The sequence below is a fragment of the Lactiplantibacillus plantarum genome, from assembly GCF_014131735.1.
Taxonomy (GTDB): domain Bacteria; phylum Bacillota; class Bacilli; order Lactobacillales; family Lactobacillaceae; genus Lactiplantibacillus; species Lactiplantibacillus plantarum.
Genome location: NZ_CP039121.1, coordinates 519,043 through 576,713, shown reverse-complemented (window position 1 = coordinate 576,713; position 57,671 = coordinate 519,043). Strand labels below are relative to the sequence as shown.

Sequence of the window (57,671 nt, the reverse complement as noted above, 5' to 3'; positions counted from 1 at the left end):
GAACGTTTCGCCGAGCTCGCCAAAATTATGGGCGAAAACACTGATGGCTTATCGACTCGTGATGCTGCCGAATTAGCTATCAAAGCGATGAAACAACTCAGCGAAGACGTTGGCATTCCGCATTCCATCAAGGAAATTGGCGCCAAGATCGAGGACTTCGAACACATGGCGACTAATGCGCTTAAAGACGGTAACGCCTTCTCTAACCCACGCAAAGGTACTAAAGAAGACATCATCAAGATTTTCCAAGCCGCATATGATGCCAAGTAATCCCCCATTCAAAGTTAACTAAATCATTCACAGCAAATAATCGGTTCAAGAATTCATAGTAAATTCTTGAACCGATTATTTGATTGGGACCTCTCTACAACTCGAATCGTTACTCGGCAATGCCATGCACCCCACGTTTGGACGCGCTATTCAAAATAAACACCGCAACAATAAACCGACAAACACAGATAAGAATATCTATCAGAACACGCATTGTGCAAATTAATTTGTCCTGATTTGTGATTAAAACGTGCCAAGTTTAGATTGTTATTCGTCAGCCAGTGCGCGTCCTATTCCGACCTCCGGGGCTGGGTGACAATTGCTGGAACGTAGCCGACGTCGATTTGAGCTAACGCCCAACCCGCGTCATCTCAAATACGAGTCTTATTCTAAGCCGGAAGTACCCCACTTCCGACTAAGAATAATTTGGCTACTGAGCATTGTCACCCAGCCCCTCCGGTCTCAAGAGTGTGAGGGGCCACGAGTTGAAGCCGAGCATTGCCTAGCCAACGGATTAATGCGGTTTTGGCATTAGTCCGTTGGCGTAGCAAGCACAGGCTTTAGTGGCCCCGAACACGTTTCGGGAAGCCGCTCAAATGGCTAATGAACGACCACCGAACTCGGTACAATTTGTTGTTCGCTATTTGATACTGGAACTTTAAACAAAGCGTTAGGTGTATTAAGCCCTCTGTCAAGAGCTTAAATCTTACTACACCAATTCAGGATTAGTGAGCTATCTCAATATCATTTTCACCCTGACAGTTGATTGACAAAATTATGGTTTATGAAAAACAATGACGAATTCACCAAAAGTTGGGTACGCACATGTCCGCCATTCGAACACTGTCCCGACTGGAAGGCGTTTCGGCCAATGCCCAGTGGTGAAATTTCACTTAGCAAGCGTCCTTGGCTTGGTTAGTGAAAGGCCAGTATTTGAGACGTGGGCTTCGGCTTAAATCTGTGCCCACCACGTTCCGGCAGTTGGCAGAAATGCCTGGAGGTCGGTGTAGGACGAACTAACTAAACAAGTTTACGCTGAGTCGAACTTTTTCCCAGCGGTCCATAGCTGGCTGTTTTTGAATTTAAGAACCGGCACGTTTTAATCACAAATTATGCAAGCCGTCCAAGCGGCTTGTGTTTAACGCAAAAAACAGCGATGTCAAAATCAACTTTTGACATCGCTGTTTTAGAAGTTATTCATCATAACTGATGGCACCCAGCCGGCAGCTATTTCCCCGGTTGATAATCTTCATCAATGATCAAGACAGGTTTGATGGTCTTGCCGCTACCTGAATCAGCATTAGCTTGATTAATATCCTCAAACTTATAGAACTTTTCGGTCTTTTCAAATGGGAACATGCCATGTTGATAGAAATCGATTAACCGTGGAATATCAACGCCAGGGATGGCATCACCCATGTTAACACCAATGACTTTCTTATCATCAACACACAAATCGTTCCATGAGCTAATGGTGATATTTTTGGCCGTAACGGCAATCAAAGCAGCAGTCCCACCTTGAGCAAGTGCGTGGATTGCAGAAACCATAACTGGTTCTACCCCAGTCGTATCAACGGCAAAGTCGACCCCGTAACCATGCGTCAACTTCTTGATTGCTTCAACTGGATCTTCTTCCTTACTGTTAATGGCATGAGTAGCACCTAATTCTTTGGCGAGTTCTAGCCGTGAATCAACAATGTCGACCGCAATCACTTCGGTACAGCCGGAAATCTTACCAGCCATCATTGCCGCTAAACCAACCGCACCAGTCCCAAAGACTGCAATTGTTTGTCCTGGGCGCGGCTGTAAACTGTTCAAAACAGTGCCACTTCCGGTGACATAGCCGCAGCCTAAAGGTCCCAAGCGACGTAAATCTAGTTCTTTTGGTACTTTAACCGCATTACGTTGGTCAACTACCGTATGAGTCGTGAAGGAAGATTGGTCGAACATATCACTGATATGGTGCCCGTTTTCTTGGAAATGGTCGGAACCATCGGGACGAGTCCCACTCAAGTTATAGTCGGCATAATTCCGACATTTAGTTGGCATGCCTTTCAGACAGTTATCACATGTTCCGTCAGCGTAAAATGATAGAATAACATGGTCGCCCACTTCAAAATTAGTTACTTCTGAACCGACCTTTTCGACGATTCCAGAACCTTCGTGTCCTAAAATTACTGGATAACCTAACGACGCATCACCCCGCCGAATTGCTTCATCAGAATGGCAAATTCCAGTCGCAACCATTTTGATTTGTAAATCAGTTGCTTTCATTTCAGCTAATTCAATATCATCTTTAATGACAAATGGATCGTTTACTTTATCAACCACTGCTGCTTTAATTTTCATGTTCAAACCCTCGTTTCAAATAGTATGTAAACCGCTTACAATTAATATTGTTACACAATACACAATTTGATTCAAGCGCTTACAAAAGCATCTAACACCACACTTATCTCCGTTAAATGGGCATTCTTCTAATTTTACACTAACGATATGATACTTAATTAGTGTAAATCTAATACTCTTTTTTACTGATTGTGAAGAATTTATAGCCAGTTTTCTTCCTTAAATTGTCGACTCAAAAAGCGGGTGTCGCCTCCAGCTCAACAACGTGAACTGGCGTTAGACACCCGCATATTTTGTACCATTAACACACATTTCTGCTTGTTTAACAAGCACGATTTCATCCGACGCTATCTGCTCATCGTCTACGCAGGTTGGGCGTTCGAACTGATCTTAGCTTTATTTAGCAATACCGAACTCGTGACTACGGACAATGAACTAAAGGCCATTGCTAATCCGGCCAATTCGGGGCTAAGCGTCAGCCCAATGGCAAAGAAGAGGCCCGCCGCGACTGGAATCCCGAGCACGTTGTACACGAAAGCCCAGAACAGATTAAGTTTGATACGGTTAAACGTCTTCTTACTCAATGCCAACGCCCGGTCAACATCACGCAGATCGTTCTTAACAAGCACGATGCCACCAGCATCGATTGCAATATCAGTTCCGGAACCCATGGCAATCCCAACATCCGCCGTCGTCAACGCGGGGGCGTCATTAATACCATCGCCGACAAAGGCCACCTTGCCAGCCTTCTGGAACGCGTGAACGTGCTCAGCCTTATCACCTGGCAGCACATCAGCAATCACTTCATCAATACCGACTTGATCCGCCACAGCTTGTGCGACCCGTTCGTTATCGCCGGTTAACATGACCGTCTTCAAGCCACGTGCTTTCAAACTCGCAATGGCTACCTCAGACGTCGATTTGGCGACGTCTTGAATGGCAATCAATCCAATGATTTCGTGATTTAAGCCCACGTACACGACCGTTTTCGCCGCGTCCTGAAGCTCAGTGGCTTGGCGTTGTAATTCAGCACTAATCGGCTCATCAGTTAATAATTTATGATTACCGACCACCGCTAATTGGCCCTCAACTTGAGCAGTCACACCTTTACCCTCGATGGCTTGGAAGTTCGTGGCGGTTGGTGCTTGAATACCACGGGCCGTGCCGCGTTTTAATATTGCCGCAGCTAAAGGATGTTCCGAAGCCGCCTCTAAGCTAGTGGCAACGCGCAGTACTTGGGCTTCGTCGCCGATAACATCGGTCACTTGTGGGTGACCAACCGTAATCGTTCCCGTCTTATCAAAGATCACCGTTTTAACGTCATTGACAGCTTCCAAGACCTCACCATTTTTAATCAGGATCCCCATCTTGGCACCACGGCCGGTACCGACCATTAGTGCGGTCGGCGTAGCTAAACCTAGCGCACACGGGCAGGCAATCACGACCACAGCGACCGCAAAAATCAAGGCATTCGCGAGGCTAGCATTCAAGAAAACATACCAGGTCAAGAAGGTAACGATAGCAATAATTAGCACAATCGGCACAAAGATATCAGAAACTTTATCGGTCAGCTTTTGAATCGGTGCGTGACTGTTTTGTGCTTTTTTAACGAGCTCAACGATTTGAGCCAGCATTGTCTGGTCACCGACCTTGCTAGCTTTGAACTGAAAGGTCCCATTACTATTAATCGTTGAACCAATGACAGCGTCCGCCACCGTTTTTTGAACCGGCATACTTTCTCCCGTCACCATTGACTCATCAACCGTTGAGCGGCCAGTTGTAATTACACCATCAACGGGAATTTTTTCCCCTGGCTTGACCCGAATAATGTCGCCGACCACTACTTGATCCAACGGCACTTTTACAAATTCTTGATCGCGTAACACTTCCGCTTCCTTGGCTTGTAAGCCCACTAGCTTTGCGACCGCGCTGGACGCGTTGTGCCGCATTCGTTCTTCAAAGACTTGGCCGAGCAAAACGAAAGTGGTCACAAGTGCGGCACTTTCAAAGAAGACTGCTTGCCCTGTTGCCATTGCGTATAAGCTGTAAAAATAAGCCGTCGCAGTGCCAATCGCCACCAAAGTATCCATATTGGCATGGTGCTTAGTAAAGGACGCCCACGCACTTTGCAAGAACGGCCGAGCCGAAACAGCCATAATGATGGTCGTCAGAATCAACTGCGTCCAATCACCACCCGGGAGCATCCAGCCAAAGGGCATCAAAATCATATTAGCCAGTAGTGGCAGGGAAAATATTAATGAAATCCAAAACCGTTTCGTCGTGTTCATTACGCAATCACCACCTTGCCACTCACCATGTCCATCCCACAACTAAAGTAAAATTCACCGGCTCGATCAGTTGGTACCGTCACCGTTTGCGGTTGGTCAAGGGGTAACTCAGTCGTAAAGTGCAAGTCGGTTGAATGTACTTGCTCTAAGCACCCCTGCGTACTCGTGCGCGTAAACGTTAATTGGGCCGGTACACCTTGTTGTAACGTTACTTCTGCTGGGTCATAATGGCCGTCTACTGTAATATTGATTTGTTGTCGTGCGCTCATTTGATTTTCCTCCCACTATTTAATGATTAATTTTCCATGAAACATGTCCATCCCACAGGCCCATTGATATTCGCCAGACTTACTCGTATCAATCGTAATTGCTTCAACTTGATTTTGTGGCAATTCCTGATTGATACCGAAATCACTGAACACCACGTGATCCAGACAACCAGATGCATCTTTGCGCGTAAAATTAAGTACCGCCGGAACCCCTTTTTTCAACACGATTTGCTCTGGCGAATAGCCACCCTTAACCTCCACATCAACCTGCTGTAAATCATCAACCGCACTCGCGGTGACCGTTGTCGTAGCATGCTTCCCGAAGAACCACCACAGAATAAACCCAATTGCTAACCCACCAATTAATAAGACTAATACTTTAATCATCATTTTATTCGTCCCTTTCTCATTATCGTTTACACTTGTAATCTATATGTGTATATTAATCTTTTCGTTTACAATTGTCAACGATAAATGTTGTTTTTAGGCATAACCCTTAATTTTTTAAACGCCCCACCCAGTTGCTACTATCATATGTCTGACATTTAGTGTCACTACAAAAAGTGCCGCGTACGTTCCTTTGCTCAGTTATTAGTCGCCATTTCGACCGGTCAACTGACCGCATCAAAAGTACCAACGACGATATCACAAAAGGCAATCACTACCGTTTAATAAGAAACGTCAGTGATTGCCTATATTAATCATTCAAAACTAGCTGTCCCTCAAAGGAACGTTAACCCCGTCAATCCCGGTTCCTAAAGATCCGCAACTCACAACGGGTATCATCTCACAACTGTTAATCGCGGGACTTAATCTTCAGCCAACCTAAAATTGAACTCAATGCTAATCCAATCATCCCCAAGAGTGATAATTGCGTATTCTGCTCGTCCGTCTGGGGAAGGGTCGTCATCCGATGATGCTTAGTGGTACGTTTTGATACCGCCGGTGCACTAACCCAACCAATACCTGAAACGGACGCAGCTGTTTTCTGCTGATTCGTCTGCACAACGCTTTGATCTGACTCTGCTTGTGATGGCTGTGACGTCCGTGATTGTTCAGCCTGATTACGACTCAAATTGGCTTGATCACTTAATCCATCTGGTTGCTCAGAATCAGCTGGCTGACTCGGTTTTTGCAGTTCCCCTGGTTTTTCGGATTGACCCGGTTCTTCCGGTTGACTCGGTTGCTCGGGTTGACCCGGCTCTTCTGGTTGACTTGGTTGCTCAGGGTGCCCCGGCTCTTCTGGTTGACTTGGTTGCTCAGGTTGACCCGGTTCTTCCGGTTGACTTGGTTGCTCAGGTTGACCCGGTTCTTCCGGTTGACTTGGTTGCTCAGGTTGACCCGGTTCTTCCGGTTGACTTGGTTGCTCAGGTTGACCCGGTTCTTCCGGTTTGATTGCCGATTTCTTGTAAGTAACCACTACAACCTGATCGGCAGTTGTGACACTCACCTGCTGGGCTGCCACTTCTGTTAATGTGGTCGTGGCACCCGCTACAATTGGTGAAATAACGCCCGCCATTTCCGTTACCGAGACTGGTACCCATTCTTGGTATGTCACTTCGCCCGTCACTAAATCAATCATCGCATTGCGTTGAAATTGGACGGTTTGTAGGACCGAGGCTGCGGCTGTCGTGCCATCCTCATAAACATAGTGAATGATTCTAGTAACGGTGTGCGTTAAATCGGTGTCGCCACCCTCATCTGGAAACAAGATATTCGGATTGTCAGGATCAACTGGCTGTCCTGGTCGAGCAGGATTGCCTGGTGTTACCGTAATAATACGATGGTCATAAGTCACGATTGTCGTCATCAGGTCCGGATCAGTAATCGCGACCGTTTGAGCCGCTACAGTCCTTATGTCCGGATCAGTATAGCCTTGGACGACTAGCGTTGGTGACGTTACCGCGGCAAATTGACCACTGCCAACTAAAATCCACGCATAATCAGCTTGACTCGTATCAACTAATCCATCACCGTTTAAATCATAGCCTAAACATTTGCCAGTCTTTTTTTCAATAATTGCTGTTCGTTGGTAAATAACCAATTGCTGGACGGTCGTGGCAATCGATTGATGGGTCTGTCGATCAATATAGCTGATAACGCGCCGTTTATTTTGATACACCGTAACGGCCTGAGTTGCTAGTCGGTAATAAACATTGATCGTAACATCTTTATCATCGACCCCAGCAACCATCTGCTCCGGCACTACTTTTAGGTCCGGCGCTGCGTAGCCCTCATGGCTCAGATCTGGCGACTTAACCGCGCCAAACCACGGCCCTGAACCAACAATCAACCATGCTTCATCTGCCAATTGTGTCTCAATCTGTCCGTCCCCGTTGGTATCGTAGCCAAGTATCGTTCCGTCATGAGCAACCACAGCTAATAATTGATACTTAACCGTTTGAACAACAGCATGTAGTGACGCGATGGGTTGCAGTGTTCCACCATCGATATAGTTAATCGTCCGGGTAACCGTTCGCTGCGTCGTTGCAATATGCGTTTGTTGCTGATACTTGACAATTACATTTGTATTCATCGTTCTATCACCACCATTAATGATCACTGTTTGCCCCGCAACTACCGGAATATCAGGAGCTTGATAACCCTGCGCAGATAAGTCTGGTGAGACAACCTGTACCCAATCTTGATCCGTTGGCGGTACTAACAGCCATGCAATTGTCCCATCACTAGTATCAACAATTCCGTCGCCGTTTGTATCATAGCCGAGCAATTCATGAGTTTTAGCATTAAAAATGGCAAATCGCACGACCCGTACATTTTGTATAACTGGGCCAGCAAGCACCGCCCCAGTTCGCTCATCTTGGTAATTGATCGTCCGCGTTATCGCTGAATATTCCGGTATCCGGCTGATAGGTATTATGGGCTCATGCGATGGTTGGACGTTCAACCAAGTCGTTGCAGTCTGATCGCCAAATTGGTAAGTGATTAGATAGCAATGCTGGCCCGCAATATGTGTATCAACTGCATTCAACCCTGATAAACGTGTCCCAGCCGCATCTGTAATCGTGATCTTCAGTTGCCCGGTTGCTAGTAGATGGCGAAAACCAGCTAAAGTATCAATGCTCGTACCATCCGACTTAATCACTGCAATTAAGTAATCCAACGGGTCATCAGTAACCACTTGACCAAAACCATAATTATGCTCGTTTTGGCTCGTAATCGTCTCTCGAATAGCACTGTCAACATCGCCATATCCATATTGTAAAACGGCCGCTGAATCAACATTTTGATTAGTTGTAAAGACAGCATGTGGTGCCACGATTTTACCAGTTATCATCGTGGTATTCTGAATACGCATGGCATGATTGAAGTTCCAGACTAGATTCGGTGTACTACTAGAAAAACCGCCACCAATGGTTAACGCTGGTGCTGCCGTGACGACGTTATAAATAACCACATCATCATTATTAAAACCAGTGGTCCGAATACCACTGTGCCAGTCATTCAAATCAATATTCACGGCATAATAATGGTGTCCTTGATAAGAGCCCAAATCAGCAGTTCCAGACTCACCAATCAGCATCTTACTCAACGTGCCACCATTAGTTGCCGATAAAATGGTTCCTGCAGTAACTAGTTGATCATAAAAGTCACTAATATTGATCTGAGCTTGACTAAATTCTTGCGCATTGATTAACGAAGAATCAACCGTAACGCTCGGTAAACCTTTGATTGCACCATTTCCTGTTGGCCGAGGCTTCGTAAAATCCATATCCTGATTAGCTACGGGACGGTCCACCAATCCATTGGTAGTTGTAAACGTGATTGTATTGTTTGTCACTGACAAACCACCGTTTATGATGGTCTCCCATTCATCATCCTGGCCAGAACGAATTGTCGCCCCCGTATTGATAACGTGCAGACCACCACTAATCGTAGCCACACTACCATCAAACGAACTATTCACAATCGTAATTCCTGTAAGTGCAATAATTCGATACGTGGACAACCAATCTTGGATCAAAGCAATCAAAGCCGCTTGCCCATGCTGTTTGGCATACTGATCAAGATAGTTCTTATCGGCTAAGTTCTTTGCTGTTGTCAAAAACGACGAAGCGGTGACTGTCCGTTGCTTGCTCGGCTGCTTTGTTGCAACTGGTATGTTTATTGACTTAGTGACATTTGTTTTATTCAATGCCCTTTTCTCAACCCTGCTGCTCATTTGATCAGTTGCCGCTACAGCTCGGCTTGAATTTGAGTTCACAGGGGTAGCTGTCGTCACGGTACTCACTGATGACTGTGAATGAACAGTCCCCGATAAATCTGAATCGATCGTCTTACCTTGACCGCCTGAGTGTTGCGCCTCAGATAAACTTTCAGAATGGGCCCCACTGTCAGCACCTAGTGCGCTAGCTGAACTGGCCATATCAATCGCATGATGAGTGCCAGTTGAGTTGGCTGCTGGCGCCTGATCAGAACTTGTTGCGGCTGACGCCTGATTAGTACTGGCACCCGCAGAAGCTGCTGTTGAGTCACTTGCCTGTTGATCAACAGCTGTTTTATCTTGCTGTGTTGACCGCTGTTGGGCTTCACTAGTCGTTGGACTGACCGCCTCAACAGTGCCAGTCGTAGCAGATTGCTCCGAACTAGTCCTGTCAGCTGACTTGCTGGACTGGGCGGTCACACTGTGGCGGTCACGAGTTACCGCAGTTTTTGAAATCCGTGCTACTTCTGTTAATTGGTCTTGACTATCCGTTTCTAACTGCACCGAATGACTCGACATGGTAACCGTCTCAGCTTCACTTGCTTGAGCCACTGTCGGCACAATTCTCCAACCTAAAATTAAAACACTAGAAAACAACCAAACCTTGGGATTGGTTACGCGCCATTTGCCCCGTGTATATCGCATAGTAATTTGCCTCTGTTAATTTTAGTCAAATATCGACATATTTTGAATTTTGAGACATAGTATACCTGCTTTTATGCGAGTAAAACGGGGGTTTGTATTTACGCGAAAAAGGTTATCTTTAAAAATACAAGTACTAATCAGTTCGTGTATTAAGTTGTCGAAATTCTAAGGGCGTTTGACCGGTCTCCTTCTTGAATCGTTTTGAAAAATCGGCGGCATCGTAGAAACAGAGTTCAGCAGCAATGGCTCGAATGGTTAAATCCGTTGCCAACAACATATGCTCAGCTTCCTGAATTTTCTTGGCATTGATGTAATCACGAATCGACATATGCATCTCTTGACTAAACGACCGCCGCACTGACTCAGGATTGCACCGCGCATTGACGTGGGCCAATACCTTTTTCACCGATAATTGATCATGCAGGTGAGCATTGGTATAGTACATCACATCGAGCGTTGACTCTAAATGTGCGTTATAAGCTAATGCGTTCGGTTTGGCAATTGCGGCAAAATCACGAATAATCTGCACAACTAGTGGCTGGTAACGTTCCGTCGTCACGGGTAATTTAACTAACCAACGGTGATAATCATTACGTAGCTTAACAAATTCATAAATCTCAGCATGATTTTGGATTCCCTCAAAAGCTAAGACATCAACCAGCGCACTGAGTTGCAGCTGTTTTTCCTCACTCGATAATTTATTTAATAAATCGCGCGAACGGGTCAGATTTTTCTTAGCAAATTGAATGCCTTCTTCAATCTTTCCGGCCCGGTAAAATCGAATAAAATCTCGTTCTAAGTAACCTAATAAGATCAGCCCCTTGGTGGTTGGGTGCTGATCATTATAATCACGCATTTGATGTAAATATTGTACAAATTGTAGTTCTGTCCCCATAATCTGTAACTCCTTTACGTTATTGGTCAAAATTTGTTAACCCAAAAATAATGCTCATTTTAACAGATGTCTAGCAGTAATACTATTTACATTTGCCATCTGACAATTTACAATGCTAACTAATCCCGCTGTACACTAATGATTCTAACAAATATTTTTTATTTAACAATCAATACACAAAAGCGGTTATCCCTCGTAATCTGGGATAACCGCTTTAAAGCAATCATTTTTATGTTAACCAATTCACATAAAGTGAAAAAAGTATGGTCTTAATTATCTAAAAGCTTATCGTTAAATTCTCCGACCAGCGCTCACATTGCCATTCATGAGTTATAGCAATGATCTAAAAAATTGTTTTAAATCTTCGCGAGTTGCCGGTGATAACTGTGGGTAAGCGCAATTCTCAATTGCGCCTTGTAACGAATACAATAATTGAATACAAGCGTGGGGGTTGGCTTTTTTTATGGCAGTAAAAGCGACTTTGCTACCCGTTGACTTTAGCTGTTCGGGTGTCGTAATCGCAACGGCTTGCAATTGTTTGGCTAATGTTGGCCCAATATTAGGTAATGTTGTTAGTAATGCCACCAAATTCAGATCCTTTCGATTCATAATCATAGTTTAATGTTTGATAATGAGCTCTGCAATAAAGTTGCCCTCTTCAATACAATAATTAACAACTAATTGATCTGTAGTTAATTGTTCAATACTACTCAATCCATAACCCAAATGTCCTGGTTTAGTTGTAAATCGACTTTTCTTGATAACTGATAAATCTACCGCTTCATGCGTTGGAATTTGATTTGTAATCGAAAATACCGTTGTGTGAGCATCCCGATTTTTAACAGTTAGCGCCACTTGATGATTCGCTCGGGCAGCAGCATCCGTCGCATTATCCAGCAAATTACCCAAAATCCGCACTACTTTTATCTGTGGAATATCCGCTAACGTGACTTTCTCTAAGATTGTCACCACTAAATGAACGTTCTGACCGTTGGCTGCCTCATATTTTGCATAAATTAGACCACTGACCGTCGGCATATCCAAGCGACTCAAATCACTCAGTCCCGACTGACGATTAAGGGTTACTCTGGCAGGCATTACTTCCGTTGTAAAATAACGCTTTAAGCCGGCCATATCATTGTTCTGAATAAATGCCGACATGCTCAAAAGAATATTCTCATAATCATGTTTAAACAAATGTAAATCACGGTTATGGTGGCTTAATAATTCGTTGTAATTTGAGACTTGTAGCAATAGCTGCGCATCATTCAAGTGACTGTTTTTATTACTAATTAAATACGACCCGATAATGCCAAACGTCACGATAGCCGCAATTGCCATATACGTTTGCGCATTGACTGACCATTCCATCGCAAAAACATACGCAATAATGTAAATAGCAAAAAACAAAATAACTAATAAGTAATCGCTAATATTAACACGCGCCCGTTGCAAGAAATCGGCGGCCGACACTTGTACTAACCAGCGATGCGCTAACATCCCTAAAATAATAATGACCGGCAGCATCATAATCGACGCTAAAAAGAGATTAATATCCGCTGTCGAATGTAGACCTATCGCTTGCCGTAATAACATTGGCGATGCAGATTGGGCTACAGCCTTGGCAATGACACCCATGATCGCCCCTACTAATCGCTTAAGCGCATTCAAAAAGATTGCCACCGGTAACATTAAAATCCACTGGGTGTACAACAACCGAGAACTCATAAAGGTGGTCACACAAACAATCGGGATGATCCAAAAATAAGCCAGAGGGACTTGGGGCCATAAGTTTGAAGCCACTTCCCCCAGGCTCATCGTAATGATAACCAGACTTAGCCAAATGATGGCAATCCGCCAAGTGACATATTCTCTAAAACCAATCATTAAAAACAACATTTCATAACCGCCAGAAATCAACGACAGCGCTAAAAGTACTGCTGACACGCCAACCACCTCATCATATTAATACATTTGTTAGTTCACTTTACTATATCAGAAATACGGCTTCATTAAACCCTTTACTCTATATTGTAAACATAAATTTGCATTAAACTATAATAAAGCCCTTACAATCTTATTATTAATTATTCATAAAAAAAGACATTGCAAATCGACATACTTTTGCAATATCTTTTAACCACTTATATTAATTTTTAAGGTGTATCCTGTAAGGTCCAATTAATCGTCCCACTGTAACTGTCAATTTGCACACTAGGCTGGACATCCAATAAAATACCCTGACTGCTCGACCAACCACTTGCAGCATTAGTGCTCGTCGTACCCGCGATTTTCTTGCCAGAACTGACTGTTACCGAAGTATTCGTCAGCACCTGTTTGTTCCCCGCGTTCAGATAAATCAGGTTGCCACTCATGGTCCGCGTACTGGATTTCATGGCAGTTGCTGTCGCCCGTAAGTACCACTGTGAACCGGTCTTCCGTGTGTCATTAACAGTGATGTTCCAAGCATTTGTCGGCTGATATAGTGTTTCTTTAAACGGAATCGTCAGGGTGCCAAACGTCAAACTTGCTGGTAATGTGCCCAGACTCAACGTTCCATCCCGCATCGTCACAGTAATTGCCTTAGCATCCGACTTCAGCCCAGAACTGCCTTTCCCATAAATATTGATCGTGGTGCTGCTACCAACGGCTAAACTACTCAACTTGCTCGCTAAACTAGTCTCGTCGGCCGCGTAAGTAATTGTGTCAGTCGCACTATCCGGATTTGTCGCAACGATGCCAGCTTGCTTAACTAACCAGGCGACGACCGCGCTATCACTTGTCAGTGAATCTAAGTCACCAGGATATAGATCGACTGCCGTCTTTGAACTAGTAATATTTAGTTTTTTGAGGGTCACCGCTGCGGTCGCCGTCCCCTTATCACCGGTAATCTCATCGACCTCAGTGACGGTGACGTTACTTAAAGTACCGAGTGCAGTCCCAAGATTCAGCGTGTACGTTCCATCGCTTCCGACCGTCGTCGTCACACCATTAACATTACTACTGATCGTATTGCCGGGTGTCCCGGTTCCTTTGATCGTCGTATCAGTCGAATAAAGTGTCCCCGTAATTTTAGGAGATAATGTCTGCGCGTTGAAACGCCCCAGCTGATAGGTACCTTCCTCACCATTCACTGTGATTCGGAAGCCAATATAGATTGGCAACTCACTTTTAATATTTTGAAAATTGACCGATAACGTCTGCGTCTGTTTTGAAGAACTAATCATAATCGAATTGCCACTGCCAAGACTAGTAGGTGTAGCCGTAACTAATGTCGCCCCGGTGTAGCTCCCACTTGCCGGACCAGCCATAATATCAAAATAAGCTTTTGACATCGAGTTACTAGATTTTAAGGTAATCGAACCCGTCATCGTCATTGTAATTTGGGTCGTCTGCCTCGTAATTCGACCATTATCCGCATAGTTAGCGGACACATTGCCTAATGCTGGATACGCTTGCAAACCGTTATCAACATTACTACCAACCGAATTACCACCCGGTACGGCCTGAAAAGCAGCATTAGCTTTCACGTCCGTCATCTTGCTCGTCAAAGTCGCAGCGTTACCCTCTAAGGGCAGCAAATTCAGCAAGCCGAGTATACCGAATACAAGAATTAGTAACCATTTTACTCGTCTGTTACGCATTCCGTTCACCCCCATCTTGCCGTTTTAATATTCGGTACAACGCGCCTGCTAAAACACTAGCTAACAACCCCATCCCACCAAGGATACTGCCAATGACAAGCCGCTCACTCGTTTGGGGCAATTGTTGACCATTGCGTGATTGCCCACGCAACCAGCCATCGATAATTAGTTGTCGGCGGATTGGCTTGCGCTCTGACTGATTTCTCTGACCCTGGGTACCCGGGTCAGCTGGTCTAATAACGTACGGGTGACCACCATCAGGAATCACACGGGCGGGAATAATCCGGTCAGCACTATACTCAGTCTCATAAAACCCCACACTGATCTCAGTGCGACCGTGTGTTGCCGCCCGCACTGGTATTGCCCAGCTCAGCACGAGCATTACCCCTAATATTAATCGCCACCATTTATTCGGCATGGTCCTTCCCCCATTTCACTGACCGAACTAAGCACGCCGCCGCTTTTTGATCCAGAAAAAGATTAATAGACCGATTAATCCAATAATTAACATGCCTAACGCTCCGAATAGAATAAACCAGCCAACGCTCATTCCCGAATTATCAACGGAAGCCTGATTATACTTATCTGCCGCGGCCGTACTGATGACAAAATCTTTATCAAACACCCATCGATGATCGGTATTTTTAGCAACTAGCCGGACATGATACGAACCAGCCTGCAAACGATTGGTCCCTGTCAAAATTGGTACTTTATAAACTGAGTTAGGTGCTAATTGCACATTCTTCTGTGTAAAGTTCTTGATGACCTTGCCACTATTCTTACTCGTTAACCTAGCCGTAATCGTTAGTTTGGGGACGATCACCGCAGTAACGTTGCGTAATTGTGGAAACACCCCTCGCCGATAATTCTGCATGCCCACCGTAATCGTATCGAGCTTCAATTGTGGTTGTGGCACTATACCAGCAGTATATTTCAGTCCAATCACATACGAATACTGATTGGCAATATTCATGGAACCCTTAACACTTCCGGTGACTTTATTGGCGACCCGTTTAAAATACCAACCGCCTAAAATCACACCGTTCACCGCTTGCTTAGGCATCGTAACCGTCGCCGTTACCACTTTCGACCCGTTTGCGGGTATCGTGATGGTCGTTGGTCCCTGTATTTTGGTGATTTGGTCCATTCGATACTTCAAAGAAGGATCATAACTTTTAGTTGGTGTCACGTACTCGATAATGCCATTGCCGTTCGTATAAGCCGTATGAATCGCCGTTTGAACCTTGATGTCAGCGTTGGTGACGTTATAAATCGTCGTCTGAATCTGTTGCTGTCGGCCACGCGTCATTTTTAAATCAAAATAGGAATTATGTTGATCAATCTGATTATTCGGAATCTTCGCGGCCACGCTAAACCCGATGTCATTGCTTTGCGTGGTTTTACTGCTACTGCTACTTGCGCTACTGGCTGCCAATCCACTAACGCTGCTAACTTGCAGACCTAAAATTAACGTCCCCACAATGACCATGATTCGCTTCAATAATTGCATCTTCTCGCCCCCATTACTCACATATGTACTTGGGGCGCCGTTCGCCCCGATGACGCTTAATTTGTTGGTAAATCACTCAATGTCCAATTCAGGTTAGCGCTATAGGCCTGCGCCTTAACCGTATTAGCCTTAATATTCAGTGTCAACGCCTTTGGATCTAAGCGACTAACAGTTACCCCGGAACCACCGCCCTTATCGGCATTTAAGACGGCACTTGATCCCACCGTACCATTTAAAGCAACTTCGGAAGCCGTGGCAACCGCACCATTGGCCTCCGAGCCGCTGTTGACCACGTCACCTTTTGGTAAACTGAGCGTTGCGCCCTTTGCAGCCGTACCATCCGTTCCTGTTAAATTGGAGCCGGTAACCGTTAATTTCCAGCCGGCATTGGTTCCCCGAACATCAGAAACTTCTACAACCATCTTATCCTGCCATAGCAAAGTATATGAACTAGTTGGGTCAACCTTATATTGTTGATCATTTAAAACGTCCAGCTCATGCGTCCCGTATCCTAACGATTTAGACACAAAAATCAGCGACAGGTCGCCACCTGCTGCCGCCCCGTTGTCACCATCGCCATCAGTACTTGGCACATCAGGATTTGATGGATCAACTGGCGTCACCGTGGACGTACTCTTCGTAAATTCCGCTTTGATATCCGTATTCCCACTACGATTTTCTGCAGCATTGGCAACAATCGGTGTACTACCCGCTAATAATAAAGTTCCTGCCATTAATAAGTGTCCTAACATTGGCTTCATGGTATAAATCCCCCTTTTTCATTTACCAGCGCTTGTTTAGCTTTCATCAACTAAGAACGGTGGTCATTATCAACAATGATTGCTCTCATAACAATTCATAAATTACTGGCACTAAATCACTTGTGACCTCCCCCAATAACCTTGTACGATTGATTAATTAATTTAAATGCCGACTCCTTTGACCACATTTTCATTATATTGGTTGGTCAGTAACAGCGCTAATAATGTATAACGTTAACTATATTTACAAACCCGGATTGTTCGTGTAACCGTTATCAAGCTTGGGTTGCTTGAGATAATTAGGCGAACTTCCTTTAAAGCCGTTCACCAACAATCGATGGCTATCCGAATAAATAAATTCATATCAACAATCTAGTATAGGTAGTAAATTAATTATTTTTCTGCCATTGCTTCTGGTGCTGCACCACAAAAAGTCCAACCCTTGCTGACAAGTGTTGGACTTTCGTCATCGATATTCTTTTCAAGTCTGCGTATTACCACGGAAGAATGCCATTAACATTAGTAAAGATCGCCGTATCGATCACCTTTCGGATTGTTAGCACGCCGGTCCTTTCACAGATAATATTGGTCGCAACTTTAGACGCGCGGGAGCCGACTGTCCAGTCCTCCTGCCAAGTAATCACTTTAAATCACCAAAATTACAATACTATTGTTGACATAGTATTACTGATTAATTAATCAGGCTTTCAATCGTTATGCTGAATCAACTCGGTAATAACACAAAGCGCTGGTGATGATCCGTGCCTGCTTCCAATTGAGCGTGACACTGAGCGGCATCCTTAAAATATCGCTGGCTGACCTGATCATCCAATAGCAGTCCGGCGCTAAAAGCTCGGTTTAAACGACTGGCCGCTTGTGCTAACTGGTCAACCGTTGCATGGCTAATCACAAAACCAGTGATTCGTTGTTGAGACATGTAAAACTGGCGAACAGGGAACTCAAATTGGTTATCCTGCGGTGCCGTAATCAATGTCACCTGACCACCTAATCGTAATAACGCTAAATTAATCGCCAGTGGTACGCGTCCCGAGGTATCAATCACATGGTCAAAAGTCCACTGATCCGTCGTTAACTGGTCCGCAAACCCCGCGTGATAATCATAACAGGCGGTACTACCTAGCTGCTGACACCGTGCAAAATCTCGTGGTGATGCGGTTATCACAACCGTCACGCCCATTTGATGCGCAAGTTGAATCAGCTTGCGGCCAACGTTGCCCGCGGCACCTTCAATTAGGAGTGTCTGGCCGCGACGAATTTCCATGACGTCGTTAAGTACGATGGCGGCTGTTGCAGCTGAATGGACCGCCGCGACGAGTGGCATGGGCGCCACGCCATCAGGAACGTGATACAAGCGATCAGTTGGCACCGCCACATACTCGGCCGTTGCGCCCATTCGGCCTTCATAGCCCATTGAGTTCGTCCAGACTTGGTCGCCGATTTGAAAGTCCGGTTGCGAACTGGCTACGACCTCACCGACTAAATCACGTCCCGCCACGTGTGGTGCTGCCAGGGCCGTCTTAAACGCCCCACTCCGAACAAACGTATCAACATGATTAACGGCCACCGCCATGACCTTCACTAAGACGGTCGCAGTTGTCGCCACCGGCCGTTGCACGTCAGCAATGCGCAATACATCGGGACTACCAAAATTGTCAAAAATAACTGCCTTCATTATTATGCCTTCTTCATATCGCAATTAACAAGTTAGGTTGTCGGCTGGGACGCCCTGTTCAAAAGCAGCTAAAACTTCCGCTCCTTTAGCGATTTGAACGGCATTGTCCAGCATATGGGCATTGTCCTTAATAGCGATCCGCCCCTGATCGTAATCCATCTTAATACCATCGTTAAAGAAAATGAGATCGTATGTGGAGGTCCAAAGCGCGAGGCTTTGATTATTCACCACCGTTACGTTGTATTCCGGGTCCGGCTGATCAAGTACGATTATCGTAAATTTAGTTCCAATACTGCAAGCACCTCCGTGCAAAGAGTACTTGCCACCACCATCATCCGTCACCAAAACCAATTGCTTCTTATCAAAGCCCTTCGCAACCAATAAAGCTTTCAGCCGATCACTAATCTCTATTTGCGTCATACTATCAGCACCCCTTAATTATAATTTTATATGAGTTAAAATATAATTAAATTATATTCGTGCTTCACGCCCAATGCCAGTCAAAAGTTTTCGCATTAATTCGACGCCACTCGATATCGGAGAATGGTTTTCAGTTTATCAGGTGCCACCCGCCGTGCATCGGATAAATAAATTTCTCGATGAATCTTGCTAGTACGATGCATCCCCTGATTGGCGACCAGTTCATCTATCTTGGCAAAACTCGCGGGTTCATCGTCATAAGCACCCAGGTGCAGAATCTGTGCCACTTGCATTGCGTCGAACTGCTGCACGTTAATTTGTTCAGTTGGCAGTTGTTTCTTAGCTTTAACCGCTGCCAAAGCCGGTGCAATCAGTTCATTGGGAACAAAGTCTGGAACCCGAATCATAATGTCATAACTGAACTCATCTTTGTCAAGATGGTCAAGTTGCTGTCCCTTAATCGTCAATGACCAGACCCCTTCAAGCGGAAAAACAACGTAATCATCAAATTCACACGCCTGTGTTTGCGCATACTGCTTATACGCATGCTTGAGCCCATAAGCAGCTGGATATAACGTTTGCAGGTGCGTCTGAAACTCTGGGCCATTGGGATTCCCCGTTCCATGGATACTCATAAAAGTTTGGGCTGGAATCGTCAACAGTTGGGGTTGCTTCTTAGTAGCATAGGTTGTTTTTTCTTGTTTACGCCATTCATACTTCATCTTCATTCACATCCTTTAAGTTAACTACACTTTCATTATACTTAGAAACAAGCCGCTGCGCATTGCCTGCAAAAAGATAATGAGTAAGTTAGCAAAGGTAAATTTGTATTCATTGCCACCGAACCCACAAAAAAGACTCGGCCAACCTGACCGAGTCCGTTTATAACAGTACTAATGGCTATGAATTTATGATTTATCTTTAAGCCGTTCTTCTAATCGCTTGATCTTTAGCTGCTTGCGATGAATGTACCAAGCAATCAGTAACAACAAGATGACTAGCAGACCGAGGCTGATCCACAACCCCCAGTTAGTATGATGTTCAATCACGGCGGTTTTGTTGAGTTGGTTCGCACGATCACGCGTGATTTCAAAATCTTTGGTGAACGTCCAATGTTGCTTTTTGGACTTCACGGCCAACTTAGCGGTATATTGGCCGGGTTTCAACGCATCCCGGCCAACCCGTAACGGTAAGGCATAAACTGAATTAGGTGCCATCTGACCATGTTCATTGACCTGCTTGTAGCGCACTTTGTTACTACCACGACGATAGATTTGGACATCAGTTTTGACTTGATTCAAGAAAGCGGCCGTTCGATTTTGTAGGGGTAAACTAATTTGGTTATACCCGTTATTTTGCGTCGCATCAATCTTACCCAATGTCAACTTGTTCTTGGTGAGCGCGTGGTCACCATGCAATACGACCGCCACTGAGTAAGCGTATTGATTCTTAATCGCCATTGCGCTCTTACTCTGTTGTTTGGCGGCCTTTTTTAAGAAACTCAGTCCACCAACGACAACACCATCATACTTCTGAGCCGGCATTTTCACCTTAAAAGTCACGATCTTACTGGTTCCCTTAGCAAGGGTAATCTTATTCGCCGCCGTCGTAATCAGTTGACTAGCATCAGCTGGCAAATCAATGTTCTTGCCATCAGCCGTTGCCTGATACTCAACCACCCCATTGGGATTAGTTGTCGCCGGTACAATTGCCGTATGCACGGTGATTTCCTGAGTACTTGTGTTCGTCACTTTCACTGCCAAAGTGGTTGTTTGGCTAGGCTTTAGTTTCAGATCATAGTATGAAACAGCCTTATCGATTTGATATTTGGAAGCCACCGGTGCGACCTCAAAACCGACTGTGTTAGCCGAACCCGTTCGTCCCCAGCTTAGACTAACTAATCCGACTAGCAAACCAATTCCTAACTGCCACCATCTCTTTGTTAACATCATTTCTCCCCCTAATCATGATTCGGAAAAATGACATTAACCCCTACTAGCCATTATTTTTCCGATCAATACTTATTAGCTATTCGCTGGTGCAGTATTCAAGCTCCAAGTTAACGTTGTACTATAACTTCCCGTAGCTCGTGCCGTAGTCTTGGGAACCATTAGTTGTGACTTAGCAATATCAGCCACGTTCTTACCATTCCCCTTACCCACAGCGGCGGTCATCAAAACCTTGTCACTATTGAGTGTATCTAGCGCAACACCGGTATTGGCCGTTGCGTCCGCACCAGTCGTCGATGCATTTGAATCCAAAACACCATTCAATGTTAGAATCGCACCCGTCAATTCTTTATTAGCAACCGCTTTGTCGTTTTTAAAAACGTCATTTTGCTTCACACGTAAATCCCAACCAGCAGCCGTTCCCCGTAAGTCCACAACGGATACCGCCGCTGACTTATTCGTGTTGTCATAGTTATCGTCTTTGGTAGCTGCGGTGATTTGGTTGGTACCAAAGTCAAGACTAGCACCAGCTAAGTCCGTATCACCATTATCAATAGTGATGTCGCCCCCAGTGAAACCAACTGTCCCATTAGACGTTTGTGGCGTATCGGCCGCACTCGCGGTCAAACCTGATGTTGCAATCAATGCTGCTGAGAATAAAAGTCCTAATAATGTTTTTTTCATGATAATGAACTCCTTTTTTTTAGATAGTTAACCAATTGCCAACCAATTAAAACGACCAATAACCCAATACCACCAATGAAAGCACTCAGCCACCATTGTTCACTCGTTTGTGGTAACCACCCCGGGTTCTGATGATGAACAGCTTGACTAGCATTCGGCTGATGCACAATCGAATGACTCGACTTTGACGCTTCAGTCACCTGTAACTGATTAGCGCCAGTGTCTGAGTTCGATGACTCAGCCTGGCCGTCGAAGCGAATCGTTGCTGGGCTCTCAGCCGTACTAGCCACACCAATAATCGGTGCTGACAACCACCCCCAACAAAGTAGGGTACTGATGGCAATTGTGATGAACCCCAAACGCTTCATCAACACCACTCCTCCTCTGTATCATTATTTGCGGTATAACTAAAGCCAACCCTGGCCGAAACCAATCATTAAGCTGGAATAGTTATTACGGTACATTGTAAATATACATAACTAACTCGCTAACAACAATCAAGCAGTCTTACAAATTTTATGTTACCTAATCATTATTTTTTTCATCATCGATTAGGAACCCCTTGATTAAGCGTCCAAGTGACCGTCGCCTGATACGTATCCGTCAAGGCACGATCGGTTGGCACTTGTAACGATAGTGCCCCAAGTGCCGTTTTCTGACCGAGGATATTGACGCCTTGGTTCGAAACAGTTTGATGGTTATTGACGATCAACCGTGCCACACCTGGCGTAAGAATTGACTCGCCACCCGTTTGTTGATCCTTATAACTGAGCACAGCCGCTAATGGTCGTGCCGACTGCTTACTAGTGAAGCCTGATGCTGAGAGCGTTGCATTGAGCGACCACGTTGAACCTATTGACCGGCCATCTTGAATAACTAGCCCAGTATCATAGGAGGCACCGTAATTTTCTGATTTACCAGTAATCGGATTCTGACCAAAATTAATGGTCTGCGGTGCTGAGACAAACATTAGTCCTCCAGGATTGTACATTAACGTAATCGTTTCATCTTTGTCGGTAAAGTTTCCTTGAACCCCATCTGGTTGATCTGGCACGTACCCTTGAATCTCAATTGGTTTAATATGATAGGCATCACCAGTTGCACCACTGATTTTCGTGTCGGGTGCCAAGTACTTGCCAGCAGCGTCCACATACTTCACTGTAATCGTGTTGCCAGTGGCCCATTCGAATTCTCCAACAATGGTTTTGCCATCGTATTTAGTCATCAAATCAGCTGACGTATAAACTTTTTTATTATTTAAACTACGCCATTTCCCAATATAAGGTGCCTCACTACTAGGATTTGGCAAGTGCCAACTTTCACTCTTAAAAAAGTTAAAACTGGGGCCCAACAATAGACGTTTAGGCGGCAACTTCGAACTGAAAGCGTTGGTATAAGTTTGCGCACTGTTGGTATTCCAGCCAGTCAAATCTAATTTGTCTAGACTGGTATTTTGGAAAACTGATTCAAAGTTAGTCACTTTGGTCGTATTCCAAGCACCTAGACTCAAGGTTTGTAAACCCGAATCTTCCGCAAATAGCTGTGAAAAATCCGTGGCTGAACTTGTATTCCAGTTTTCAATGGGCAGACTAGTTAACTGGGGGTTGCCGTAAAATACTTGTCCCATGTCAACGACCTTCGCCGTATTCCACTTACCAACTGGCAAATTCTTAACTTGGCTAACTTTGGTAAAGATTCCCCTCATTGTCGTCACATTACCAGTCTGCCAATTATCTACTGGTAATGCCGTGACACTACTCATTTTAGAAAAAGTCCCCGCCATATTTTGTACATTCTTCGTATTCCACTTACTAATCGGGAGACTCTTTAACTGACTAACTCCAGAAAAAGTTCCGGCCATATTCGTGACAGTACCAGTCTGCCAATTATCTACTGGTAACGAGGTGAGACTAGTCATGCCCTCAAAAGTATAACCAAGATTGGTGGCACTCTGGGTGTTCCAATTCGCAACCGGTGCAGTTGTTAAACTGGCACAGCCACTGAAGGTTGAATTAAAATCAAAGACTTTGCCGACATTCCAGTTGTCAATCGGCAGCTGGGTCAAGTTAGTATCGCCATAAAACGTGCTCCGTATCGTTTGAACGTTACTTGTATTCCAGTTGTCGAGTGGCAGGGACTTGATATTAGGAAGCTTAGCAAAAGTCCCATCCAACGCAGTGGCCCGACTCGTATCCCAATTAGCGACGTTAATACTTTCCAAGCTAGTATCACCTGAAAAGACTAACTGCATATTAACCACGCGGCCCGTTTGCCACTTATCAATGGGTAAACTCTTAACCTTCGACATTCCTCTAAAAATCGCGGACATGTTCGTTACGACACGGGTGTCCCAATTAGCGATGTCTAATGACGTCAGCGAAGAACAATCCGTAAATGTTCGCATCATCGTCGCCACTTTACTGGTATTCCACTTGCCAACTGGTAACGACGTTAATGAACTGTCACCATTGAAAGTGTCAATTAGATACTGTAATGAATCCGTGTTCCAATTGGCAACATTCAACGTAACTAACTTGGCACAATTTTGAAACGTTCCCTCCATTCTGATGACGCTGCTGACATCCCAACTATTCAAGTCCAACGCGCCTAACTGTGAACAGTTCAAAAATAGCCACGAGATATCCGTTACGCCAGTTAAATTAAGGTTGGCTAGCCCATCAATCGCCGTAACATTAGGTAAGTTAGCAAACAGATATGAATAATTAGTCATAGTAGTTGCCGTTATCTTACCGTCGATGACGATCTTTGAAACTTGGGTCGGTTGATAGCCGTTAGCCGTCAAGGTTTTTACAATCCAACTCCCCGTGGCTGACCCTAGCGATGCACCAAATGACCCACCACTCAAATGCAATGTGCCATTAGTATCTAAGGTCATTTTAACCGTCCCATTGACCATTTCTGCCGCTTTGGTCGTCGCCGTTTCTGATGTTTGATTATTTTTAGCGTTTTCCAGTATTGTACTGCCACTGCTATTGCCACTACTGATACCACTGCTACTGGTACTACTGCCTGATGTTAAATCCGACTGCTTGTCAGGTCCCGAACTTTCCTGGGCCTCAGGTGACACTTGTGGTGCCGAGTTGTTTGCCTCATCTTGCAACGTCAATTTCGAAGCAGAAAAAACACTGCTAGTCGATGGCATTTTCTGATCAACACTCAATTGTGCGCGGGGAACCGCCCGAATAACTGTCCGTGATCCACGATATCCAACCACAACTAGCGCTAGTGCCAGTCCCAGGCCGCCCCGATACCATAATTGCCGGTGTTGCATGCCTATCGCTCCCTTCACATAGATAGTATTTTAACATCTCTTGACGTTAATTATCTTACATTATTTTCAGTTTGTGACGTTCAGAAAAAGACTTACAATTTTACAGATATCCGAATATTAAATTTTTATCACCGTGATATTATTTGTGTTAATAACCGTAATTAAATGATAAGTATCAGCTAACGAACACCCATTTTCATTTACTTGTTTATTCAGTATTCTTCATGGATACAACTGCACGATGGTCATTTTTGAAGTGACTCACGACCAAGTCATTTTTCGAGCGAACTAGATGGCTTACCAACGCTGTAGTGCCTTTTCCATCATGGTCACTATGAACAGCCCAAATTGGCCAATTTATATGCGCTCACCTAACCTGCTAATGACGATAAGCTATCTGCGTTTTTTCAATTATTTTAATATTCACTAGGCCACGTTCAATCTAATTGATCAGCAAGCAACAAAAAAACAATTCCCCAAAATACCGAGGAATTGTTCGTACTTAAGATATTTAACGACCCGTCACTTCTTGGTAAACGTCCAAACAGCTGCTGGGGCATTGCCAACCTTAACTTTAACGATCTGATTTTTAGCATTAACGACCGTAAACTTATTAGTTGCTGTATAGCGTAAATATAGGGTCTTAGTAGTCGAGCCTGACTTATAGCTGACTTTCCAGAACGTTGGCGTCTTGGCAGTCATGCTATAACTCGCATACGAGACCAGCTTTTTAACTTGTTTGCCATTCTTATAAAGCGTCTGATTAAATCCATTCTTAGCGCTAAACGTTAAGATTTGGGAGTACTTGTTAGTCGTATTCGACTTCCAAGTACCCGCTGGCGCGTTGACTTTAAACGATTTAGTCGTCTTCTTGGATGACGAAGTGGCCGCCGTCGATTTAGTTGCCACTTTCTTAGTCGTGGTTGTCTTGTTAGTCGTCTTCTTAGTTGAAGAGGCAGTAGTTTTGGCAGTCTGAACACGGATGACGCGGTAGAAATAAGCCTTAGTCGTTGGATTCGTGGCGTACACATAAACATTGCTTTGCGCCTTCAATGTCTTGGCTAATTTAACCGTGTACTTTCCCGTCGTTTTAGAGGCCGTTGCAGTTCCAAGATTTTTCTTGGCGTTGGCCGTACTTTTTACGGTGATCTTAGCGCCCTTGGTTGCCGTACCTGTAATTTGCGTCGTATTATTGTAAATTGCATTGACCTTCAAACTTGGTGCGACATTCTTCGTAGCCGTTGTCTTCTTAGTCGCCGCATTCGCTGTAATCCCTGTAACGGGTACCGCTGCTCCCAGCGTTGCCACCATGGCTAAACCAGTTACAGCAATCATCAATTTCTTCATTGATCAAGACTCCTTCGTTCCACTGGCTAACTTGTCAGCGATTTATTTACGCCTCGTAGTATAGCAGTTTTTCTATCGGACAACCGCTCCTTATTGATAATTTAATAATCTTTATGCTTTAATTACAACTGAATCTTATCGAACTGATTTTAAATGCGTTATCACATCCGTTAACGACGGTACAATCGCAGTCGCCTGATCAGCATAGGGCTGGTTAGGCCGTTTCATATCCGGCACACAAATTACCGGAATCTTCGCGGACGTCGCCGCTTGAATGCCAGCTTCACTGTCTTCCAGAACCAAACAATCTGCAGGTTGTTGTTGGAGTTTGGCGCATGCCATCAAAAATATATCTGGATATGGCTTACCACGATCGACATCCGGTCCGAAGGTAAACTGGTCGAAATATTGCGCCACATCATGGGACGTCAAAATGTCTAATGCCCGCGACTTGATACTAGATGAAGCTAAGGCCACTGAATAATGATTCCGGTGTAAAAACTGTAACAACACCCGTGCTCCCGGTTTGAGCTCAACGCCATCCTGCATAAACGTCTTTTCCAACGTTAACGCCCGCTTTAATCCAGTATCAACATTAAACGGCAAGTCAAAACGTTCAATCAAGTGTTGCATATTCGTCACCGCCGACTTACCACTGTATTCCTGTGCATAAGTCGCCATGGAAAGCGTCTGCCCATAATCCTGTACGATTCGTTGATACATCTTTAATGAAATAACCTCGCTATCAATCAATAATCCATCTAAATCAAAAATAACTGCCTTCGTCATACTCACCAACTCCAGTCTATTTATCGTCAATAATCTAAGCTTATCATAACCATTTGAAAATGTAAGCGGAGTCATTACTACTAATATTAAGTTTCAAAACTAAATCTGGTTAGTACAGAATTTGTGCGAATTTCTATATATTTAGTAAGCATAGTAAAATACCCCCGCAGTTCTTTAGTAACAACCCAGTGAGTTTCGCAGATGAACTCCTAGCCAAATCCCTACACAATAGCTAGTAGCAATAAGTTAACTCCACTGATTTGTTGTTTATTTAGTCGTCAACCGACCCAACATTAACTCCCCCTAATCAAAAATGGTGCGCCAGAATGTTTTCATTCTTGACGCACCATTTTTAATTTAAACTCATTGTCTATAAATCGTCTCGATGTAACAAGGCAATCTCTTCACCCGCAGCTCGGCGGCGATCAATATTATCCTCACCCCACACGCACAGCTCATGTAAGACAACGGACAAACTCCGGCCATAATCACTTAGTCCGTATTCCACGCGCGGTGGCACTTGTTGGTACACTTTGCGCGTCACAATATTAGCGGCTTCCAACTCTCTAAGTTGTTGTACTAACATTTTCTGCGAGATTTGTGGAATCGCGCGTTCCAATTCGCTCGTCCGCATCGTCTGAGTACGCAGATGGCACAGAATAATTGATTTCCACTTACCCCCAATAATTTCCATTGTGGCCTCGACCCCAATATGATACGTTTTGGTTTCCAATAATTGTCCCTCCATTCCATACTTACTTTTTAGTGGGTATCCCACTTTAAAGTCGGTACTTGTCTAAAATTCACTTGCTAGTATAATCATTATTTATTAACTTAGCAATAGCAGGAGGCTTATCTTATGACAAAACAGTTTAATCCCAGTTGGACACTTTTTGCACTCGCAATCAGTGCCTTCGCCATTGGGTCAACGGAATTTATTAGTGTTGGTTTAATGCCACTACTCGTTAGCAACTTTCACATCAACTTGGCGCAAGCTGGGCTGACCGTCTCGATCTATGCCATTGGTATCATGATTGGCGCGCCCGTCATGACATTACTCACCGGTCGGCTTAACCGTCACCGCTTGATGATGTTAATTATGATTTTATTTATTATTGGTAACTTACTCGCAGCAAGTGCCCCAACCTTTGGTGTCTTACTTGCAGGCCGGGTCGTGGCCGCTTTGGCTCACGGTATTTTTATGACCGTCGCCTCAGTAATTGCCGCTGACGTGGTCGCACCTGCCAAACGGGCCTCGGCGATTGCCATCATGTTTACAGGACTGACTGTCGCAACGGTTACTGGTGTTCCGTTGGGAACGATGATTGGTCAATTAGGCGGTTGGCGCTGGTCCTTTATCTTTATTAGCATGATTGGTGTCATTGGTTTGTTAGCTGATTACTGGTTAATTCCACGTAATCTGCCGTTACCCAGTAAAGCCACGGTCCGGGGGATTATCCGCGTACTCACTAATCCACAACTACTGTTCGCCTTACTCGTCACGGCGCTGGGATACGGTGGTACCTTCGTAGTTTACACCTACCTATCACCACTACTAGAACAGCAGATGCATTGGTCAGCGAGCGCTGTCGTTTTGATTCTAGTCGTTTACGGCTTAATGGTCGCCCTTGGTAATACACTGGGTGGTCGTTGGGCCAATGCACGGCCCTTAATTGCACTATTCAAGATGTTCAGTGGGTTACTCATCACCTTACTCATTCTAAGTGTCACCGGGTACAGTCACTGGTTAGGACTATTGACCGTCCTACTGATGGGAATCTTTGCCTTCATGAACGTCCCTGGGCTCCAACTCTATATTGTTCAGTTAGCTGAACAGAATACACCACACGATATTACGATGGCCTCAGCGTTAAATATTTCCGCTTTTAACGTCGGTATCGCACTCGGCTCCGGTATTGGTGGTCAAGTCACGACCAACCTTGGCTTAGGCTGGACACCGATCTTTGGTGCCATCATGGTTGCTGTTAGCTTAGTCCTATTGTTAGGTCTAATTTGGTTAGCGCGGCCCGCAAAAAGCACCGACCGGCATTGCGTTCAAAATTAATAACTAAATGACCCGTAGTCGTCTTAAACGGTCATCGAAAACACTAAGCTTAGCGGCTTAACAATGACCACCAATTCGGTTGTCCTATCGCTAGGCTGAGTGTTTTTCTTTATGTCACTATCTTTTAAATCCACTTAACCGTCACTAGTTCAGGAACCTCATTAATAGGCGACTCAGAGTGCTAGCAATGAATCGTCCCGATTTTCACCGGCGGCCTTCCTACTTTTAGTTGGAATTTATTGTTTATTTTCAGTGTTATTTGAAGACCAATTATTGTCATTTTAGGCTGTGTTAATTGACTTAAAGCCTGAATATGCCCGCTTTACACTATCGCGACCCCGATTTGTTCGTAAAACCGACTTACCCAGCATTCGACTGGGTTGCATTTTCACTTTCAGAAAGCTATAACGGTAATATACGATTGGTTTCCACTTTTACTGAGAAGGTCTTGATTGAATGGTCAGTATTGACTATTACCACTAACTATCAAGTCAGAGCCAGACAGAACCAACCAACTATGGGGGCGCAACATGCAACGCAAATCAACATTAATTTTATTAACTAGCATCACTTTAGTTATCGGCTTACTGGCGGTCGGCACTGTCAAAGTTGTTGGTGATGCCCACAGACCTAGCCAATCAACGGTAACCACAAAAAAAGTCGTGTCAAAAACGAAAGCCAAAACCACGGCTAAATCAACGGTCATGCGCACACCAATCAACTGGCGTCAATCATCCGAAACAGTCGCGTATCCCAATGTCAACCGCTATCCGGACTTATGGATTCACGTATCGTTGGCTAAACAACGGCTATACTTGATGAACCATCACCACGTTCTCTATACAATGTATGCATCCAGTGGCGTGCCAACTGCTGACCGCAAAACACCCCGTGGCACCTATCATGTGCAAGCCGAACGGGGAAAATATTTTTATAGCGCTAGTGTTGATGAAGGTGCCTATTACTGGGTCTCATGGCTCAACCATGGTGAATATTTGTTCCACTCCACACCCGTAGATGCCCAAGGTCACTTTATCAAATCAGACGCTGCTGATCTTGGCAAGCGACCGTCTTCACACGGTTGCATTCATCTGAGCGTTGCAGATTCCAAGTGGGTCTATAACAACATCAAGTATGGCACTAAAGTCGTCATCGACTAACGAAACAACTACAAAACCACCAAAATAAATCATCCAGCAACCTATTTGTATTAAGACAATCAGGTCGCTGGATGATTTTTATTCTCATTGGCACGTTGAACGAGTTCTTATTTAGCTTTAATATGAACAGCTTAACCGATTTCGACTTGCTCAGCAAGATGATTGGCCGTTACACTATCCATTAACATATCAGCTTCCACGTATAACTTATGCCACATCATGAAGGTCAGCACGGTCCACAATTGACGCGAATTATCACGAACACCCGCTCGATGGTCATCCAATAGTTTTAAGAAATATGTCTTGTCAAAATACTGATCGGTTTGCGACGTCACAATAATATTTTTAGCCCAATCGTACATCTCATCTTTGAGCCACAACCGAATCGGTACTGGGAAACCAAGCTTTTTGCGATATAACACGTGCGCGGGTACAATATCTTCAACCGCTTTTCGTAAAATGTACTTCGTCGTACCGTGGCTAATTCGCAAGTTGGCTGGAATTTCCGCTGCCAGATTGAACACGTCCCGGTCAACAAAGGGTGTCCGCAATTCAAGGCTGTGGGCTAACGCCGTCCGGTCCGCATTATGCAACAAATCCCCATTTAACCACGTGTGCATATCGATAAATTGCATCTTAGAGATTAAATCATAGTGCTTGGCTTCATCGTAAAATACCCGGGTTGTCTGTTGGAACGAATGGTCACGATTGTAGTGCTTCATGAACTGTTGCTTCTCAGTTTCATTGAAGATAAACGCATTGCCAACGTATCGCTTCTCTAACGGTGTCGTCCCCCGCATAAGCAACGAACGACCCCGCATTCCTGCTGGCATCATCGCGGCTATCCGTTGAAGGGCCCCGTTGATTGGCTTCGTATACCGAAAGGCTTTCAAGGATTCGGGTTCATGATAAATCGTATACCCGCCAAAAAGTTCATCAGCCCCTTCACCGGTGAGACAAACTTTAACGTGCTTGACGGCTTCCTTAGTCAAGAAATACTGCGGGACAGCGGCCGGATCAGCTAACGGATCATCCATGCTCCAGACAAAATGTGGAAAGGCTGCCATGAATGCTTCCGGCGTGATGGTCATTTGGACGTTATCGACATTCAACTTAGCAGCCGTTTCCTGTGCGACGTCTAATTCACTATAGCCAGGTCGTTCAAAGCCCACCGAGATCGTCTTGAGATTTGGATTGAACTGCTTGGCAATCGCCACCACAATTGACGAATCAATCCCGCCCGATAAGAACGCCCCAACTGGGACATCGGAACGCATATGGATCTTAACCGAATCAATCAACGTCTCCTTAAGCCGTGTCGCGTAGTCCTGTTCAGAACGGACGACTGGATGAAACTCCCGATGATAATAACGCTTGATTTGCGGCGCGTGTCCCAACTGTTTTGTTAATGAACAGCCCGGCGCCAGCATCTTGATTTCCTTTGTCAGGGTCTCAGTTTCCGGCACATATTGGAACGTCAAATAATCTTGTAATGCCTCTTGATCAAAATGCTTATCTTTTAAAATCTTATAAATCGCCTTACTCTCAGACGCATAGTAAAAATCATCCCCGGCAATCGCATAATAAAACGGTTTGATTCCAAATTGGTCACGCGCCGCGAATAACGTTTTTTCCTGCTTATCCCAGATTACAAAGGCAAACATTCCCCGCAGATAGGTCGTCAACTTGGCCTGGTATTTGGCGTACATTCCTAAGATCACTTCCGAATCGGAATCCGTCTTAAACGTGTAGCCCTCTTGAATTAACTGTTCACGTAGCTCAACGTAGTTATAAATCTCACCATTAAACGTTAGCCAATAACGTTCATTATCATATGACAGCGGTTGATGACCACCCGCCAAATCAATAATACTTAATCGGCGAAACCCCATCGTGATATTATCATCCGCAAAGTAACCCTCATCATCCGGGCCCCGATGCACAATCATTTTAGTCATTTCCCGCACAACCTGATCATACGCGGCATTATCAACTTTTCGCCGATCCGTTAAGCACCCAACCAATCCACACATTCTATTCACTCCCACACTTAAGTTATTACGACTAATCACCAATATTATCGTTAGTGACCAATCACAAGTCACGCTCAAATCATAGGCAATGCCCAGTACAGCGATTTGACTTGCGGAATAACGGCAAGCCCGCCTTGACCATAATTAACAGCCGCACTTGTAGCGAACATAACCCACTTGATTCAAACTGGTTGCTTCTAATTATAATTTAGTGTGGCCCGTCGCAACGGCCGTTTTAAGACAGGCAGACTAACCATTAAGACCTTATTTGGCCCGTTGAAGATAAGTTCAAAATAAACGCAAGCGAATTGATTGGAACGGCCCAGCTCAGGTTCATAATTCAATACACCTGAATAAAGCGTAAAAAAATAACCGTTTCAGGGAAATCAAATTGCTGAAACGATTATTTTACTAGTTAGCAAACCGAATCTTGCCAATCTGAATTTTACTGCCGTCAATATAAATCGACTAAGATTTCAATCAGCGATTGTTTTTGCCAATCTGCCTTACTAAGTAGCGACTGGCCGCTGCGGAACACAGGACGGTTTCACCGTTAGCCATCGTTAGTTGACGATACCGTTTATCCAATGACCGAATGCGGGTCAGATTAACGACATATGACTTATGACAACGATAAAAATCAGAATTCAAATCCGGCACATCCTTTAATAAACCGTAATATTCAAGTTCACCATCATCTAAATGAACGATAATCTTATGTGGACTCATTGAACTTTCAAAAAATAACACGTGTTGCACGTCCAACGATCGAATCGTCTCGCCAATTTTGATTTGGATATAACTATTTTGATCATTGTCTTCAGCTTTGAAACGCTCCTGTGCCACGCGTAAGACGGTATTTAATCGCTCGTATAAGCGATCCGGAAAATCCTTCAAGATAAAATCCAGGGCTTCCACTTGATACTGAAACACCGTCAATGATAGCTCCGTATGCGTCGTCACAAAGATAATCTTACTTCGGATGCCTAAATCACGAATTTGACTGGCAAGCTGAATGCCATTAATATCCGAATTCAACGCAATATCTAAAAGAAAGACGGCTTGAGTTGGTTGCTGACTTTTGACATGCGCTAATATTTCATGCGGATCGACACTCGTTAGGCCAAATCCCATATCCAATTGACGATCAATAATCACTTTACTGACCAGTTGCTGCAAGGTTTGTAACTGTTTAGTATCATCTTCACAAATATATACTTTGATCATTTTATCATTCCCGCTTTACCGTTAAACGCTGAACAAAGGCTGAGGCCAATAACCGCGTTTCCAATATCATATTTTCATTTCGATTAACAATGGCGCTGAGCTGACTCAAGCCTAAGCCCCGCTCTTGTCCCTTAGTCGAATACCCCGCTTCCTTTAGCTGCCATAAAGGTGGCAAGGAATCAAAAACGTTATTTTGAACTAAGAACACCGTACTGTGGGCCGTAACAAAAATGGCGCTCATCAGCTCACCGTGATAGTGACCGGCCGTGGCTTCAATCGCGTTATCTAAAATAATACCTAGCGCAATTGCCAAGTCTAATTCATTCGTCGTTACCCCATTAAGCACTTGCTTCAAGTCAAATTGAACTTTAACTCCCTGTGATTGCGCATAGCTGAGTTTGCTAAATAGAATACTCTTGACCGATTTGACCTGAACACGACTTAAATCTTCGAGATTATACTGCTCATCCGAAACGCGCTTGGTCACTGGGGCAATATTTTGTTGGTAATATTGCTGTAAGCCTGCCAAATCATCCGTTTTCAAATACTCATTAATCGACAACATTATATTCTGATAATCATGACGAAACCGGCGCAATTCATTATAATGCGTTTCGATTTCATGCATGTACCGTGTATCATTTTTGATTTGCAGGCGTTGTTGTTGAACCTGGTACTTGGCCCGAATCGTAACCCGATACTCATCATAGATGGCAATCGCGAGCCCCATAACGACCAACAACACAACTAAGTTACTGACGACCATTCTCAATTCACTGTCGAGGCCCTCGCTGACAATAATGTATAAATAGATGGCGAGTAGCAGCAAGGCCGTAACCCGGTTCAGTCTGGGACGATTGAATGTCGTCTGGATATGCGTATTCATTAAAATCAGATTCAATGTGATTAAACCAACCAGCTGTAATCCCATAAAAATCAAAAGATACCCGTCATCTAATTTCAACATATACGTTAAAAGTGAACTGATATGATCGACGACAATTGACCAGATAATCACCTGTAGGCTAACAAATAATGACTCACTGAAGCTATGTGTATGCCACCAAGTAAACAGCACCACCAGTCCCAATAATGGCAATGCTGCATATTGCCCGATTACTGAAAAAATCCAGCCGCTCACTAGGCTACTGACCACCGCATAACTGATATCCCAAATACTAAGTACCCGCCAATCACGCAAAAGCACCTTAACAAACAAGAATAGGAACAGCGTTTGCACAAAAATAATCTTCATCAGCTACCCCACAACTCCAGCCTACTCATCATTAACACCACTATTTTGCCGGCACACCTATTTTGATTATGACTAATCAATACAACCGGTTCCTTCGTTTCACTGAATCGTTTTGCCCACTGTACCATCAAAGTCCCCCTTACATATTGGTTGCTCAAACTGGTACCTACAGTTTAAAACACTCACCGACACTTGAAAAGAATACACAATGAACCGAATTATTCAACCAGCCTTTAAGATACTAAACCGTCATTTCAAGACGACTAATCGCTACATGAACGCAAAAAAAGACGCGACCTAATTGATATCCACTCGTGCCTATCAATTAAGTCGCGTCTTTTGTCATTAAACCTCCTAATCTTGTTTCATCGCGTCCCAAATCATTTGGAAAATATCACCAAATGTATATTGGTCCTGAGCATACCGTCCCTTACTGATATTCGTCGTATGCGTATGAATAGTTGAAAACACGACCCCCATATGCAAACTAACCGGTAACTGCTTAATCACCTTAGCATCGATAGCCGCCGTTAATAAGTTAGCGACAATATTATTCGGATCGGCATCCGCCGCCGAAATCGTCATCCCCTGTCCATTCAATGCCTTGATCTGTTGAATGATCGTCAAGCTATCTGGATTGGCTAACGAATAGTCATACACCTGCTGTACATATAATCGAATCCGAGTCGTCACATCGATTGTTGAATCACTTAATCGGTCTAAGTCGGTAGTACTAAGAATTCGGTTCGTCTCACGCGCATAGACACTATCGATCAGAGCCTGTTTATTCTTAAAGTAGAGATAAACATTGGATTGTGCAATGCCGACGCGCTTAGCCACCTTAGTCGTTGAAACCCCGGCTGGACCCTCAGCGAGAATGATAGCCGCAACCGCATCTTGAATCTTAACTTGTTTGTTCATATCTTTTTTCTTCATGTCTTCAGTATAAAAGATAAAAATATCTTTTTCAAGCTTGACAAAGATAGATTTATCTTTTAAACTAGTAATCGTTGAAAGATAGATTTATCTTTTAAAAATAAAAATCAAATTTTAAAGAGGTTCTATAATTATGAAAATTGCAATGTTAGGTTCATTAGGAAACATTAATCGGATCGTTGTTCCTAAGCTCGTCCAAGCCGGTCATGACGTCACCGTTATCTCAACTAGTCCTAAGCGCCAAGCTTCAATTGAAGCTGTCGGCGCCCATGCCGCCATTGGTACAATGACTGATGTTGATTTCTTATCCACCACTTTTACTGACAAAGATGTGGTTTATCTCATGCTTTCTGGTGGTATCGGTGATGATCCCTTCGAAGGGGCCGTGGCTCAGGCTAAAATTTGGAAACAGGCAATTGAAAATGCCGGCGTCACCAACGTCGTCAACCTCAGTAGCATCGGCGCAGATGCCGATGAAGTGGCTGGCTCGCTGCATGCTTACAACTTAATTGAACATGAATTACGACAACTTGACGGGGTTAACCTGGCTTTTGTCCGTCCAACCGGATTTTATGCTAACTTGTTCGGTAACTTAGCAACAATCAAGGCTGAACATAAAATTTATTCCAGCACGCCTGCTGCTTCAGCACAAAAATACGTTGCGCCCGAGGACATTGCCAGTGTCGTTTATCCCCTAATTGATCACACGCCAGCCGGTATCACCGTCAAGTATGCCTTCAGTGATACGTTCACCGGTGACCAATTCGTTGCTGATCTGCGCGACGCCTTAAACATGCCCGATCTACAATGGGTACAAATCTCAGATGAACAATATCAAGCTAACTTGACGAACCACGGTGTTCCCGTTAAAATTGCCGCTTCATTAGTCCAAACTAGTCGTTATCAGCGCGAACCTGAAGGACTTTATGCAGATCTAAATGCTTCTGACACTAGCGCTGGTCAAGTCAAATTAGCTGACTTTGTCCGTACTTTTGTGGTAGCGTACAATAGTGAAGGCGGTTACCAGTCCCATACAATCGCAGATTAACCGTTTACAATACCTGAACATTTATAGGAGGAGTTTACTATGGCTTATCAAACAATTAATCCATATACCAATGAAGTTGTTAAAACTTACGACAACGCAACCACTGACCAAATCGAACAGGCCTTAACTACCGGCGACGCCCTTTATCACCAATGGCGTCATGAACCCGTTAGTTCCCGTGCAGCCAGCCTCCATAAGATTGCCGCACTGTTACGTGAACATAAAGATGAATTAGCTAAAATTGCAACAATCGACATGGGTAAATTACTGAGTGAATCTCAAGGTGAAGTCGAACTATGCGCCATGATTGCTGATTACTATGCTGATCACGGTGCTGAATTATTGGCACCGACCCCAATCAGCACTCAAGCAACGGGCGATGCCGAAATTGAAAAACAAGCAACCGGTGTCCTGATGTTGGTCGAACCTTGGAACTTCCCATACTACCAAATCATGCGGGTCTTCGCACCGAACTACATGGTCGGCAATCCAATGATTTTAAAGCACGCCTCTAATACACCGGGATCGGCTGCGGCCTTCGCCAAGATTGTCGAAGAAGCTGGTGCTCCCGCTGGTAGTCTAACGAACCTCTTCTTAAACTATGATCAAGTTAGCGATATTATTGCCGACCCCCGCATCCAAGGCGTCGCACTGACTGGTTCTAAGCGTGGTGGACAAGCGGTTGCCAAAGCGGCCGGTGCAAACTTGAAGAAGAGTTCTATGGAATTAGGTGGTTCGGACGCTTTCGTCGTCTTAGCGGATGCTGATATTGACGAAGCAGTCAACTTAGCATGGCGGGTCCGGTTATACAACGCTGGGCAAGTCTGCACCTCATCAAAACGCTTTATTGTCGCTGCGGATGTGTACGATGATTTCTTAGCAAAGTTGAAGGAACGTTTTGCCAAATTAGTCCCTGGCGATCCTATGGACCCACAAACTACCCTGGCACCGATGAATTCCAAACGCGCTAAGGAAAAGCTACAAGACCAAGTTGACCGGGCCATTGCCGGTGGTGCAACCGTTGCTTATGGCAACGAACCAATCGACTTACCTGGCCAATTCTTCCAACCAACCATCTTAACGGACATTGATCAAGACAACCCCCTCTTTTACGAAGAAATGTTCGGTCCAGTTGCCCAAGTCTTCAAAGTTGATTCTGAACAAGCAGCTATCGATTTAGCCAACAACTCTGAACTGGGCTTAGGTGGCATCGTCTTCGCCGGAACTGCGGCGCATGGCAAAGCGGTTGCCCAACAAATTGAAACTGGGATGGTCTTCGTTAACACCTTCCTCAGCTCCTTACCAGAACTACCATTTGGTGGCGTCAAGGGCTCCGGCTATGGTCGCGAGTTAAGCAGCCTGGGCTTAATGGCCTTTGTTAACGAAAAACTGGTTGTCACTGCTCAGAAACCTGACTACGACAACGGTGCTGGTGGCTTAGTTGTTTTATAAACATTAGCCCCTCACTACAGCACCGATTACACGTGCTTGAATACGAAGCATGCTTCAAACTTTTAGTGTCAAAAGCTACCAGCTTAGGCCCACTGAAAGAAGTTCGAATCAGTATAAACTTTTTGTCAAGTGCGTCTATGCCGACTTTTGTCAAAATAAGATGAACAGGCCACTAACTCAATCACACAACAAAACAGGCTTTGAAATCGCGTCGCTTGACGTGATCTCAAAGCCTGTTTTGTTATTGCACTAGTAATTGGTAACTAATTGTTAGCCAATCTTAGCAACGTAATGGTAAGCACCAGAGTTAGATAAGTACTTCAGCCATTGATAGCCGTCCGCAGAAACCGTTCCGATATAATAAACGGATTCGCCCGCGTAGTATTGGCCAACAACTGAGGCATTTAGACTAGCAGCGGTCCGAATATTCGTTGTGGTCTTGAACGTGTACGTACCAGCAGCCGCCGTCGTCTTACTTGCTGAAGATGACGTGGTCGTTGCAGCACCGCCACTGACCTTAACGTAGTGTTGCGCACCACTGTAACTCGTGTAACGTAACCAAGTTTGACCGTTAGTCGTTACTTTGGCGTTGTAATTGACCGTATTGCCTTTGTAGTAAGTCCCAACAGTTGACGCGGCGTCACTTGCTGAAGACTTGATGGCAGTCGTCTTAGCAAACTTGTAAGTCCCGCTTTGCGCAACTGTCTTAGCACTAGCCGTAGCCGTTGACTTGCTTGACGTCGTCGTTGTTGTGGCTGCACCACTAATCTTAACGTAGTGTTGCGCACCACTGTAACTCAAGTAACGAAGCCAAGTTTGGCCGTTCTTAGTGACTTTGGCATTGTAATAAACCGTATCACCCTTGTAGTAAGTCCCTAAAGTCTTGGCTGAATCATTAACTGAACCCTTGATGGCCGTGGTGCCAGTAAACTTGTAAGTCCCAGTTTCAGCCTTAGTGACCGTCTTGCTAGAACTAGTAGCTGGCTTGGTGGTAGTCGTTGACGTAGCTGCACCACTGATCTTAACGTAGTGTTGCGCACCACTGTAACTCAGGTAACGGAGCCAAGTTTCACCATTCTTAGTAACCTTGGCATTGTAATAAACCGTGTCACCCTTGTAGTAAGTCCCTAAAGTCTTAGCTGAGTCACTAACTGAGCCCTTGATAGCTGTCGTTTTAGTAAACTTGTAAGTGCCAGTTTCATTCTTGGTAACCGTCTTGCTAGTGCTTGCGGCAGGCTTAGTCGTGGTCGTTTTAGCTGCGGCAATCTTAACAAAATGTTCGCTACCACTGTAACTTAAGTAACGTAACCAAGTTTCACCATTAGTTGTAACTTCAGCATTATAGTAAACGCGGTTACCCTTGCTGTAAGTTCCAACGGTTTTAGCACTGTCACTGGCAGCGCTCTTGATGGCTGTGTTCTTGGTAAAGGTATACCAACCAGAGGCCTTCTTAGTCGTTGAACTAGTTGACGTATTGGTCGTAGCACTAGTGTCAGTCGTTACTTCACTAGTCGTCGTATCATTGCTACTAGTTGTCGTTACGAATGTATTGGTCCCGGCACTATCTTCAGTTAAACCATTGTAATCGATGCTGACATCAATGTAACCGGTATAATCTGAACCAGATGGTAAGAGTGCCGTATCGGAGAATTGCCATGCACCATCATTGGTGTTCCAAAGGTTATTAGCAGAAGGTGTGTATGGGTATTGGGCCCGCCATACACGTGATTGGCCAACTGTCTTAACAACAGCATCCCGATATAAGTATGAGTTGGACGTATAAACGCCGTGATTCTTGTAACCAAAGGAATCTAACGTTGACCAGAACGCGTTCAAGTTCGCCGTTGCGTTAACTGAGTATGAAGATGAATCTTCCATGTCAGCGAACAAGAGAACTTTGGTTGAAACATTGTTCTTAACTAAGAAACCAGCCATGTTAGTCGCTTCAGATTTAGCCGCATCAGCCGTGCTAAACGTTGCATAGTGGTAGAAATCAACGTTCAAGCCAGCTTTGTTAGCCATCTTTGCTTGGTTCAGTGCAGCTGGGTTCGTGTAATCAGTGCCTTCAGTCGACTTAACGATGACCGTCTTAACACCCGCAGCCTTTAACTTATTGAAATCAGATTGCGTCATGGTACTTTGATATGACGCCACGTCAACAACATCAACGCGTGGCCGAGTCGTATCCCCAATCGTCCAGACATCCGTTGAAGACGTCGTTGCTGCGGTATAAGCAACGGCAGCAACTTTAGCTGTGGCTTTAGTAGCGGTCGTCGCCGCACTACTTACCGTACTTGAAGCGGCCTTAACAGCCTTGACCGTTGCAGTACTTGAAGCAGCACTGGCAGCAGTACTGCTTGCGGTATGACTTACTTGAGTAGTGGTTGCCGTACTAGAAGCGACACTGGTTGCTTGGCTTGTAGCCGTTGCAGAAGTACTAGTGGCTGCACTCGAAGCCGTCTTAGTTGCTTGACTAGTCGAGCTAGATGCTGTACTGGTCGATTGGCTAGTGGCCGCACTCGACGATGCCGTCGCTGCTTGACTGGTCGTCTTAGTTGTTGCCGCACTCGTTACTTGAGTCGCAGCACTTGACGAAACTGAGGTCGCTTTAGTCGTCGCATCGCTAGCAGCAGAGCTCGTTGCAACACTTGCACTAGAGGCCGTGCTTGCAGCTGAAGACGATGTTGTCGTTGCATTTGTAGCATCAGCGTGCACGTTTGTATTGTTAAGAACGGAACCTCCTAAAAATGAGAAGAAAGTTAATCCAGCAACCAGCCAAAGTTTCCCCGACTTATAAAGCTTGAATCTTTCCGACTGACTTGCATCAATTGGATTTTGTGATTTAAAATTCATGTAAACACCCTTTTTTAATTTACTTAAAGCAGTTTAATTATAAGCGGTTGATTGCCCCGCTCGCAAGGGGATTTAGTATAATAATTGTACTTTTCGATAAATATTTTTGATACCAACGATATACCCGGTTAATATTTCACGCAAATAGCGGTTCACCTTAATTATAATTAGTTGTGAGTGACCACTTAGTTCACCAACAATTGCTAATTTGCTATGATAATATGGAAATCTGATTATAAAAATGAAGCCGTTCCATAATTACGCTTAGGCGGAGGTCATATAATAATGAAGACTTATCAATTTGACGCACCGATTCAAGCCGCAACAATTGGCAAAGGTGGGGCTTACGTGGCCTGTCCCTTCGATATTCGCGACCTTTTCGGTAAGGGGCGCGTCAAAGTCCATGCCACTTTCGATGAGGTCCCTTACAACGGTTCTATCGTTAATATGGGTGTTAAAAACCTTGATGGTAGTATTTGTTATATCTTAGGTATTCGTAAGGATATTCGTGCAAAACTCCACAAAAGCATTGGCGATGTCGTCGCTGTCACCGTAACGGCAATCGATTAATTCAAATCATCGATTCCGCGTTGTACTCGTCTATGATAACGACCCACCCCCATCCCGGCGGCAATAGTTGGTTCATCTTATAAAACAGCCCGTATAGCTGGCTGTCAGCTTTCAAACAGCACGAGTTAGTTGAATAACAAATAATCGCTTCAAGAATGTCATTAGAAATTCTTGAAGCGATTATTTAGTAATGGTCATCAAAACAGCGCCGCTAGTTGCTTTTGACTGACAACGTACTTTTCCCATGGCGCCGTACAAAGCCCACGCTCCCGTTTAGACTAGCCTATTCGTCACACAGTGAACGTTCAATCAAAGCTGGATCAACATGTTGATCACCCCAGGTACAAATCGCATCTAGGATGGGAATCAAGCTCTGCCCCTTAGCGGTCAACCGGTATTCGACATGCGGCTGAGCGGTCTTAAAATCATGCCGTTCGATCAACTCATCTTGTTCCAATTCCTTCAATTGACTCGCCAGTGTTTTATGCGTTACCGCTTGAATATGGTGTTGCAAGTCAGCAAAACGGCTGACTTTAACCTCGGCCAGTTCAAACAAAATCATGATTTTCCACTTACCACGAATCAACTGCATCGTGGCATCAAATTCATTTCGGTAGCGTGGTTGCGCAGTTACCCGTTCTTTTAACATTATTAACTCCCTGCTCTCAATTGGTGGTTACCTAAAAGTGCGTACTTGTCGCGTTTAATCTAGCCAAGTATACTGTAAATCGTTGAAAATTCAAACGAAAACCATTATCCAAAATTACGGAGGAATTACAAAATGAAACCATTAGTCGTCATTACTGGAGCCAGTTCTGGCTTTGGTGCCGAGATTGCCAAGTTATTCGCCGCTGACAACTACCCACTGTTACTATTAGGGCGTCGCCAAGCAAAGTTAGCCGCCTTATCTGCGAACTTTGAAAATGCCATGATCGACACAGTCGATGTGACCAACTATCACCAATTCGAAACTGCCGTTCGCAAGGCCGAAGCCAAGTATGGCAAGACCGACTTACTAGTTAATAATGCGGGATTAATGTTACTAGGAAATGTTCAAAATCAGGACCCACAAGAGTGGCAAACCATGCTTAATACGAACGTGATGGGTGTTTTAAACGGCACTCAAATTGTCCTAAATGACATGCGTGACCGGGAACATGGAACGATTCTCAATATGTCATCGTTAGCTGGCAAGAAAACGTTCGTCAATCACGCCGCTTACGTTGCATCCAAGTTTGGCGTCCACGGGCTATCCGAGACACTCCGTGAAGAAAATGCGCCGAAGAACGTGCGCGTCATGCTGGTAGCCCCCGGTGCAGCCGAAACTGAGCTGTTAACCCACGTTACTAGCAAGTCGGCACTGTCCGATTACGAAGCATGGAAAGCTTCCATGGGTGGCCTGACTTTGGACCCCAAGCACGTAGCTGCCACGGTCAAGTTCATGTATGACATGCCGCAAAATGTCAATATCCGTGAAGTTGACATTGCTGCCACGGCCCAAGATGCTTAATCTCAGCTCATTTGATTAAAAAAGCCACCTAACCGCACCGAGCTCTGCCGGTGCATGGCTAGGTGGCTTTTACAATTGCTCATAAGTACCCAATCAACACGCTAAAATCGGCGTTTCGACCTCCTCACACCGCTAATTTAGGATCATTCTTCCACTGCTCATTTTTGAGCCTGAGTCAGCGCCTGCATCGTTGCCGTCTGCAAAGTTGCTAGTAATTCATGAATCGTTGTTAAGGACTCCAACTGTCCACCCAGTAGCCATTCGCGCCAAATTGCGTATACCCCGGCACTCATGAATCTTGTCCAATACTTAAGTTGCACCGCCGTGAGCGTCCCATTTGCCATCGTTGTTTGGTAATAATTAGTCATATTAGCGTTAAAAAGTTGTTGAATAATATTTTCAAAACCACGTTGCTCAGCCAGTCGTAACGTCGGCGCAAAATCACTAAAAAATTGACCCATCGCTAATAACTTCCGATTGGCCGGTACATGCTGCAAGACGTCCTGAAACCGCGCTGCAATCGCCGGGGCGAAGTACGCTGTCAAAAGATCTTCGAGTGTCGTAAAGTTACGGTAAAAGGCCATCCGGCTGACCCCAGCTCGCTTGACAACTTGGGTCACCGTAATCGTATCTAAATCATGAGTCCTTAATAATTGTAATAAGGCCGTAGTTAAATAAGTTTGTGAATCCTTTTTGATTGCTTGCGCGTGATTGGTCGCTGCCATAACAATTCCTCCATTCTGTCACAGATGCTCGTGATTACCTTGTATTCGTCGTGACCCCATTGTAAGATACTGGCACAGACGTTACAAGTGTAACAGCAATTCATAAATTCATTTGGAGGTAGTCCCATGCAAAAACAATTAGTCGTCGTCACTGGTGGTAGCGGTTTTATCGCCATTCATATCATTCGTCAATTATTACAACAAGGCTACGCCGTCCGCACAACGGTCCGCTCATTAGCCAAAGCACCCGTTATTAAAGAAATGCTGACCAATGGTGGTATCACCGACTTATCAGCTCTCGAAATTGTTGTGGCCGACCTGGCGCATGATGAACACTGGTCGGAAGCGATGGCCGGAGCCACTTATGCGATCGACGTCGCTTCCCCAACCCCAAAGCTCAACTTCAAAAACAAAGCTGAAATGATCCGACCAGCCGTTGACGGTGTTCGGCGGGTTCTAACTGCTAGTCGTGATGCGGGCGTTAAACGAGTCGTGTTAACGTCTGCGTACGGGGCCATCTTTGCTGGTCACAAAAATCGTACGACCCCCTACACTGAAGCTGACTGGTCTGATCTCAACTGGAAAGCGATCCATCCTTATCAAGAATCCAAGACACGTGCTGAATTAGCAGCTTGGGACTTTATTAACCATGAGGGCCGCGGGTTAGAATTAACAACGGTCAATCCCGTTGCCGTCATGGGTCCGGTGTTGTCCGCCAAATATTCACATTCCAATATTCAAATCCAACAATTCTTAGAAGGCCAAGTTAAAGCCGTTCCAAACGTTGATTCCGGTTATGTTGATGTTCGTGACGTGGCTAGTCTGCACTTGCTTGCCATGACCGCACCGCAAGCTAACGGCGAACGTTTTCTAGCCACAACGGGTGAGACGCTATCCATGCTTGACGTTGCAAATGTCTTAAGACAGGCCTTTCCAGCTTTTGCCAGTCAGCTACCAACCAAAACCATTCCCAATGCAGCGGTTAAGCTAGCCGCTAAGGCCCGACCAGAATTGCGAATGGTCGCCTCACTAGTTGGCACCTACGCGGAAACGAGCAATCATAAAGCCCAAACATTGTTGGATTGGCATCCCCGTCCCGCTGCGGAATCGATTATTGCAACCGCCCAATCTATGATTGACCTAGGAATCGTCACCAAACCATAAGCATACTCCTACTAACACCAACTAAATACTAACCGGCAACGCCCGCAAGATTGGACTCAGTATTCAACCTTGCGGGCGTTGTCGTTCGTTATCATTGCGATACTAGCCTAAACCAGATATGAGCCTACTTTTTAATTTCATCTTTATATTAAAAATACTTGCGTAAATGCCACTTACGTTTAGTCGCCAAAATAACACTAGCAAATGCGTGAACGGGGATTAGGAACAAGCCCACATCGGGATTAATTAACGCGACTGTTAGAACCACTAAAAAGCCACCAAAAACAACACTTAATGCCGGACTACTCATACGATGAATGTGTGGATTTAATCTTCTAACGGCGGCTACTAGTAACTGATAAGCCAACATCCAAACAAAACCCGTAAGAATATAAAATACTGCGGGCCATTTTGAATGCGGAAATTTAGTAATCCATGAGGCCATGAATGGAATAAAAGACTGACATAGCAACCAGAAACTATTCGCCCAAAAAACAACCCGATCGATTTTTTTGACCTGCACGAATAAATCGTGATGATTAAGCCAAATTGAAATCAATAATGTAAATGTAATGATATAAACATAAATACTTTGCCATTCCGCAAAGAGTGCCCGCACTGAAGGAGTTTGAGGCCGCGGTAAGTCTAATACTAATAACGTTAAAACAATCGCGATAATCGCATCTGTAAACGCCTCTAATCTTGCCTTGTTCAAATAATCGTTCCTCCTTATAATCTATCATTACTCAATTTTATGATTAATACCGCTTAACTACCAATAAAGTCAATTCTGACTTTATTCAGCAATTGATCAATACACCAAGTTATAACAACCACAATTGCACCACACAAAAAAGTTCTTTCGAGACTAGTAACCGTTTCGAAAGAACCTAAACCTATTATGATTAATTAATCATCACAAGGACTATTCAAATTAAGGTAAATCATTGCCCGCTGCAAAGTAAACGTCATACCATTCCTGGCGTGTCAACGTCACATCGGTCCCCGCAATGCTCTCATCAAGGTGTTGCGGATTCATTGAACCTAAAATGACCTGCATATTGGCCGGGTGACGTAAAATCCAAGCCGTCGCAATCGCATTTTTAGTCACATGATATTGATCAGCCAATTCCTGTAATTTCGCATTCAATTCTGGAAACTTCGGATTATCAATAAAGGTCCCAGCAAACATGCCGTATTGATAGGGTGACCAAGCTTGAATCGTCATGTGGTGTAGCCGCGAATATTCGATAATTTCGCCATCATGATTAAGGCTAGCCGTATCCTGCATATTCGTGTGCAACCCAAACTGAATTGGACCGGTGTGCATGACACCAAATTGTAATTGGTTGATCATCAATTTCTGGCTGACTGCCGCTTGTAACATCTCGACTTGCATCGGGTTAAAGTTGGAAACACCGAAGTGACGCACCTTACCAGTAGCTTGCAATTCATCAAACGCCGCGGCGACTTCGGCGGGATCCATCAGCGGATCGGGCCGGTGTAATAGAAACGAATCTAGGTAGTCCAGCTGCATCCGTTGCAAGATCTTATCGACCGTTGCAATCAAATGCTGCTTAGAAAAGTCATAGCGTTGACCAAAGACTAGTTCACCAGAACTCTTCTCAGGATCGAGTACAATACCACCTTTAGATTGAATAAAAAAGTCTTCACGCTTTAAACTCGACTGTTTTAATGCCTGCCCGAAAATCCGTTCCGAATCACCGTTACCATAAATATCCGCTGAATCAATAAAGTTAACGCCCCGGTCATGAACGGTCTCTAAGACGTTCGCTGCCGCATCGGTATCTAAACGAACCATCCGCATAATACCCAGCGCAACCGCAGACGCTTTGAGCTGACTAGCGCCAATTTGAATTGTCTTCATAATTGTTATCCCCTTTTTGATGAATTATAGTTAAAAACATCTGCCAACGAAACTAATAATAGTTGTTAGAGCCGACTATAAGTCAAGCGGATTTAATTATTTTTTCTCCTAGCTTGTTACTTCGCCGCCTTCAATTTGTTAGTCAGCAATAAGGTTGGCAAAATAATAACTATTGCGGCAATTGCAATCACTAGAAAGCCTTGTTGAAACGCTGCTAAGCGAATTGCTTGCAAATGGCTTGTTGTAAAGACTTGTAAGTGAGCTGCGTCGACGTGATACGTTCCTGCTTTTAGGTGTCGTTCAAACACATTCACTTGGTGTGTGGAATACGCCGTTACAATCGTCGTAATCAAAGCGGATCCAAACGCACTCCCAATATTTTGGATAATTCTGGTCCCAATTGTTGCAGCTGGCACTTGTCCAGGTTGCATTCCTGTATAAGCATCGGCCATTAACGGCATTAAAATACCACCAGCACCAATTCCCCGCACAAATAAAATAAGTGCCAAAATCCAGTAAGACGTCTGTTGACCAAACCAATAAAACGGTAAGGTACCGACAAACGTGATGACGACACTTCCCAGAACCACGTACTTAGCGCCTATTTGATCTGTTAGCCTTCCCGTTAACGTCCGCGAAACTAGCATTCCCGCTCCCTGAGGTAATAGCGCTAGAGCGGCGTTAATCACGCTCATTCCCCGAACGTTTTGAAAATAGAGTGGTAGTAACAACATTGCGCCGTTCAATACCGTCCCAGCGATAAACAATCCTAAGCCAGCACCATCAAATGATGCAAACTTAAATAAGTGCAGTGGCACTACCGCCCGTTCTTTTTGCCAAGCGGCCCATACGACATAACTAATCAACGCTATCGCCCCTAGAATTAACATCTCAATACTTGTCGCGTTATTAAAACGGTCAGTATGCGCGGCATTAACCAAACTATAAATGATAGCACTTGAGGACACAATTAGTAGCAAGATACCAATAAAGTCCATTTTCGCTGTTCGATTTTGTGCCGGATAATTCGGCATCTTCCACAAAATCAAAGCGATTGAAATCAAGACTACTGGGACATTGATCCAAAAAATCCAATGCCACGATGCAAATTTGATAATGATTCCGCCAATGACCGGTCCGATTAATGGTCCTAAAATCATGGGTAGCCCAACTGTTGCCATCATCTGGCCCATCACTGCTGCACCCGCAGTTTGCACAAGCAAGGTCGTCAAGAGTGGCATAATCAAGCCACCCGCAAAACCTTGAACTAACCGAGCGATAATCAATAGTTGAATATTCGGTGCTACGGCTGCAAATATCGAGCCAAGACCAAACAAAATCTCACCAGCCACAAAGACTGCTTTACCATCAAATCGATTGAGTAACCAACTGGAAAATGGCACCGCGACCCCCGTTGCCAGTAAATAACCTGTAACTGCCCACTGGACCGTCGTCACGCTACTATGAAAACTAGTCACTAAGTTGTTAATGGCAATGTTGATCATGGTTGAATCTAATAATGGTGCCATCGCACCAAACACTACGACCCAGGCAATCGTCATAGTTGCTTTTGAAATTTTTGCTTTTGCTTGCATATTATCCTCCTAATTAAGAAACTAAAAGTGTCTTATTTGCATAACTGGTATAATACGCTATATAAAGAAAAAGTCAATAAGAAACTTAAAGTATCTTATTTAAAAAGAGGGATTACATGACTAAAACACGTCGTCGTGGCGCTGAACTCGAAAACGCCATCTATCAAGCCGCCCGTGACATCTTAAATCAAGATGGTCTTGAACAATTGACGTTCGCTAACGTCGCGGAACAGGCCGGCACCAGTAAGCCTGTCATTTACCGACGCTGGCGTTCACCACTAGAGCTTGCAATTGCGGCTATCCAGGACCAAATCATTACGGAAAACCATGGTCAACTAGACGAAGTGAACTTGACCGGTCAGACACTTTCTGAAGATTTATTCCAAGTACTCAAGCGCTTCACTGTCAGTATTAATACATTCAATCAAGCTTTGGTTATCACTTGGTTTCACCACCTAGATCAACAAGCAAATCCAGAAGTTAAGGACTTGCTCAATGCTGTGAAAAAGATTGATGCCCATGCGATTGAACGCGTGTGTCAGCGTGCACAGCAACGTGGGGAACTGCGTACGGGAACTTTATCGTGCGACTTACAACTGATGCCATTCGACTGGCTTCGCTACCGTGCTTTTGCTAATGAACCGATTACTGATGCCACCCTTCATCTACTTGTCGATGATTTATTAGTCCCCGCCTATCAACACGCGTTGGGCTGATGATTACCGCTGTCTATAGACAATAAAACGCGTAAATTACTTATTTTACTGTGAGTAATTTACGCGTTTTAAATTTTTATCTCAATCCTATTATTTTTCGTTATAATGATTGACTAACTATTATTTCAACAAGTCCGTCTTCACCATATCAATCATTTGTGAATAAGCAATTGGTCCCGAATACTGCCAACTGCTACTGTCACCATACTGGTACAGATGGTTGTTTTTCACGGCCTTGATATTTTTCCACAGCGGGTCCTTAAATAGCGACGCACTCTTTTGACTATTCACTAAGAAAATATCATCCGCATCTAACTTAGCTAGCTTTTCTAACGAGACCGCCGACCAATCCGCCGTGGCCGACTTAGACACTTGTTTAACTAAACTTGGTTCACCCAATTGTAAATCTTGATACAGTAAGGCCCCGCTGGCCGAATTATCATTGACCATGTAGGCCGTATTATTGGTGACCCACAACACCGCCACTTTATGCTGACCAGACTTTTTCAACGCTTGTCGCGTCGTTTGGACCTGCTTGTCATACTTAGCAAGGACTTTTTTGGCCTTAGCCTGGCGATTAACCACCTTAGCCACATCAAGGAAAGTTTGGCGCCACGTTACCGTAGTCCCATTTTTGACCACGTAGGTCGGGGCGATTTTATTATATTGCGCATACTTGCCATTGGCGACCGCACTACTCGTCCCCATCAGAATCAAGTCCGGTTTGGCCTTGGTCACCGCTTCATATGGTAACGAATAGTCAATTAGCGGCACCCCTTTCAACTGCTCTTTCAAGTAAGCCTGCGTACCACTACCATTTTTGACCGACCACTGCACGACCGGTTTAATGCCTAAAGCCACTAAATCATCTTCCAAATAACTCGCCACGATCCGTTTCGGATGCTTCGGCACCTTGACCTTATGCTTCAAATAATCGGTTCGTGTAACTGTCGTACTTGTCGGCTGCTTCGCACCGCACGCCCCTAATAGTAGGCTTCCCATTAACCCCAATACTAATCCCAATTTTACAATTTGCCACCGTTTTGTCACAACTGTCTCCACCTTTCAAGCGCTACCAAAATTATTAGTGAAAACACTATCAATTGTCAATAAAAACATTTAAGATAAGACTATCAATTGAACACTAATTATTAGTTAGCAGTTGTTTTAATCACGTTTTCCAACAAACAAGCTGGCAAAATAAGATTGTGCACAACTAAACAAAATTAGTTAACTTATTAAGCGAACCTCCTTGAACGCTTAACTTTAAGAAAGGAATCCTATTTGTGAATACCATTGAAGCCCAAAATATTAGTATTGGTTATGGCGACAAGGTTATCGTCGATCAGCTATCAATTACGATTCCGCATGGTCAGATCACTACGCTGATTGGCCCGAATGGTAGCGGTAAATCGACCCTCATTCGTGCCATCGCCCACCTATTGCCACCAACAACCGGCGTTATTCTACTGGATCATCAAAACATTCAACAAATCAAAAGCAAAACTTTTGCGAAAAAGATTGCAGTCTTACCACAGACAAACCAAACGGCTAACGATCTCACCGTAGAAGAACTGGTGAGTTTTGGCCGCTTACCTTATCGGCGGCCGTTAAGTGGGCTCACCACAACTGACCATCAAAAAATCGAATGGGCGCTCACTCAGGCCAGCCTCCAAGATTTACGCCAACGGCCCCTAAGCACCCTTTCTGGCGGACAACGTCAACGGGCATGGATCGCCATGGCCGTTGCTCAAGATACTGACACGATTATTCTGGATGAACCCACCACCTACTTAGATTTGACTCACCAATTAGAAGTGATGCAACTCGTCAAAAAGCTCAACGAACAGGCCCACCGAACTATCATTATGGCATTACACGACTTGAACCATGCGGCTCGCATCTCTGACCAATTAATCGCGCTCAAGGACGGTCACGTTTTGGCCCACGGTCCCGTGTCCACCGTCATGACGGCCGCTAACTTAAAAACAATTTTCAATATTGATGCCACCCTCGTTGACTACCACGGTACCCCACTGATTTTGACCTATAACGGCTGTCAGGAAGTGGCCCCCGCATGAAGTCAACGTCCAGATATTGGGGGTGGCTGGCACTTAGTACCGGCGTACTCATTCTCGTCATGGGGCTCAGTTTGCGATTTGGCGCTGACCAGATGCGTACGGCCACCGTCTGGCACGCCCTGACGACCACACACACTGGCAATCTTGATCAACAAATTATCCGGCACATTCGTGTGCCCCGCGTCCTTGGAGCGGCGTTGATTGGGGCAGCTCTTGCTGGTAGCGGCGCCCTAATGCAAGCAGTGACGCGTAACCCGTTAGCGGATTCAGGCTTACTGGGGATTAACGCGGGAGCGGGCTTAATGCTAACGCTGTGTTTAGCCTTTTTTCCAAAGTTATCAACTTTACAAACGACTGGTTGGGCCATTATTGGTGCGGCAGCCAGTGCCGGACTGATTTTCAGTATCAGCACCGCCCGCCATGTTCAACTCGATCCCACGATTCTGGTACTCGCTGGGATTGCAATCAGTAGCCTATTAACAGCTCTGAGCGAAGGGCTGGCCCTTGTGTTGCAGCTCAAACAGGACCTCGCGTTCTGGTATTTCGGTGGCCTGGGTGCCGTCAGCTGGACACAATTAAAGTTTCTCGGTCCAGGACTAGTCTTGGGATTGCTACTGACCCTACTACTCGCACCGCAACTAAACTTAGCCTATCTTACTGACGACAATGCACAGAGTTTAGGGAAAAGTCTCCCATTACTGCGAGGCCTAGCTCTCATCTGTGCCGTCATTTTATCCGGGATCTCAGTGGCATTAGTTGGCACGATTACTTTTGTTGGCCTGATGATTCCCCACATGGCGCGTTGGTTAGCGGGCGCTAATTACCGCAATAGCATGCCATTAACGTTGATCCTTGGTGCAACACTGACGGTCGGTGCGGATTTGATTGCACGGCTAGTTAATCCGCCACATGAAACGCCCTTTGGCATCATTATCTCCTTAATCGGGGTACCGTGCTTCATCTACCTTGCACGAAAGGAGCCGATGAAAGCATGAGCCCTAATCGTCGCTTAATTATTTGGTCACTGCTCTTAACTGCTAGCATGCTCGGACTAGCGATTCTCAACCTTAGTACGGGTACAATGACCATCAGCTGGCCCGCTCTGCTGGGAATTTTAACTGGTCGCGGTAATGCGACCGACATGCTAGTCTTAGTCAACTTTCGCTTACCACGGATCGTGCTCGCTATCATGGTTGGCTGGGCCCTGGCATTATCCGGTAACGTCTTACAAACGGTCACCAACAATCCAATGGCCGACCCTAGTCTACTCGGAATTAATAACGGCGCTGGACTAGCCGTTATGTTACTCATTATTGGTGCAGGCACCAACGCTTCGTTAACGCTGAGTTTACCTATCGTTGCGTTAGCTGGGGCGTGGTTAAGTACGGCCCTGATTTTTTTATTAGCGAATCAGCGTCAACGAGGGATCTCGTCTAAGCGCCTGTTACTGGTCGGCGTCGCCTTGTCCGGCTGTTTTTCAGCCTTAATGGTGTTGATGACACTAAAATTATCACCTGATAACTATCAATTTGTCATGAATTGGTTGGCCGGTAGTTTGTGGGGCACTGATTGGTCTTATATCGGCTGGGCGCTTCCATGGCTGGCAGTCGGTAGTGGTATTCTATTCATTCAATTACCCGTTCTCGACGCTTTTACACTCGGTACGACCACTGCCCAAACATTGGGAATCAACTTGAAACGCCAACAATTGGGATTGATTAGCGTGGCCGCCATGTTAGCCGGCGTCAGTGTCGCCATTAGTGGCGGTATCAGTTTCATTGGCCTGATTACCCCCAACCTGGCACGACGAATCGTGGGGTCCCGACAACGCTATCAGCTGCCGTTAGCTGGTCTGTTAGGGAGTACGTTATTACTCGCTGCCGATACCTTAGGAAAACTAATCACCACGACCACTGAACTGCCAGCCGGCGTGCTCGTCGCATTGATTGGAGCGCCATATTTTATTTACCTGTTAGTGCGGAGATAAATAAACCTTAAAACGAGTGCAATCGTGTCGTATGCATGAACATACCAACTATTGCACTCGTTTTTTTACGATTAATCATTAAAATATTTGGTTGGCTTACCAATTCTAGTCCCTTGACTATACCGCCGCAGGGCACATGCTTATAAGCGCTCTGAATTTCAAATGCTTACACCACATCTTTGTATCGGCACACCGGACAGGTTATACTAATCGTATTCTATTAAATTTCGAGGAGGTATTCGTAATGGCTAATCAAAGAAATCAACGGATGCAGGCCACGATTCTACTGGCATATGAAAACCTGCTGAGTGACAAGCCCTTTCGAAAAATCACCGTTCAAGATATTTCGGATGCAGCGTTAGTCCATCGGTCAACTTTTTACAAGCACTTTCAAGATCAGTACGATTTATTGGAAGCCCTATTTGAACAAAAGCGGCAGCAATCGAAGCTAACTATTGACCAGATCTTCACACATCCTTTTGAAACGCTCAACTCATTCGGCAATGCGCGTTTTCAAGAAACATTGCGTCATCAATTTAACGATGACGCCTTTCGCGATGCATTCCTGAATTATCTAATCCATCTGTGTAAAGATACTGTTGACGATGATCAACGACTAGTCCGGTTTCTAGCTGTTGGCCGTATCAAGGGACTCACCTTATGGATAACCGTGGGCAATGCGCCTTATAATATATTCACGGATACGGCTACCTTGGACAATATTTTTAGTAACCCACTTAATACCGTGAACTACTAATATCAGTTAATAAATCTGGTTGTACTGGAACCCAACCTAATATTTGTCGTGTAAGCTGACTGGAGGTCGGACAATTGATTAGGTAAAGCATCGCTGTGTCGCCAAAACTCAGTGGATTATACTTAGCCTTTAATGGAACATTTAACTTACGACTAATCGTACGCGCAATGGCCGCGGTTGTGATCGATTCCTCGGCAACTGCGTTGAAAACGCGCTCGTTAGTTGTTGGATGCTCAAGGCCATACATCGTGACTAAATAAAACAAGTGCGCCGCATCTAACCGATGAACAGCACTCCAAGCATGTGTTTCTAAGCCAAAGTACTCAGCACGGTGGCTTTTTTTAGCACGCTCAATCACTGTTCTAGTAAAGCCCTTATCACCCGCACCATGAACAGCCGGTGATAAGCGTACGACAAACGCATTGATATTTTGAGCCATTAACTGACGTGCGACGATCTCAGATTTTCTCGGTGTGAGCCATTTGAGTAGCCCAGTATCCGCGACTTCATGCTCCGTCTCGACATGCTTTCTAATGCCCGTCGTCCCATACGTAACGACCAACGGCTTATTAGTCCCACTAATGGCACGCCCCATAGTTTCAATGGCCCGCCGATCCATTGCACCAGCCTGAAAAAAATGCCGAAAATCATTGTTAAAGCCCAAATGAATAATGGCATCTGCCTGAGCAGCAGCCGTCGCCAACGTTGACAAACTAGTCAAACTTCCGCGTACAGGCTGAGCCCCCCAACTAATGAGTTTTTGAGCGCTCGTCTCAGAACGAGCTAGTCCGACGACCTCAAAACCATTAGCGACTAATTCTTGTACAACCGCACTACCTACAAATCCCGTACCACCTGTTATAAACACTTTCATCAATAACCATCTCCGCTCATATGCACTATTTTAGTTAATCCTCAATATTCAATACTTGTGACACACCTAATTCGAGGCTTTCGTTGCCTTCTATCTTAACGATGATCACAGCGCAAAGACAGCAACAAAGTATCCATACTATTCACGATAGCGACACTTGTCTAAAAATGTCGTTGTATTTAACGTTATTATCCACTCCACATGTAGACTTATCTAATCAGTAGCACCTATCAAAATAGTCGCGACCTATCTTACAGATAAGCCGCGACTATTTAAATCACTTGATTTAATGATTAAACTTCCTGTTGTGCTGGCCGTACTAACACTTCACTAATGGCGACGTGTTTAGGCTGATCGATCGCAAATAATACCGCGTTAGCAATATCTTCCGGATTTAAAGCCAATCCTTGACGATCGTCCGCATTCATCAGCTCACTGATACCGGCCTGAATTTGCGTATTGCCGATCGTATTGACCAACTCCGTCCGAACTGCACCTGGCGACACGATGGTTGAACGAATTCCGTGTTCCTTTTCTTCCTGCCGCAAGCCTTCCATAATGGCCCGGACCGCATACTTAGTCCCGTTATACACCGCTGATGCGGGATAAACAACGTGTCCGGCAACTGAATCCGTTGCGATAATCAAACCATCATGTTGCTTTTGCATGATTGGCAATACTTCACCAATTCCATTCAAAACCCCCATAATATTCACGTTCAACATCATCTGCCACTTATCGTATTCACGGTCACTCAGATTACCCTGGGGCATCGTACCGGCATTATTATATAGCACATCGACACGCCCAAACTTGGAAACGGCCAAGTCAATCAAAGCGCGAACTTGTTGCCGATCTGTTACATCAGTTACTTGATAGACCGCGTTGTCACCAATCGCTTGACTCAAGGCCTGTAACCGCTCTTCTCGACGCGCCCCCAATACAACTTTAGCGCCTTTAGCCGCTAACAACTTGGCCGTGGCGGCACCAATACCGCTGGACGCACCCGTAATAACAACCACTTTACCTTTAATACTCATCTTTATAAAACCTCCGTTAATCTACTTGCTCAATTGTTTTAATTACTTTAGCAGGGACGCCGGCCACCACCGTATTTGCTGGCACTGATTTTGTCACAACTGCGCCGGCACCCACAACAGCATTTTCACCAACTGTGACGCCAGCTAATACCTTGGCACCAGCACCAATCCAGGCATTTCGTTCAATGTGAATTGGCTGAACTTCAACCGCATGCCGCTTAGCAGGATCTAACGGGTGATTAACGGATAGTAACATCGCACCCGGACCAATCAGCACGTCATCCGCTAATTCAATCCCGCCTAAATCAGTGATCTGAACATTATCATTAATAAAAACACGTTTGCCGATTTTTAAATTCCGCCCATAGTCTGTCCACAGTGGCACGCGAATCTCGACTGAAATATCGATAGTTTGACCCGTTATCTCCGCAAGACGTTCACGAATTTCACTTGGTTCCCGGGTTACATTCAACGCTTGAATGCGGCGCTGATTAGCATCGACAATTGGCTGAATTGTTTGCAGATAATCTTGATCTAAATACTTTGCTTTGATGATGCGTCCCTCCCTTATTAAGTTAAATTCAGTATACGAGCGTTCACTATATATGTGAAATGCTTATGTTAAATACACATTCATAGGTTTAAAGCATAGAAGAACTCTGCTGATTATGTTTTAAATCGCCAATAACTACTGCACGTCATAATTAATTTAATGCTTGCTATCGGGTCGACCCCATAGTTTATACTTGCGCATAATCATCGAATTGAAGGAGTGACTGACATGCAATCAAAATTAGCTGTTATTATTGGTGGGACTTCTGGCGTTGGTAAACACACCGCAATTGACCTTGCCAACCAAAACTATCATGTGATTATCGTTGGCAGTCGGGCTGACAAAGGACGACAGGCTCAAGCCGATATTAGTCAAGCAACTGGCAATCAAGCTGTCCAATTGGCTTTGGCCGATCTGAGTACCAAAACTGGTGTTCAACAATTTGCTCATCAGCTTGCAGCCATGACGGATCACATCGATATTCTACTCAATAGTATTGGTGTGATGCTACCTGAGCGACATTTATCGGCAGATGGTTATGATTTGAACCTAGTTTTAAATTACCTCACCCATTTTTGGACCATTCAAGCCTTGTTACCGTTGCTAAAGCACAGTGACCAAGCGCGCATTCTATTGGTTGGTGCCCTGCCATTCGTGATTAACCATGCTAAAGTGAGTCTTCCAGACTTTGACGCCCCGGCCACATCCAAGTACAATGCCATGACCGTCACAGCCCAGGCCACTGCTGCGCGCGTACTACTCACGTTAGCTCTCAGTGAACGCTTAACAGCAACCAACGTGACAATCAACATTTTCCACCCCGGCTATGTCCCAGATTCTAACTTTGGTGCTGGCGGTAGTTGGGTGAGTCGTTTGGCTGGTCGGATACTGGGTGAAAGTTTCTCTCGCAAAAATTCCCCGATTGGTGCATGGTTAGCTACTGCTCCCGAACTCACTCACACAAGTGGACACTTCTACGATGACCGCCTACGTCAAGTTCGGTTATCTAAGCAGTACACTCGCTCTAAGGCCAACGACTTATGGAGACTCAGTTCTCAATATTAAGGAGACGCTCTTGTTAACGTTTAAAATTCCTGAGCAACAGCATTACTTCACTACGAAGGAAGTCACCGCGATGACTGGAATGACTAA

General features: G+C 44.8%; 50 protein-coding genes and 1 pseudogene (2 of these 51 only partly in view). 15 read left to right on the top strand and 36 right to left on the bottom strand.

The window, feature by feature from the left end; genetic code table 11:
* A pseudogene (locus E5260_RS02520) lies at positions 1–270 on the top strand (iron-containing alcohol dehydrogenase); it begins 904 nt to the left of the window's first position.
* Between the two features lie 1,227 nt (positions 271–1,497).
* On the opposite strand, the gene E5260_RS02515 reads toward E5260_RS02520, so the two are convergent.
* From E5260_RS02515 to E5260_RS02410, 22 genes are all read right to left on the bottom strand, one after another.
* The gene (locus E5260_RS02515) at positions 1,498–2,619 is read right to left on the bottom strand and encodes an NAD(P)-dependent alcohol dehydrogenase (RefSeq protein ID WP_003642307.1); all 1,122 of its coding nucleotides are present in this window, start codon (positions 2,617–2,619) and stop codon (positions 1,498–1,500) included.
* A gap of 362 nt (positions 2,620–2,981) precedes the next feature.
* A complete protein-coding gene (locus E5260_RS02510) occupies positions 2,982–4,907 on the bottom strand; it encodes a copper-translocating P-type ATPase (RefSeq protein ID WP_003642308.1) in 1,926 nt (641 codons plus the stop codon).
* On the bottom strand, positions 4,907–5,176 hold the full coding sequence (locus tag E5260_RS02505) for a cupredoxin domain-containing protein (RefSeq protein WP_003642309.1): 270 nt from the start codon (positions 5,174–5,176) through the stop codon (positions 4,907–4,909). The genes E5260_RS02510 and E5260_RS02505 overlap by 1 nt, the downstream gene beginning before the upstream one ends.
* 15 nt (positions 5,177–5,191) lie before the next feature.
* Complete coding sequence (locus E5260_RS02500) at positions 5,192–5,566, bottom strand: cupredoxin domain-containing protein (RefSeq protein WP_003642310.1); 375 nt, start codon at positions 5,564–5,566, stop codon at positions 5,192–5,194.
* A gap of 406 nt (positions 5,567–5,972) precedes the next feature.
* Positions 5,973–10,046: a mucin-binding protein gene (locus E5260_RS02495; protein WP_003642311.1), complete on the bottom strand. Its 4,074-nt coding sequence runs from the start codon at positions 10,044–10,046 to the stop codon at positions 5,973–5,975.
* A gap of 133 nt (positions 10,047–10,179) precedes the next feature.
* Positions 10,180–10,941 (bottom strand): helix-turn-helix domain-containing protein, encoded by a 762-nt coding sequence (locus tag E5260_RS02490; RefSeq protein WP_003642312.1) that lies wholly within the window; start codon positions 10,939–10,941, stop codon positions 10,180–10,182.
* Between the two features lie 330 nt (positions 10,942–11,271).
* Positions 11,272–11,556: a TfoX/Sxy family protein gene (locus E5260_RS02485; protein ID WP_003642314.1), complete on the bottom strand. Its 285-nt coding sequence runs from the start codon at positions 11,554–11,556 to the stop codon at positions 11,272–11,274.
* A 3-nt stretch (positions 11,557–11,559) separates the two neighbouring features.
* Complete coding sequence (locus tag E5260_RS02480; RefSeq protein ID WP_015380918.1) at positions 11,560–12,888, bottom strand: sensor histidine kinase; 1,329 nt, start codon at positions 12,886–12,888, stop codon at positions 11,560–11,562.
* A gap of 209 nt (positions 12,889–13,097) precedes the next feature.
* Positions 13,098–14,585, bottom strand: a complete 1,488-nt coding sequence (locus E5260_RS02475; protein ID WP_003642316.1) for an Ig-like domain-containing protein — start codon at positions 14,583–14,585, stop codon at positions 13,098–13,100.
* The gene (locus E5260_RS02470; RefSeq protein ID WP_003642317.1) at positions 14,578–15,003 is read right to left on the bottom strand and encodes a hypothetical protein; all 426 of its coding nucleotides are present in this window, start codon (positions 15,001–15,003) and stop codon (positions 14,578–14,580) included. Before E5260_RS02470 ends, E5260_RS02475 begins: the two co-directional genes overlap by 8 nt.
* A gap of 27 nt (positions 15,004–15,030) precedes the next feature.
* Entirely contained in the window at positions 15,031–16,095 is a 1,065-nt protein-coding gene (locus E5260_RS02465; protein WP_003643384.1) for a DUF916 and DUF3324 domain-containing protein, read from the bottom strand.
* A gap of 56 nt (positions 16,096–16,151) precedes the next feature.
* Complete coding sequence (locus E5260_RS02460; RefSeq protein WP_003642319.1) at positions 16,152–16,856, bottom strand: WxL domain-containing protein; 705 nt, start codon at positions 16,854–16,856, stop codon at positions 16,152–16,154.
* Positions 16,857–17,580: 724 nt separating this feature from the next.
* Positions 17,581–18,549: a quinone oxidoreductase family protein gene (locus E5260_RS02455; RefSeq protein ID WP_003642320.1), complete on the bottom strand. Its 969-nt coding sequence runs from the start codon at positions 18,547–18,549 to the stop codon at positions 17,581–17,583.
* A 24-nt stretch (positions 18,550–18,573) separates the two neighbouring features.
* On the bottom strand, positions 18,574–18,969 hold the full coding sequence (locus tag E5260_RS02450; RefSeq protein ID WP_003642321.1) for an iron-sulfur cluster biosynthesis family protein: 396 nt from the start codon (positions 18,967–18,969) through the stop codon (positions 18,574–18,576).
* Between the two features lie 95 nt (positions 18,970–19,064).
* Positions 19,065–19,697, bottom strand: coding sequence for a GyrI-like domain-containing protein (locus tag E5260_RS02445; protein WP_003642322.1), 633 nt, complete (start codon positions 19,695–19,697; stop codon positions 19,065–19,067).
* A gap of 180 nt (positions 19,698–19,877) precedes the next feature.
* Positions 19,878–20,921, bottom strand: coding sequence for a DUF916 and DUF3324 domain-containing protein (locus E5260_RS02440; protein ID WP_003642323.1), 1,044 nt, complete (start codon positions 20,919–20,921; stop codon positions 19,878–19,880).
* Positions 20,922–20,993: 72 nt separating this feature from the next.
* Positions 20,994–21,602, bottom strand: coding sequence for a WxL domain-containing protein (locus tag E5260_RS02435; RefSeq protein ID WP_003642324.1), 609 nt, complete (start codon positions 21,600–21,602; stop codon positions 20,994–20,996).
* Positions 21,599–21,970: a cell surface protein gene (locus E5260_RS02430; protein ID WP_003642325.1), complete on the bottom strand. Its 372-nt coding sequence runs from the start codon at positions 21,968–21,970 to the stop codon at positions 21,599–21,601. Before E5260_RS02430 ends, E5260_RS02435 begins: the two co-directional genes overlap by 4 nt.
* A gap of 176 nt (positions 21,971–22,146) precedes the next feature.
* A complete protein-coding gene (locus E5260_RS02425; protein WP_003643385.1) occupies positions 22,147–24,894 on the bottom strand; it encodes a BspA family leucine-rich repeat surface protein in 2,748 nt (915 codons plus the stop codon).
* A gap of 522 nt (positions 24,895–25,416) precedes the next feature.
* On the bottom strand, positions 25,417–26,241 hold the full coding sequence (locus tag E5260_RS02420; protein ID WP_003642327.1) for an Ig-like domain-containing protein: 825 nt from the start codon (positions 26,239–26,241) through the stop codon (positions 25,417–25,419).
* A 135-nt stretch (positions 26,242–26,376) separates the two neighbouring features.
* Positions 26,377–27,030 carry an HAD family hydrolase gene (locus E5260_RS02415; RefSeq protein ID WP_003643386.1) on the bottom strand — a complete coding sequence of 218 codons (654 nt, stop codon included), beginning with the start codon at positions 27,028–27,030 and terminating at the stop codon, positions 26,377–26,379.
* Positions 27,031–27,400: 370 nt separating this feature from the next.
* Positions 27,401–27,778 carry a winged helix-turn-helix transcriptional regulator gene (locus tag E5260_RS02410; protein ID WP_003642329.1) on the bottom strand — a complete coding sequence of 126 codons (378 nt, stop codon included), beginning with the start codon at positions 27,776–27,778 and terminating at the stop codon, positions 27,401–27,403.
* A 111-nt stretch (positions 27,779–27,889) separates the two neighbouring features.
* Between E5260_RS02410 and E5260_RS02405 the strand changes: the two genes are divergently transcribed.
* Together E5260_RS02405 and E5260_RS02400 are read left to right on the top strand one after the other, a co-directional pair.
* On the top strand, positions 27,890–29,095 hold the full coding sequence (locus E5260_RS02405) for an MFS transporter (protein WP_003642330.1): 1,206 nt from the start codon (positions 27,890–27,892) through the stop codon (positions 29,093–29,095).
* Positions 29,096–29,625: 530 nt separating this feature from the next.
* Positions 29,626–30,255 carry a L,D-transpeptidase gene (locus E5260_RS02400; protein ID WP_003642331.1) on the top strand — a complete coding sequence of 210 codons (630 nt, stop codon included), beginning with the start codon at positions 29,626–29,628 and terminating at the stop codon, positions 30,253–30,255.
* A 131-nt stretch (positions 30,256–30,386) separates the two neighbouring features.
* Here E5260_RS02400 and asnB read toward each other — a convergent pair whose 3' ends face one another.
* The 4 genes from asnB to E5260_RS02380 form a co-directional block, all read right to left on the bottom strand.
* Positions 30,387–32,288 (bottom strand): asparagine synthase (glutamine-hydrolyzing), encoded by a 1,902-nt coding sequence (gene asnB / locus E5260_RS02395; protein ID WP_003642332.1) that lies wholly within the window; start codon positions 32,286–32,288, stop codon positions 30,387–30,389.
* Positions 32,289–32,768: 480 nt separating this feature from the next.
* Positions 32,769–33,515: a LytR/AlgR family response regulator transcription factor gene (locus E5260_RS02390; protein WP_003642333.1), complete on the bottom strand. Its 747-nt coding sequence runs from the start codon at positions 33,513–33,515 to the stop codon at positions 32,769–32,771.
* A 4-nt stretch (positions 33,516–33,519) separates the two neighbouring features.
* The gene (locus E5260_RS02385; protein ID WP_003642334.1) at positions 33,520–34,770 is read right to left on the bottom strand and encodes a GHKL domain-containing protein; all 1,251 of its coding nucleotides are present in this window, start codon (positions 34,768–34,770) and stop codon (positions 33,520–33,522) included.
* Between the two features lie 354 nt (positions 34,771–35,124).
* Positions 35,125–35,706 carry a TetR/AcrR family transcriptional regulator gene (locus E5260_RS02380; protein WP_003642336.1) on the bottom strand — a complete coding sequence of 194 codons (582 nt, stop codon included), beginning with the start codon at positions 35,704–35,706 and terminating at the stop codon, positions 35,125–35,127.
* A gap of 133 nt (positions 35,707–35,839) precedes the next feature.
* On the opposite strand from E5260_RS02380, the gene E5260_RS02375 reads away from it, so the two are divergent.
* Together E5260_RS02375 and E5260_RS02370 are read left to right on the top strand one after the other, a co-directional pair.
* Positions 35,840–36,754 carry an NAD(P)H-binding protein gene (locus E5260_RS02375; protein WP_003642337.1) on the top strand — a complete coding sequence of 305 codons (915 nt, stop codon included), beginning with the start codon at positions 35,840–35,842 and terminating at the stop codon, positions 36,752–36,754.
* A gap of 39 nt (positions 36,755–36,793) precedes the next feature.
* Complete coding sequence (locus tag E5260_RS02370; RefSeq protein WP_003642338.1) at positions 36,794–38,206, top strand: NAD-dependent succinate-semialdehyde dehydrogenase; 1,413 nt, start codon at positions 36,794–36,796, stop codon at positions 38,204–38,206.
* A gap of 270 nt (positions 38,207–38,476) precedes the next feature.
* Here the strand turns inward: E5260_RS02370 and E5260_RS02365 are convergent, their stop codons facing one another.
* Positions 38,477–41,059 (bottom strand): SH3 domain-containing protein, encoded by a 2,583-nt coding sequence (locus E5260_RS02365; protein ID WP_003642339.1) that lies wholly within the window; start codon positions 41,057–41,059, stop codon positions 38,477–38,479.
* Between the two features lie 285 nt (positions 41,060–41,344).
* On the opposite strand from E5260_RS02365, the gene E5260_RS02360 reads away from it, so the two are divergent.
* On the top strand, positions 41,345–41,629 hold the full coding sequence (locus tag E5260_RS02360; RefSeq protein WP_003642340.1) for a DUF1905 domain-containing protein: 285 nt from the start codon (positions 41,345–41,347) through the stop codon (positions 41,627–41,629).
* A gap of 283 nt (positions 41,630–41,912) precedes the next feature.
* Here E5260_RS02360 and E5260_RS02355 read toward each other — a convergent pair whose 3' ends face one another.
* Positions 41,913–42,278, bottom strand: a complete 366-nt coding sequence (locus tag E5260_RS02355; RefSeq protein WP_003642341.1) for a winged helix-turn-helix transcriptional regulator — start codon at positions 42,276–42,278, stop codon at positions 41,913–41,915.
* Between the two features lie 132 nt (positions 42,279–42,410).
* Between E5260_RS02355 and E5260_RS02350 the strand changes: the two genes are divergently transcribed.
* On the top strand, positions 42,411–43,139 hold the full coding sequence (locus E5260_RS02350; protein ID WP_003642342.1) for an SDR family oxidoreductase: 729 nt from the start codon (positions 42,411–42,413) through the stop codon (positions 43,137–43,139).
* A gap of 158 nt (positions 43,140–43,297) precedes the next feature.
* On the opposite strand, the gene E5260_RS02345 is transcribed toward E5260_RS02350, so the two are convergent.
* On the bottom strand, positions 43,298–43,864 hold the full coding sequence (locus E5260_RS02345) for a TetR/AcrR family transcriptional regulator (protein ID WP_003642343.1): 567 nt from the start codon (positions 43,862–43,864) through the stop codon (positions 43,298–43,300).
* Positions 43,865–43,990: 126 nt separating this feature from the next.
* Here E5260_RS02345 and E5260_RS02340 point away from each other — a divergent pair, with 126 nt between their 5' ends.
* Positions 43,991–45,028 carry an SDR family oxidoreductase gene (locus tag E5260_RS02340; RefSeq protein WP_003642344.1) on the top strand — a complete coding sequence of 346 codons (1,038 nt, stop codon included), beginning with the start codon at positions 43,991–43,993 and terminating at the stop codon, positions 45,026–45,028.
* 148 nt (positions 45,029–45,176) lie between these two features.
* Here the strand turns inward: E5260_RS02340 and E5260_RS02335 are convergent, their stop codons facing one another.
* From E5260_RS02335 to E5260_RS02325, 3 genes are all read right to left on the bottom strand, one after another.
* Positions 45,177–45,743 (bottom strand): TMEM175 family protein, encoded by a 567-nt coding sequence (locus E5260_RS02335; protein WP_003642345.1) that lies wholly within the window; start codon positions 45,741–45,743, stop codon positions 45,177–45,179.
* Between the two features lie 219 nt (positions 45,744–45,962).
* Positions 45,963–46,916: an aldo/keto reductase gene (locus E5260_RS02330; RefSeq protein ID WP_003642346.1), complete on the bottom strand. Its 954-nt coding sequence runs from the start codon at positions 46,914–46,916 to the stop codon at positions 45,963–45,965.
* 116 nt (positions 46,917–47,032) lie between these two features.
* Entirely contained in the window at positions 47,033–48,511 is a 1,479-nt protein-coding gene (locus E5260_RS02325) for a DHA2 family efflux MFS transporter permease subunit (RefSeq protein WP_003642347.1), read from the bottom strand.
* A gap of 116 nt (positions 48,512–48,627) precedes the next feature.
* On the opposite strand from E5260_RS02325, the gene E5260_RS02320 reads away from it, so the two are divergent.
* Entirely contained in the window at positions 48,628–49,227 is a 600-nt protein-coding gene (locus E5260_RS02320; protein ID WP_003642348.1) for a TetR/AcrR family transcriptional regulator, read from the top strand.
* 120 nt (positions 49,228–49,347) lie between these two features.
* Here the strand turns inward: E5260_RS02320 and E5260_RS02315 are convergent, their stop codons facing one another.
* Positions 49,348–50,229, bottom strand: a complete 882-nt coding sequence (locus E5260_RS02315; protein WP_050430864.1) for an ABC transporter substrate-binding protein — start codon at positions 50,227–50,229, stop codon at positions 49,348–49,350.
* A gap of 284 nt (positions 50,230–50,513) precedes the next feature.
* Between E5260_RS02315 and E5260_RS02310 the strand changes: the two genes are divergently transcribed.
* The 4 genes from E5260_RS02310 to E5260_RS02295 all read left to right on the top strand — a co-directional run bounded on the left by E5260_RS02310 (position 50,514) and on the right by E5260_RS02295 (position 54,052).
* Positions 50,514–51,308: an ABC transporter ATP-binding protein gene (locus E5260_RS02310; RefSeq protein WP_003642350.1), complete on the top strand. Its 795-nt coding sequence runs from the start codon at positions 50,514–50,516 to the stop codon at positions 51,306–51,308.
* Complete coding sequence (locus E5260_RS02305) at positions 51,305–52,303, top strand: FecCD family ABC transporter permease (protein WP_003642351.1); 999 nt, start codon at positions 51,305–51,307, stop codon at positions 52,301–52,303. The genes E5260_RS02310 and E5260_RS02305 overlap by 4 nt, the downstream gene beginning before the upstream one ends.
* On the top strand, positions 52,300–53,295 hold the full coding sequence (locus E5260_RS02300) for a FecCD family ABC transporter permease (RefSeq protein ID WP_003642352.1): 996 nt from the start codon (positions 52,300–52,302) through the stop codon (positions 53,293–53,295). Before E5260_RS02305 ends, E5260_RS02300 begins: the two co-directional genes overlap by 4 nt.
* 244 nt (positions 53,296–53,539) lie before the next feature.
* Positions 53,540–54,052, top strand: a complete 513-nt coding sequence (locus tag E5260_RS02295; RefSeq protein WP_003643401.1) for a TetR/AcrR family transcriptional regulator — start codon at positions 53,540–53,542, stop codon at positions 54,050–54,052.
* Here the strand turns inward: E5260_RS02295 and E5260_RS02290 are convergent.
* From E5260_RS02290 to E5260_RS02280, 3 genes are all read right to left on the bottom strand, one after another.
* Positions 54,033–54,926 (bottom strand): SDR family oxidoreductase, encoded by an 894-nt coding sequence (locus E5260_RS02290; RefSeq protein WP_003642354.1) that lies wholly within the window; start codon positions 54,924–54,926, stop codon positions 54,033–54,035. The two genes, E5260_RS02295 and E5260_RS02290, sit on opposite strands and share 20 nt — an antisense overlap.
* A gap of 293 nt (positions 54,927–55,219) precedes the next feature.
* Positions 55,220–55,966, bottom strand: coding sequence for an SDR family oxidoreductase (locus E5260_RS02285; protein WP_003642355.1), 747 nt, complete (start codon positions 55,964–55,966; stop codon positions 55,220–55,222).
* Between the two features lie 16 nt (positions 55,967–55,982).
* Positions 55,983–56,438, bottom strand: a complete 456-nt coding sequence (locus E5260_RS02280; RefSeq protein ID WP_003642356.1) for a DapH/DapD/GlmU-related protein — start codon at positions 56,436–56,438, stop codon at positions 55,983–55,985.
* A gap of 309 nt (positions 56,439–56,747) precedes the next feature.
* On the opposite strand from E5260_RS02280, the gene E5260_RS02275 reads away from it, so the two are divergent.
* Positions 56,748–57,584 carry an SDR family NAD(P)-dependent oxidoreductase gene (locus tag E5260_RS02275; RefSeq protein ID WP_003642357.1) on the top strand — a complete coding sequence of 279 codons (837 nt, stop codon included), beginning with the start codon at positions 56,748–56,750 and terminating at the stop codon, positions 57,582–57,584.
* Between the two features lie 10 nt (positions 57,585–57,594).
* On the top strand, positions 57,595–57,671 hold the start of the coding sequence (locus tag E5260_RS02270; RefSeq protein ID WP_003642358.1) for a MerR family transcriptional regulator. The gene runs 304 nt beyond the window's last position; only the first 77 of its 381 coding nucleotides appear in the window; the start codon lies at positions 57,595–57,597; its stop codon lies off the right edge, out of view.

Bases quoted from the DNA above. Each gene is read 5' to 3' on its own strand.
- E5260_RS02515 (WP_003642307.1), bottom strand. From the start codon at position 2,619: ATGAAAATTAAAGCAGCAGTGGTTGATAAAGTAAACGATCCATTTGTC.
- E5260_RS02510 (WP_003642308.1), bottom strand. From the start codon at position 4,907: ATGAACACGACGAAACGGTTTTGGATTTCATTAATATTTTCCCTGCCA.
- E5260_RS02505 (WP_003642309.1), bottom strand. From the start codon at position 5,176: ATGAGCGCACGACAACAAATCAATATTACAGTAGACGGCCATTATGAC.
- E5260_RS02500 (WP_003642310.1), bottom strand. From the start codon at position 5,566: ATGATGATTAAAGTATTAGTCTTATTAATTGGTGGGTTAGCAATTGGG.
- E5260_RS02495 (WP_003642311.1), bottom strand. From the start codon at position 10,046: ATGCGATATACACGGGGCAAATGGCGCGTAACCAATCCCAAGGTTTGG.
- E5260_RS02490 (WP_003642312.1), bottom strand. From the start codon at position 10,941: ATGGGGACAGAACTACAATTTGTACAATATTTACATCAAATGCGTGAT.
- E5260_RS02485 (WP_003642314.1), bottom strand. From the start codon at position 11,556: ATGATTATGAATCGAAAGGATCTGAATTTGGTGGCATTACTAACAACA.
- E5260_RS02475 (WP_003642316.1), bottom strand. From the start codon at position 14,585: ATGCGTAACAGACGAGTAAAATGGTTACTAATTCTTGTATTCGGTATA.
- E5260_RS02470 (WP_003642317.1), bottom strand. From the start codon at position 15,003: ATGCCGAATAAATGGTGGCGATTAATATTAGGGGTAATGCTCGTGCTG.
- E5260_RS02465 (WP_003643384.1), bottom strand. From the start codon at position 16,095: ATGCAATTATTGAAGCGAATCATGGTCATTGTGGGGACGTTAATTTTA.
- E5260_RS02460 (WP_003642319.1), bottom strand. From the start codon at position 16,856: ATGAAGCCAATGTTAGGACACTTATTAATGGCAGGAACTTTATTATTA.
- E5260_RS02455 (WP_003642320.1), bottom strand. From the start codon at position 18,549: ATGAAGGCAGTTATTTTTGACAATTTTGGTAGTCCCGATGTATTGCGC.
- E5260_RS02450 (WP_003642321.1), bottom strand. From the start codon at position 18,969: ATGACGCAAATAGAGATTAGTGATCGGCTGAAAGCTTTATTGGTTGCG.
- E5260_RS02445 (WP_003642322.1), bottom strand. From the start codon at position 19,697: ATGAAGATGAAGTATGAATGGCGTAAACAAGAAAAAACAACCTATGCT.
- E5260_RS02440 (WP_003642323.1), bottom strand. From the start codon at position 20,921: ATGATGTTAACAAAGAGATGGTGGCAGTTAGGAATTGGTTTGCTAGTC.
- E5260_RS02435 (WP_003642324.1), bottom strand. From the start codon at position 21,602: ATGAAAAAAACATTATTAGGACTTTTATTCTCAGCAGCATTGATTGCA.
- E5260_RS02430 (WP_003642325.1), bottom strand. From the start codon at position 21,970: ATGAAGCGTTTGGGGTTCATCACAATTGCCATCAGTACCCTACTTTGT.
- E5260_RS02425 (WP_003643385.1), bottom strand. From the start codon at position 24,894: ATGCAACACCGGCAATTATGGTATCGGGGCGGCCTGGGACTGGCACTA.
- E5260_RS02420 (WP_003642327.1), bottom strand. From the start codon at position 26,241: ATGAAGAAATTGATGATTGCTGTAACTGGTTTAGCCATGGTGGCAACG.
- E5260_RS02415 (WP_003643386.1), bottom strand. From the start codon at position 27,030: ATGACGAAGGCAGTTATTTTTGATTTAGATGGATTATTGATTGATAGC.
- E5260_RS02410 (WP_003642329.1), bottom strand. From the start codon at position 27,778: ATGGAGGGACAATTATTGGAAACCAAAACGTATCATATTGGGGTCGAG.
- E5260_RS02405 (WP_003642330.1), top strand. From the start codon at position 27,890: ATGACAAAACAGTTTAATCCCAGTTGGACACTTTTTGCACTCGCAATC.
- E5260_RS02400 (WP_003642331.1), top strand. From the start codon at position 29,626: ATGCAACGCAAATCAACATTAATTTTATTAACTAGCATCACTTTAGTT.
- asnB (WP_003642332.1), bottom strand. From the start codon at position 32,288: ATGTGTGGATTGGTTGGGTGCTTAACGGATCGGCGAAAAGTTGATAAT.
- E5260_RS02390 (WP_003642333.1), bottom strand. From the start codon at position 33,515: ATGATCAAAGTATATATTTGTGAAGATGATACTAAACAGTTACAAACC.
- E5260_RS02385 (WP_003642334.1), bottom strand. From the start codon at position 34,770: ATGAAGATTATTTTTGTGCAAACGCTGTTCCTATTCTTGTTTGTTAAG.
- E5260_RS02380 (WP_003642336.1), bottom strand. From the start codon at position 35,706: ATGAAGAAAAAAGATATGAACAAACAAGTTAAGATTCAAGATGCGGTT.
- E5260_RS02375 (WP_003642337.1), top strand. From the start codon at position 35,840: ATGAAAATTGCAATGTTAGGTTCATTAGGAAACATTAATCGGATCGTT.
- E5260_RS02370 (WP_003642338.1), top strand. From the start codon at position 36,794: ATGGCTTATCAAACAATTAATCCATATACCAATGAAGTTGTTAAAACT.
- E5260_RS02365 (WP_003642339.1), bottom strand. From the start codon at position 41,059: ATGAATTTTAAATCACAAAATCCAATTGATGCAAGTCAGTCGGAAAGA.
- E5260_RS02360 (WP_003642340.1), top strand. From the start codon at position 41,345: ATGAAGACTTATCAATTTGACGCACCGATTCAAGCCGCAACAATTGGC.
- E5260_RS02355 (WP_003642341.1), bottom strand. From the start codon at position 42,278: ATGTTAAAAGAACGGGTAACTGCGCAACCACGCTACCGAAATGAATTT.
- E5260_RS02350 (WP_003642342.1), top strand. From the start codon at position 42,411: ATGAAACCATTAGTCGTCATTACTGGAGCCAGTTCTGGCTTTGGTGCC.
- E5260_RS02345 (WP_003642343.1), bottom strand. From the start codon at position 43,864: ATGGCAGCGACCAATCACGCGCAAGCAATCAAAAAGGATTCACAAACT.
- E5260_RS02340 (WP_003642344.1), top strand. From the start codon at position 43,991: ATGCAAAAACAATTAGTCGTCGTCACTGGTGGTAGCGGTTTTATCGCC.
- E5260_RS02330 (WP_003642346.1), bottom strand. From the start codon at position 46,916: ATGAAGACAATTCAAATTGGCGCTAGTCAGCTCAAAGCGTCTGCGGTT.
- E5260_RS02325 (WP_003642347.1), bottom strand. From the start codon at position 48,511: ATGCAAGCAAAAGCAAAAATTTCAAAAGCAACTATGACGATTGCCTGG.
- E5260_RS02320 (WP_003642348.1), top strand. From the start codon at position 48,628: ATGACTAAAACACGTCGTCGTGGCGCTGAACTCGAAAACGCCATCTAT.
- E5260_RS02315 (WP_050430864.1), bottom strand. From the start codon at position 50,229: ATGGGAAGCCTACTATTAGGGGCGTGCGGTGCGAAGCAGCCGACAAGT.
- E5260_RS02305 (WP_003642351.1), top strand. From the start codon at position 51,305: ATGAAGTCAACGTCCAGATATTGGGGGTGGCTGGCACTTAGTACCGGC.
- E5260_RS02300 (WP_003642352.1), top strand. From the start codon at position 52,300: ATGAGCCCTAATCGTCGCTTAATTATTTGGTCACTGCTCTTAACTGCT.
- E5260_RS02295 (WP_003643401.1), top strand. From the start codon at position 53,540: ATGGCTAATCAAAGAAATCAACGGATGCAGGCCACGATTCTACTGGCA.
- E5260_RS02290 (WP_003642354.1), bottom strand. From the start codon at position 54,926: ATGAAAGTGTTTATAACAGGTGGTACGGGATTTGTAGGTAGTGCGGTT.
- E5260_RS02285 (WP_003642355.1), bottom strand. From the start codon at position 55,966: ATGAGTATTAAAGGTAAAGTGGTTGTTATTACGGGTGCGTCCAGCGGT.
- E5260_RS02275 (WP_003642357.1), top strand. From the start codon at position 56,748: ATGCAATCAAAATTAGCTGTTATTATTGGTGGGACTTCTGGCGTTGGT.